The following is a 57,671-nucleotide window of genomic DNA, read 5'->3' on the forward strand; positions in this document are numbered from 1 at the left end:
CTTTTTAATACAACTCAAGGGGCTGAAGGTTTAAATACAAAAATCGTTAGCCTGTCTACTGGGTATGCTGAAGGGCAGCTTATTGAACAGCTGCCGCACCACCCACAATTTCTGACAGTTCTTGGGTAATCGCTGCTTGACGTGCTTTGTTGTAAATCAGTTTCAAGCTATCAATTAATTCACCAGCGTTGTCGGTTGCGCTTTTCATCGCAATCATCCGCGCCGCTTGTTCACTCGCCGCGTTTTCAACTACTGCTTGATAAACTTGAGATTCAATAAAGCGAACCAGCAACCCTTTCAACAGAAACTCTGCATCTGGCTCGTAGATATAATCCCAGTGATGTTTCAACTTGGTATTTTCTTCAGCAACCAGAGGTAACAACTGACGAACTTTAGGCGACTGGGTCATGGTGTTCACAAAATCGTTACTTACCAAAAACAGCTTGTCGATCTTGCCTTGTTCAAAAGCATCGAGCATTACCTTCACACTACCGATCAAATCGGAAACCGCAGGGGCTTCGCCAATGTCGCGAGAGGAAGCAACCACATTGCCACCGAAACTTCTGAAAAACTGCGCGGCTTTTGCGCCGATCAGACACAGATCTATAGCGACTTTCTGATCATTCCATACTTTCATATCGCGAATGGCTGCTTTAAACAGGTTAGTGTTTAAACCACCACAAAGACCGCGATCACTGGACACCAGAATGTAACCCACGCGTTTAACTTCGCGCTCTTTCATAAACAGGTGTTTGTATTCGGGGTTAGCGTTTGCCAAATGCCCGACTACTTCACGGATGCGACTAGCGTAAGGCTTGCCTAATTGCATACGCTCTTGTGCACGACGCATTTTACTGGCGGCGACCATTTCCATCGCGCTGGTAATTTTCTGCGTGCTTTTGACGCTCGAAATTTGCGTCCGAATTTCTTTAGTGCTTGCCATACTCTCGAACTCAGGTTAACGGCCTAAGACGCTGAGCCATAAAACCGATTGCGTCGGTTTTATGGCCACCAAATTACCAGGTGCGGCTTGCTTTCAGCTTGGTGATCAGCTCTTTGAATTTGCCTTCCAACTCGCCGTTCCAATCACCGGTGGCATCAATATGAGCCATGGTGTCAGCGTATTCAGCGTTAGCAAATGACAAGAGTGCAGCTTCAAAATCAAGCACCTTGCTTACGTCGATATCTTTCAGATGACCTTCGTTAGCGGCATAAAGTACCAACGCCATTTGGCCAACACTCATCGGCGCAAATTGCTTTTGCTTCATCAGCTCAGTTACACGTTGACCGTGTTCCAACTGTGATTTGGTCGCTTCGTCCAAATCAGAAGCAAACTGCGAGAAGGCTGCCAGTTCGCGGTATTGCGCCAATGCGGTACGAATACCACCAGAGAGCTTTTTGACCACTTTAGTTTGCGCAGCACCACCCACACGCGATACCGAAATACCGGCGTTCATTGCAGGGCGAATACCTGAGTTGAACATGGACGATTCAAGGAAGATCTGTCCATCGGTAATAGAAATCACGTTAGTTGGAACGAATGCAGACACGTCACCCGCTTGGGTTTCGATGATTGGCAGTGCGGTCAAAGAACCGGTTTTGCCTGTCACTTCACCCTTGGTAAATTTCTCAACGTAGGCTTCGCTAACACGAGAGGCGCGCTCAAGCAGACGAGAATGCAGATAGAATACGTCGCCAGGGTAGGCCTCACGACCTGGTGGACGGCGCAACAAGAGAGAAATCTGACGGTATGCCCAAGCTTGTTTGGTCAAATCGTCATAGATAATCAGTGCATCTTGGCCGCGATCACGGAAATATTCACCCATGGTACAACCGGCAAATGCTGCCAGGAATTGCATGGAAGCTGGGTCAGAAGCGGTAGCAGCGATCACAATGGTGTGATCCATTGCGCCGTTTTCTTCAAGCTTGCGCACTACGCTTGCAACGGACGAAGCTTTTTGGCCGATGGCAACGTAAATACACTTAATGCCAGAACCTTTTTGGTTGATGATGGCATCAACCGCAATAGCAGTTTTACCAATCTGACGGTCACCAATGATCAGTTCGCGTTGGCCGCGACCGATAGGCACCATAGCATCAATTGCTTTCAAACCAATTTGTACTGGCTGGTCTACTGATTTACGCCAAATTACACCAGGAGCAATTTTTTCAATTGCATCGGTCATTTTGGTGTTCAGTGGGCCTTTACCGTCGATAGGATTACCCAGTGCGTCAACCACGCGACCCAGCAATTCCGGACCAACAGGCACTTCAAGGATACGGCCAGTACACTTACATTTTTGGCCTTCGGCCACACCGCGGTAATCACCGAGAATTACTGCACCAACAGAGTCACGCTCCAGGTTCAGTGCCATCCCGTAAATGCCGCCTTCAAACTCGATCATCTCACCGTACATAACATCGGCGAGACCGTGAATGCGAATAATACCGTCAGTTACGGAAACGACAGTACCTTCGTTTTGAGCTTCTGTTGAAAACTCAAGACCAGCAATACGCTGCTTGATGATTTCACTGATTTCAGAAGGATTCAGTTGCTGCATGCTCTGTTCCTCAACCCCAAAGATTAGGATTTCATTGCTTCGGCGAGTTTAGCCAAGCGCCCACGGACCGAACCGTCTATCACCATGTCGCCGGTGTGGATAACAACACCACCCAGCAGGCTCTTATCAACCGAACCTTGAACACTGACTTTACGATCCAACTTGGCACTCAGTGCTTGAGCCAATTTATTGATCAAGTCAACCGGCAGCTCAAACGCTGCGGTCACCTCAACATCGATGGTTTTTTCTTGCTGGGCTTTCATTTTGGCAAACAGCTCTTTCACAAACGGCAAGAGTGCCAAACGTTTATTGCTCGCAAGGGTATGGATGAAATTCTGTTGATTTTCATCCAATTGATCGCCACAAACTTGTACAAAGATGGAAGCCTTTTGCGCCGCAGAAAGACCAGAAACAGCTAAGGCTTTTTTTACCTGATCCTGTTCTGCAACGGCGGCTGAAACTTCCAGAGCTTCAAACCATGACTGCAATTTGTTGGCAGCTATAGCGTATTCAAATGCTGCTTTGGCGTAAGGCCTAGCCAAGGTGGTTAGTTCAGCCATGTCTACCTCTCTTAAAGCTCTGCAGCGAGTTTATTTACCAACTCGTTGTGAGCGTTTTGATCGATAGAAGATTCAAGAATTTTTTCCGCACCTGCCAGAGCAAGAACAACTACTTTGCTGCGCAATTCTTCTTTTGCACGGGCGGTAGCTTGTTCGATTTCTGCTTGAGCAGAGGCCTTGATACGTTCAGCTTCCAAACGTGCCTTCTCTTTTGCTTCTTCAACAACTTCGATAGCACGTTTGTTAGCTTGATCGATAATAGCGGCGGCTTCTTTCTTGGCAGAAGTCAGCTGCTCAACTACTTTCTTTTTGGCCAGTTCAAGATCTTTTTCGGCTTTATCTGCTGCCTGGAGCCCATCAGCGATACGCTTGGTGCGCTCTGCCATTGCCGCAACAATGGGTGGCCACACATAGCGTTGTGTCAGGTAAATGAAAATGGCAAACGCCACTATCTGACCGATGAAAGTTGCATTAAGGTTCACAGTTGAATGCCTTTGTTAAAGGGATTTAATGTTTATTTCGCGCGGTAATTAAACAACAGCAAACAAAATATACATGCCGATACCAACACCAATCATTGGAACCGCATCCACCAGACCCATAACAACGAAGAATTGGGTACGCAACATTGGCAGCAACTCTGGTTGACGTGCAGCGCCTTCCAGGAACTTACCGCCCAAGAGTGCTACGCCGATTGCAGCGCCGATTGCGCCCAAACCAATTACCAGTGCACCTGCCAAATAAATCAAAGCTGTTGCTTCAGTCACAGTGTTTCTCCTACTTAAGTTGATAAAAATTAAAGCCAAAAACGAAATTGAAACTAATTAAAACTAGTGTTGCTCATCTGTCTGGAACGCCATACTCATATAAACAATGGTCAGAACCATAAAAATAAATGCTTGCAGGGCGATAATCAGGATGTGGAAAAGTGCCCAAATAATCTGCAATGACATACCAAACAAACCGAGAACCAAATTCACACCGATCATAATTGCGATCAAAATGAAAATAACTTCACCGGCATAGAGGTTTCCAAACAGACGCAAACCCAGAGAAATTGGCTTGGCAATCAAGTTGGACAATTCGAGTACGAGGTTTACCGGGATCAGCAACGTTTGCACAATAAAGTTACTGCTGCTGAAAGGATGAAGGGTCAGCTCCTTGGCAAAACCAAGAACGCCTTTCTCGCGAATACTAAAGAATAAAATCAGCAGGAAAACAGTCGCCGCCATACCCAAAGTAATATTAGGGTCGGTGGATGGTACAACTTTGAAAAATACTGAATGAGGATCGGCGCCCAAAAGGTGAACACCAACTAGCTCAGCAGTTTTCGGCAACAGATCAATAGCGATAAGATCCATGGCGTTCATAAAGAATACCCACACCAGAATCGTCAGAGCTAGCGGGCCAACAACAAGGCTTTTGTAGGGGAACATGCCTTTGACACTGTTTTCCACAAATTCAACAACTGCTTCGATGCCGTTTTGAAGGCCGGTAGGCACATCACTGGTAACTTTTTTAGCAACGCTGCGGAATAAAAAGAAGAACACCAAACCTAAAAAAATCGACCATCCCATAGTGTCAACATTGATAGACCAAAAGCCCATTTGTGCGGCTTCTTCACTACTGTGTGCAAAACCCCATGAACCGTCTGGCAGCTTGCCGTAGGTAAGGTTAGTAAGGTGGTGTTTAATGTACTCAGAGGACGTAATTGCTTCTGCGTGTTCGGCGGATGACATCGTTAAGTTCCAAATGACCAAAGTTGAAAGCAGGTTTTGCTGTGGCCTCTTGTTAGCGGCGCACTAGCGGATATATCCAGCTGATTGACTGGACAATCACATAAGCCATGATCATTACTGCGGCGTACTTAGCTTGTTGTAAAAATACAAACTGAGTGAAGGCAAGTAAAAACATCACAGCGGTAATAATAAATTTGCCCAAGGCGCCCAGATAAAAAGAGGCGACTATTTTCTGCGCGGATGTGCCCAAAGGCGGGCGAAACGCCATTAGCACTAGCCAGCCACTTGCTGTTGTACTAATGAACCCACCGCACAGCAATGAAATTGCAATTTGGTAATTTGCTGCAAGACCTGCAGCGCCGAGAGCCAGAGTGAGGCACAACTGCATCAACACCGATTGAAGAGCAAACTGACGCCCCTTGAGATAACGAGACACTGTAGCTCTCCATTTTTTGGCGGCAGCATTCTGTCACAAAGAGTTGCGCATTACCATTAGGCTAACCGCTTGGGCAACAGGCACCCAAACGTCGCGCATTATAGAGATTAAGCCCTCCAGCGGCAACCACTGGACTAGCATCAAATTCAAATAGTGACTAGTAAATTCGCTGTAAATTTACCTGTGCCCGACAAAACAATATGCCCTAAGCAGGGGCGGAAAATATGTTTTTCGCACTTCCCTGGATCACTTAATTACCAATGCAGGGAAGTTATTTGATATGCGCAAGAATGCCGTCGAGCTCATCGAGGGAGTTGTAACTGATCACCAACTTACCTTTGCCTTTGTTGCCGTGTTGGATTTCAACACCCGCCCCCAAGGTTTTGGAGAGTTTGTCTTGCAGGCGGCGAATGTCCGCCGACACTTGAACTTCAGGTTTTTCCTTGTCCTGATTTTTCCCCTCTTGGTGTAAACGCACCAAGGCTTCGGTTTGGCGAACAGATAATCCCTTGGCCACTATCTGGCGAGCAATGGCACGCTGCGCTTCAGGTTCTAGGGTAAGCAGGGCGCGTGCGTGCCCCATTTCCAAATCACCGTGTTCAAGCAGGGTTTTTACTTCGTCGCTCAGTGCAATCAAGCGCAGTAAATTAGTGATAGTGGTGCGCGATTTACCCACAGCTTGCGCCACTTCGGCGTGGGTCAGTTCAAATTCGTCTTGCAGGCGTTTTAAGGCAACCGCTTCTTCGATAGGGTTGAGATTTTCGCGCTGGATATTTTCGATAAGTGCCATGGCGATGGCTGCTTCATCGGGTACATCGCGAATCACGGCGGGGATTTTATCCAGACCGGCAATTTGGGTTGCGCGCCAGCGGCGCTCACCGGCGATAATTTCGTACCGTCCTTCACCAATCGAGCGCACCACAATAGGTTGCATCACACCCTGGGCTTTGATGGATTCGGCTAATTCTTCCAGCGCTTCGGTGTGCATATCGCGACGCGGCTGGTATTTTCCGCGCTGGATCAATTCCACCGGAAGATGTGCAAGTTTGCCATCGCGGTATTCGATTTTGTTATCTACGTCCGCTGGATTAAGTGGCATTTCTGGCGCCGGAGCAGTTACCCCCAAACCGGCACTCAGGAGTGCATCCAAACCTTTTCCTAATCCTTTGCGTTTCGTGGACATCTAGTTTCGCCTTATACAATTTATTAGAGAGTTTCTGCAGCAGCAGCCATTTTTTCGCTGCTTTCATTGCGGCGTAAAATTTCGCCGGCAAGCGCCAGATAAGCAATAGCGCCTTTGGATTGACGATCAAACGCCAACACCGGCATACCAAAACTGGGCGCTTCTGCCAGACGAACATTGCGCGGAATACAAGTGCGATAGAGTCGATCACCAAAATGTTGCTGCAGTTGCGCCGACACATCGTTGGTCAAGCTATTGCGCGGATCATACATAGTGCGCAGCAGACCTTCTATTTTTAAATTCGGATTCAATAATTTCTGAATTTGGTTGATTGTACCTACCAACGCCGATAGCCCCTCCAACGCATAGTACTCACATTGCATGGCGATAATGACGCCGTCACAGGCCGTAAGCGCATTCAAGGTGAGCATATTCAGGGAAGGTGGGCAGTCGATAAGTATGTAATCAAATTGATCGCGCACCTGATTCAACGCATTCTGTAACCGGCGTTCTTTATTATCGAGCGCCAGCATTTCTACCTCGGCAGCCGTCAAATCGCCATTGGCCGGTAGTACCTGATATTTGCCGCTCTCTGACAGAACTAAACAGGCGGTGATAGGTTCGCGTTCAGTGAGCACATCGTAAATGGATTTTTCTACTTCGTTTTTATTAACACCACTGCCCATGGTGGCATTGCCCTGGGGATCCAAATCCACCAATAGCACTCGCTTTTTAGTGGCAACCAGCGAAGCCGCTAAATTCACACAGGTTGTGGTTTTGCCCACTCCACCTTTTTGATTGGCAATGGCGTAGATTTTGGTCAAGTGAAAATCCTATAACCACAGTGTGGTTTAACAAGTGTTATGGTCGCGGTTGCAAAACGAGTAGATGGCGCTCGCCATCGGTTTCTGCCACCTGCAATTTTATGCTGTCGATTAATTCAATTTTATCGGCAATAGGTGCCAACTCATCCTGCGGAAATAATCCTTTCATGGCGACAAACAAACCTTGCTCCGCTAACAGATGTGCGCAGCCATCAGTCATGTCTTGCAAGCTGGCGAAAGCACGGCTAATCACCAGATCAAATTTTTGCGCCGGTTGAAACTCTTCAACCCGTCGATTCTCCACGCTCACATTGGTCAAACCCAGCAGGGTTTTTACGTGAAATAAAAAACGGGTTTTTTTGCCGTTACTGTCCAACAGAGTAAATGCTATTTCCGGAAACATAATCGCCAGAGGTATACCCGGCAAACCACCGCCAGTTCCGACATCAATAATCCGCGCAGCGGGAAATTTTTTTTCACGCCTAAACCAGGGCACGACACTTAAGCTATCCAGTAAGTGGCGCGCCACCATCTGACGTATATCGCGCACCGCAGACAGATTATAGGCCTTGTTCCATTTTTCAAATTCCTGAACATAGGCCAACAATTTTTCAATTTGATTTTCATTGAGCGCTACTGACATTTCAGTCGCGCCGCGCACTAGTTGTGCGCGTAATTCAGCGGTTAATTCTGTCACTCGTTACTCGTTTTAATCCTGGGTAGATTTCATGTTGATGAAACTCATCTCATCAATTCAACACTTCCTGTTTAATCAGGACGCCTGCTGTTCGGGTGCATCTTCCTGCAGACGTCTTAATACGCCGCGTTTTTTCAAATAAATTAATACAAGAGAAATAGCGGCCGGCGTAATGCCTGATATACGCGCGGCACGCGCCAGAGTTTGTGGTCGCGCTGCTGTCAGTTTTTGTTTAACTTCATTGGATAGGCCATCAACCACCGAATAATCAAAGTCATCGGGGATGAGCGTATTTTCATAAGCGCGTAGACGATCCACATCTTCTTGTTGACGTTCAATATAGCCGGAATACTTTGCTTCGATTTCTACTTGTTCAGCTGCCGCTACATTGGCGATAGGCTCACCTTTTAACGCCGCTATATCGGTGTAGGTTAATTCCGGGCGACGCAAAAGATCCATCAAACTGTATTCACGAGTCAGTTTGGTTTGGATTTTGGCTTCCACTTGTTGCGCTTCGGCAGAGCCGGCTTGAATCCAGGTGGAACGCAAGCGCTCTTGCTCCAGCGCAATTTGCTCGCGTTTGTCACAGAACACTTGCCACTGGGCATCGCTGATTAAACCAAACTCACGCGCCTTTTCGGTGAGACGCAAGTCGGCATTGTCTTCGCGCAACAATAAGCGATATTCCGCACGGCTGGTAAACATGCGATAGGGTTCTTTGGTGCCGAGCGTAATCAGATCATCGACGAGTACACCGATGTAAGCTTGATCGCGAGTCGGACACCAAGCGGCTTTTTCCTGCGCGCGCAGCGCCGCGTTAATTCCCGCAAGCAGCCCTTGGGCACCGGCCTCTTCATAACCGGTGGTGCCGTTGATTTGACCGGCAAAAAATAACCCGCCGATCACTTTGGTTTCCAAACTGTGCTGTAAATCTTGCGGATTGAAAAAATCGTATTCGATGGCGTAACCCGGACGCAGGATATGTGCGTTTTCAAAACCTTTCATCGAGCGCACGATTTCCAACTGCACATCAAAGGGCAAGCTGGTGGAAATCCCATTGGGATAAAGTTCGTGAGTAGTTAAACCCTCAGGCTCGATAAACACCTGATGTGAGTCTTTATCCGCAAAGCGGTGAATTTTATCTTCGATGGATGGACAGTAGCGCGGGCCAATGCCTTCAATCACGCCCGAGTACATGGGTGAGCGATCCAGGTTACGGCGGATGACATCGTGGGTTTTTTCGTTGGTATGGGTGATGTAACAGCAAATTTGGCGCGGCTGCATGGCGCGGTTACCCATCACCGACATCACCGGGCGCGGTTCGTCGCCCCACTGTTTTTCCAACAGATCAAAATTAACACTGCGCGCATCAATACGCGGCGGTGTACCGGTTTTTAGTCGATCAACCCGCAGCGGTAATTCACGCAAACGTTTTGATAACGCAATCGACGGTGGATCACCGGCGCGGCCGCCAGAATAATTTTGCAAACCTATGTGAATCAAACCACCGAGGAAAGTACCAGCGGTCAGTACCACCTGATTGGCCATGAATTTCAGCCCCATCTGCGTGACCACACCACGCACCTGATCGTTTTCTACTATCAGGTCGTCAGCAGCCTGCTGGAAGATCCACAGATTTTGCTGGTTCTCCAGGGTTTCGCGAATCGCCGCTTTATAAAGTATGCGATCTGCCTGGGCGCGAGTGGCGCGTACCGCAGGGCCCTTGCGCGCATTGAGCACACGAAACTGGATTCCCCCCTTATCGGTCGCCAGCGCCATGGCGCCACCCATGGCATCAATTTCCTTAACCAGATGGCTCTTGCCAATGCCGCCAATCGCGGGGTTACAGGACATTTGACCAAGGGTTTCAATGTTGTGAGTGAGCAGCAGGGTTTTACAGCCCATGCGCGCTGCCGCCAAACAGGCCTCAGTGCCCGCGTGACCGCCGCCAATCACAATCACATCAAAACGATCCGGGTAAATCATCACTTACTACCTTGCAGCAAGGCTGCATACCAAAAGATTAAACAGGGGAAAGACAAAGGGGCGACATTATAGGGCCAGTGAGGGTTTTGCACAAAACTTGTACAGGGATTAATCAGTCGCTTTTTTGCGCAAATTTTTTATCTCCCTCACAGGACAAACAATGACACTTATTCAAAAAATGTATTCGCGTTACTACAGAGGAAAATATTTTATGAAATGAATATATGTATTGTTATTTAGGTATTTAAAAGATGTTGTTATATATAGCGCTAATTAAATTTGTGGATAACTCTATAAAATTTATATTTTTCAATATCTTATATTAATAATAAGAGGTTGGAAAAACACCCTAAAAGCTGCTTTTAAACTGCTTGGAAGCTGGTAGCAAAAAGTCGGGTTATACAGAAAACAGGGAATTTACGATTTATCCCCAAAAACCTACCCAGCTTTTGTCGAGGAGACACACAGACTTGTACACACAGAATTGGTTTTAACAGTTAAACAGTATTAAAAACAATCAGTTAGACAATAAAACTCGACTCAACTGTGGATAACCTGTGTAACTGTGTGGAAAAACATGGAGATAACCCTGAATAAAGGTTTCTTTTACTGTAAGGTTTGCTGAATTTATTTGATAAATCTGGATGATCTCGATCTGGCGATTTGCGGTAAAACTCACAGGCTCAACAGTCATGGAGACTACCAATGTTTAGTTTTTTAAGACCAAATCCACTCAAGAGTTACCGCAAGCAGTATGGCGAATTACTGGAAGCGGCTATGCAGGCGCAGCGCAGGGGAGATATCAGAGGCTATTCCAGCTTGACTGAACAAGCAGAGGAAGTTGCAGCCAAGATTGAAGCATTGGAAAAGCAGGCAGCCGAATCAGGTACCTGATCAAAAAGTTTGGCTTGATTGCGTGGTATTAGGGTGGGTGTTTGAAGCCTGGCTTATTTACCGATACAGAAACTGCTGAAAATGCGGCCCAGTAAATCATCAGGTGTAAATTCGCCGGTTATTTCACCCAAGGCGTTCTGCGCTTGGCGCAAGTCTTCGGCAAGCAGTTCACCTGCGGCGTAACCCTGCAGTTGCGCCTTGCCTGAGGCGAGAAAAACCTGTGCCCGTTCCAAGGCATCCAAATGGCGACGACGGGCGGTGAAGCCACTTTCACCGCTCTCACTGAAACCCATGATGGTTTTTAGATGCTGTTTTAAATCCTCGATGCCGGCACCGGTCGCAGCACTGATACCTATGTAGGTATCACCAGCGCTGGAGGTAAACAGCCCCTGAGCTTCGCCATTTAAATCAATTTTGTTGCGAACCAGCGTAATTTTGCGTGGATCTTGCAGTTTTTCTGTGAATTCTGGCCAGATCTGCTGTGGGGCGGTAAGCGGGCTTTGACGCGCATCAATCAGCAGTAATACCTGGTCGGCCTGTTGAATTTCCTGCCAGGCGCGTTGTATACCAATCTGTTCCACTTCATCGGGGCTGTCGCGCAAACCGGCGGTATCAATAATGTGCAGGGGCATGCCATCAATGTGGATATGTTCGCGCAAAACATCGCGGGTAGTGCCTTCAATACTGGTGACAATGGCAGATTCACGCCCACTCAATGCATTTAGCAGGCTGGATTTACCGGCATTGGGGCGACCGGCAATCACTACGCGCATACCATCGCGTACCAGTGCTCCCTGACGCGCTTCTTTAAAGACTTGCTCCAGTCGCTGGATGATGCCCTCCAGATCCCGCGCTACCTTTCCGTCACTTAAAAAGTCGATTTCCTCTTCGGGAAAGTCGATAGAGGCTTCGACATAAATGCGCAGGTGAATCAGCGCTTCAACCAATTCATGGATGCGTTTGGAGAAGGCGCCCTGCAGTGAGTGCAGCGCATTGCGGGCCGCTTGTTCGGTGGTGGCATCAATTAAATCGGCAATGGCTTCGGCTTGCGCCAAATCCAGCTTGTCATTGAGAAACGCGCGCTCGGAGAATTCCCCCGGGCGGGCGAGGCGTATACCCAGCTGGGTAATTTCGCGCAGGAGTAAATCCAAAATAACCGGGCCGCCATGACCTTGTAGTTCCAGTACATCTTCACCGGTGAAGGAATTCGGGCCGGGAAAATATAGCGCTATGCCTTGATCCAATACCTCACCGCTGCGACTTTTAAAATCACAAAAATGTGCATGGCGTGGTTGTAAAGGAATAGTGAGGAGTTGTTCAGCAACCAGTTTGGCTTTGGGGCCGGAGATGCGAACTATGCCGACACCACCACGGCCAGTGGCGGTGGCTATGGCAGCGATGGTGTCGGTAGCGATCATAGAACTAACTTATTTTGCAGAGGGTTCGGCGTCGATTTGTTTGGTAATGATGTACTGCTGGGCAATCGACAAAGTATTGTTGGTAACCCAGTAAAGCACCAGTCCAGCCGGGAACCAGAGGAACATAAAGGTAAACAGGAACGGCAGCATTTGCATGATGCGCGCCTGCATAGGGTCGGTCGGCTGGGGGTTGAGCTTTTGCATAAAATACATGGTGATACCGTAGATAATCGGCAACACAAAGTAGGGGTCTTTTACGGAGAGATCCATGATCCAGCCGAAGAAAGGTGAATGGCGCAGCTCAACCGATTCCATCAAAACATAATAAAGTGCAAGGAACACTGGCATCTGAATCAATAAAGGTAAACAACCACCAAAAGGGTTTACCTTTTCGGTTTTGTACATCTTCATCATTTCTTGCGAGAACTTCTGGCGGTCATCCCCATAGCGCTCTTTCATCTCCGCCATTTTCGGAGCCAGCTTGCGCATTTTTGCCATAGATTTATAGCTGGTTGCAGAAAGCTTAAAGAACAATAATTTTACGCAGAGCGTCAGACCAATAATGGCCAGACCCCAGTTGCCTACCAGATTGTGGATAAACTTCAGCACCCAGAATAAGGGTTTAGCTACCCACCACAGCCAGCCGTAATCAACGGTCAGATCGAGATAGGGAGAAATCTCCTCCAGGCGTTCAGTGTCTTTGGGCCCAGCGTAGAAGCTGGCACTGATCACACCCTGTGTTCCCGGTGCAACTTCATTGACCTTGCCGGTAAAGCCCATGAGGTACATGTCGTTATTACCCAGTTTGCGCAGGTGGTAGTTATTGCTGCTGCCTGCATCGGGAATCCAGGCGCTGACAAAATAGTGCTGCACCATCGCAATCCAGCCACCTTGCACACTGGTCTTTATTTCATTTTCAGCCATATCGGCAAAAGTAATCTTTTTGTATTTCTCATCAGGTGTAGTGATGGCAGCACCTAAATAAGGGTTCATTTCCAAGGCACTGACTTTTACAAAGTTTTGGCTATCGCGTTTGATTTGGCCGTAGAGCTGGGCTGACCAATTATTGGCGCTTTGGTTATCGATCAGGTAGTCGACTTTTATCAGGTAGTCGCCGCGCGTAAAGGTAAAGCGTTTGGTGATTTTTACCTCGCCTTGCTGTAAATGCAGATCGACAACCAATTCATTTTGACCTTCAGTCAATTCATATTGTTGTTGCTCGCTGCGAAACAGTGGGCGACCGGCAGCGGTATCGGTGCCATTTGCACCAATCAGACCGCTTTGTGCGAGGTAGGTGTGGTTGTTGCGATTATCCAAAAGCACAAACGGTTGGTCGGGAGTGTCCAGCTTCAGGAAGTGACGAGGTAGAGCGAGCTGCACTATATCGCCACCCAGAGGATTAATGGTCAGTTCGAAGCTGTCGGTTTTTACGGTGATTAATTGTGTAGCGGCTAGATCTGCTTTGGCCGTTTCGGTGGATTCATTGGCAGCTACCGGAATTTCACTGCTGGAGACAGGCACAGAGCCTGTTGCGGCGCTAGAAGAGGTTTGTGATGCAACAGCGGCCGGTGCCGGTAGCTGTTCCTGGAATTCGTGCCAGCGAATAACCAACATCAATAAAGTCGCGAGTATTGCCGCTATTAACAGGTTTTTTTGCCAATCCATCTTAATGACTGCCATCAGTAGTGTGTGAATGAGAAGAAGTGCAACAGGTTTTACCCAGTTGGGGGACTGGATCCAGGCCACCTTGGTGCCAAGGGTGGCATTTTAGTAGGCGACGCAGGGTTAGATAAGTCCCAATAAAGAATCCATGTTTGACGAATGCCTCTTCTGAATAATGAGAGCAACTGGGGTAAAACCGGCATTGGTTGCCAATCCAGGGGCTAAGCAAGTAACGATAGGCATGCAGTAGTTTCACTGCCACCCATACCAGCGTTTGATTTAGCCTAGAGATCAGCGGTTTTAACATTTGCGTTTACCTCTTTAGCCTTGGTGTTATTGGCCGGTGAAGTTTGCGCCTGCGATGTTAACCGATGATGGCGCATTTTTTTGAAAATTCGCTGCCACTGCTGGTTAAGTTGTTGGGTAAAGTCGCTATTGGATAGCTGTTCCAGACCGTTGCGCGATAAAAACACCATATCTACGCCGCTAAAAGCTTGTTGCTGTAAACGAAAGTTTTCGCGTACAAGGCGTTTAAAGCGATTGCGCTCTACTGCGTGTTTTAGATGTTTTTTGGCCATCACCAATCCCAGGCGAGCATGAGATAGCTGATTGAAGCGGGCGAGAATTAAAAAGTTCTGGTGAGAAGCACGCAGGGGAGCGTTATCAAAAACTGGTTTGAAATCGGCAGCGCAGAGTAAACGGAGGGATTTACCAAAACAAAACTTGTTTTGGCGGTGATTCAAACTAGCAGGCTGTTGAAATTCTATTTCGGCTGGCATAGGTGCGCTAAAAATAGTCTAGGAATGACCGTTATCGACTACTTCTATCTCACATCTGCCAATAACGAATTTCAACAAACTGCTAGTGAACCATGAAGCAATGCAATTATACGCGGGTCAGCTCTGCACGGCCTTTGGCACGACGGCGAGCTAATACCTGACGACCACCTTTGGTAGCCATACGAGCACGGAAACCGTGGTTGCGAACACGCTTCAGATTGCTGGGTTGGAAAGTTCTTTTCATGATAAACCTGTTAAAAATCCTGAGTTAATTCACACGGTGTGCGAAAAGAGGCGGGATTCTAAAGAATGCCTTTTACTAAAGCAAATAAATTTGTGCAAATAATCAACAAAATAGGCGAATTCTTTTTTTCTACTGTTTTTACCTGTTTGTGCGCAAGTTTCTCAGTGGTTGTTAACAGGTTTATCCACAGGTTGATTGCTGTTGGGGTGGTTTCTGTAACCTTAACTACTGTGTTGCTAGTTTCGTAAATGGTTGAATTTAAAAAGCTATGCCTAATCTTAATGAATTTATTTTACCATTCGTTGTGGATAACTTTTTAGGGCAAGAGTAGACTTGTTTCCCCTTGGATAAATTGCGTTTTTTGGCGTCTGTTATCACTTGGTATCATTCAGTTTTTTGGTCACAGTGTTTTGGCTGTACGTTTTTATAATTAGTGCCTTCTTTGTTTACCTCTTTTAAATAATTAACTAGCGCGCCTGCGTTATCGGGAGTTTTTGTTTTGTTGCAGTCAGTTTGGAAATTATGTGCCGCCAGTTTGCAGGATGAATTGCCTTCGCAGCAGTTCAATACCTGGATTCGGCCTTTACAAATTGATGAATCAGCGGCTCCCTCTGAATTGCGCTTGTTAGCGCCCAATCGTTTTATTTGCGATTGGGTAACGGATAAGTTTCTTAATCGTATTCGTGAGTTGGCGAGTCACTATCATCAGGGTAATAGTCTTCAGGTGGCTGTTGGTGTGGCACCTCGGCCAGCAACAGGTTTTCAGATTGCACCGTCGGTTCCTGCTCCCTATCAGGAGAGGGGCGATACCGGCGCAGCTATGCATACTGCAGCCCAGAATTCACCAGAGACAGCTAAGCTCGGTTTTGGCGCAACCCCTATTATCCAGGCGCCAAGCGCTGTTGGTGTGTCTAAAAACTTCGCTAATTTATCGGCTAAAATCAGTGAAAATGCTGGTATAAGTTTAGAAAGTGATAGTACTGCTGAGATATTAAATCGCGAACCACTCAATAGAACTGCTACAGAGATTGAAGTAGAAGGCGGTCTAAAACACAGTAACTATTTAAATAGTGGGTCTACATTTGCCACCTTTGTTGAGGGCAAATCCAACCAATTGGGTTTAGCCGCAGCGCGTCAAGTCGCAGAAAACCCCGGGGGTGCTTATAACCCGCTGTTTATCTATGGTGGTGTAGGTTTAGGGAAAACGCACCTTATGCAGGCCGTTGGCAATGCGATGGTTGCCAAGAACCCAAATGCCAAGGTGGTATACCTGCATTCTGAACGCTTTGTAGCGGATATGGTGAAGGCATTGCAATTAAATGCAATTAACGACTTCAAGCGTTACTATCGTTCCATGGATGCATTGTTGATTGATGACATCCAGTTTTTTGCCGGTAAGGAGCGCTCCCAGGAAGAGTTTTTTCACACCTTTAATTCATTGCTCGAAGGTGGGCGGCAGATTATTCTCACTTGCGATCGTTTTCCTAAGGAAATCAATGGTCTTGAAGAGCGATTAAAATCCCGTTTTGGCTGGGGTTTGACGGTGGCAGTAGAGCCGCCGGAATTGGAAACCCGAGTGGCAATATTGATGAAAAAGGCAGAACAGGTGAACATCGACCTGCCCCATGATGCTGCCTTTTTTATTGCCCAGCGTATCCGTGCCAATGTGCGAGACTTGGAAGGGGCACTTAAGCGGGTTATTGCGAGTGCGAATTTTACCGGTCGCGCTATTGATGTGGAGCTGGTGCGCGAAGCCCTAAAAGATCTATTAGCGCTACAGGACAAACAAGTTGGTATTGATAATATCCAGCGGGTTGTCTGTGAGTATTACAAAATCAAGATGAACGACATGATCTCCAAGCGCCGCAGTCGTTCAGTAGCTCGCCCAAGGCAAGTCGCCATGGCTCTTGCAAAGGAATTAACCAACCACAGTTTGCCTGAGATTGGTGAAGCTTTTGGGGGGCGCGACCATACCACTGTGCTGCATGCTTGTCGCAAAATAAAAGAATTGCAGGAAGAAACAGCGGATATCCGCGAGGATATGAAAAACCTACTTCGGTCACTAACTACCTGATTTACTTATTTTTTTGCTGTGTTGTACCTGAGGTGAACCTCAGCTTGAGATAAAACCAGTCCCGGATGATTACTTAAGAGACCATCACATGAAATTTGCCGTATCTCGCGAAGCCTTGCTTAAACCCTTACAACTGGTCGCTGGTGTGGTGGAGCGTCGTCAAACGCTACCGGTGTTATCCAATGTATTGATTCAGTTAAATGGTGACCAGTTATCCCTAACCGGTACAGACCTCGAGGTAGAAATAGTCGGGCGTATTACCCTGGAACAGCCGGGCCAATCCGGCGATATTACTGTTCCCGCACGTAAGCTGGTTGATATATGCCGCTCACTACCTGACGCTAGTAATATCGAATTCACTCTCGATGAAAACCGCATTCTGGTTAAATCCGGCCGCAGTCGTTTTACGCTTTCCACTTTACCGGCCGCTGATTTTCCAAACGTAGAAGATTCCCCAGGCAACTTGCGTTTTAGTTGTGCGCAACATGAAGTGAAACGTTTGATTGAGCGGACAGCTTTTGCTATGGCTCAGCAGGACGTTCGCTACTATTTGAATGGTATGTTGTGGGAGGTACGTCAGGATCAATTGCGCGTAGTTGCTACCGATGGTCACCGTATGGCGATGTGCACTCGTGCCGTTGCTGTAAATACTAATGACGTTGTGCAGGCAATTTTGCCACGTAAAGGTGTGTTGGAATTATCCCGTTTGCTGGATGATTCAACTGCGCAAGTGGAAATAGTGCTGAGTTCAAATCATATTCGCGTTACCTCTATGGATTACACTTTCACGTCCAAACTGGTAGATGGCAAATTTCCTGAGTATGAGCGTGTTCTACCACGTGGTGGTAATAAAGTGGTAATTGGCTCCCGGCTTGAGCTGAAACAGGCGTTTGCGCGCACAGCAATTCTTTCTAATGAAAAGTACCGTGGTGTTCGTCTTCTGTTATCAGATGGCAGCCTGACCATAGTGGCCAATAACCCTGAGCAAGAAGAAGCTGAAGAGCAAGTCACTGTGGACTACAGTGGTGATTCGCTGGAAGTTGGTTTTAATGTTAGTTATCTGCAAGATGTTACCAACGTAATCAGCAATGAAAATATAAAGATTACCCTTTCAGATGCGAACTCCAGTGCTTTGCTAGAAGAGCCTGAAAACAGCGATTCCCTCTATGTTGTTATGCCAATGCGCCTCTAGTTGGAGAGACGTATTTCAATAGCGCTCCGCTGGTCTTATGACCCTTAAACGTCTCTTCATTCAAAACCTGCGTAATCTGGAAGGGGTGGATATCCACCCCTCGTCCAGAGTAAACCTGATTTTTGGCGAAAACGGTTCCGGGAAAACCAGTGTGCTAGAGGCAATTAACTTGCTAGCACTGGGTCGTTCTTTTCGCAGTCACAAACATAAGCCATTAATTCGTCATCAACAAACTGCATTTACTGTATTTGGTCGCGTTCATACTGATGACGAGTCTGAAGTTCCTATAGGTATCAACCGCTCTCTTGATGGTGAAGCGCAGTTTAAAGCCAATGGTGTGATGGTTGCTTCTGCTGCAGATTTAGCCAGCCATTTACCAGTACAAGTTATAAATTCAGACACCTTTTCGCTGCTTGAAGGTAGCCCCAAAGTAAGACGTCAGTTTATAGATTGGCTAGTGTTCCACGTGGAACCTCAGTTCTTCCCAACATGGAAGGCCATCCAACGTTGCCTTAAACACCGCAATAGCCTGTTGCGGCGTGATAGAATAGACCGCTTTGAATTAGCCAGTTGGGATCAGGAATTAGCGGCCCTTACAGAAAAAATTCATGAGTTTCGTTCTGCCTGTATGCTCCAGTTCTCTGAAAGTTTTTCACAGCTTTTGGGTGAGTTCCTAACCTTGGATGGAATCAGGCTTAGCTATTACCGTGGTTGGGATAAAGAGCGAAATTATTCCGAGGTACTAACGGAAGGATTAGAACGGGATCAGCGCTTGGGTTATACCCACTTGGGTAGTCACAGAGCAGATTTAAAAATAACAGTTAACGGTCAAGATGCTGCAGAACTACTTTCTCGTGGCCAACAAAAATTACTGGTATGTGCGCTAAAAATCGCCCAGGGATACGTGTTTAATCAAATAACCGGTCGAAAGTCTATCTATTTAGTAGATGACCTTCCCGCGGAGTTAGATGATAAACATCGCCAGTTGTTGGTGCATTGGCTTGATACTATGCAGACCCAAGTCTTTATTACTGGAGTTGAGCAAGAGACACTTCTTTCCAGTTGGCGCGATAAAACAGATGTTGTCCCTAAAATGTTTCACGTGGAACAGGGTAGGGTAAGGGAAGTAAGTGAAATACTAACTTCCGGATTGAATGAATAGGTATCAGCTTCTCGCTGATCGCTACTGAATAAAAAGCGGAGAAATGCTATGTCAGAAGAGAATGTTTACGACTCGTCCAGTATTAAAGTCCTTAAGGGGCTGGATGCGGTGCGTAAGCGCCCAGGGATGTATATTGGCGACACAGATGATGGCTCTGGTCTGCATCATATGGTGTTTGAAGTTGTAGATAACTCTATCGACGAAGCATTGGCTGGCCACTGTGATGAAGTGCGCGTGACTATCCACCCGGATGAAACTGTATCTGTTTCAGATAATGGACGCGGTATTCCTACTGAAATGCACGAAGAGGGTGTTTCAGCCGCTGAAGTGATTATGACTGTGCTCCACGCCGGCGGTAAGTTTGACGACAATACCTATAAGGTATCGGGTGGTTTGCACGGCGTAGGTGTGTCGGTAGTTAACGCTTTGTCTGAGTGGCTAAAACTGACAATCCGCCGCGGTGGTAAGATTCACGAGCAGATCTATCGCCACGGTGTACCCGATGCGCCCCTGGCAGTAGTAGGTGATTCAAGCACTACCGGCACTGAAATTCATTTTAAGCCCTCAGCAGAAACCTTCACTAACATCGAATTTCACTTCGAGTTGCTGGCAAAACGTTTGCGTGAGCTTTCTTTCCTGAATTCAGGTGTACGTATCGTATTAAAGGATGAGCGCACCGCTAAAGAAGAAGTCTATGAATATGAAGGTGGTTTACGTGCCTTTGTAGATCATTTAAATAAAAATAAAACCACCATAAACAAGATGGTGCATTTTGTTTCCCTTAAACGCGATGATGGTATAGGCGTTGAAGTAGCGCTGCAGTGGAATGACTCCTTTCAGGAAAACCTGTTCTGCTATACCAACAATATTCCGCAGCGCGATGGTGGCACTCATTTGGCCGGCTTCCGTGCGGCTTTAACCCGTGGCCTGAATACCTATATAGAGAAAGAAGGTATCGCCAAGAACGCCAAAGTCGCCACTACCGGTGATGATGCGCGTGAAGGGCTAACGGCGATTATCTCGGTAAAGGTGCCTGATCCTAAATTCTCTAGCCAAACCAAAGACAAACTTGTCTCCTCTGAAGTGAAAGCGGCAGTAGAGCAGGAGATGAACGAGCATTTTGGCGCCTATCTGCTGGAAAACCCACAAGAAGCGAAAGCCATTGTTGGCAAGATGATCGACGCTGCACGTGCGCGTGAAGCGGCGCGTAAAGCGCGTGAGATGACTCGCCGCAAAGGCGCTTTGGATATCGCAGGCCTGCCCGGTAAGTTGGCAGACTGTCAGGAAAAAGATCCGGCACTGTCTGAACTCTACCTGGTAGAGGGTGACTCAGCGGGTGGTTCAGCCAAACAGGGTCGCGCACGTAAAACCCAGGCGATTCTGCCGCTCAAGGGTAAGATCCTGAACGTGGAAAAAGCCCGTTTTGACAAAATGTTATCCTCTGCTGAAGTCGGCACCCTGATTACTGCACTCGGCTGCGGTATAGGTAAAGAGGATTACAATCCGGAAAAACTGCGCTATCACAGCATTATTATCATGACCGACGCCGACGTTGACGGTTCGCACATCCGCACACTGTTGCTGACTTTCTTCTTCCGTCAAATGCGCGAGTTGATCGAACGCGGCCATGTATACATTGCCCAACCACCGCTGTACAAAATCGCCAAGGGTAAACAAGAGCAATACCTGAAAGATGAATCGGCGATGACCGAGTTCCTGACACAAGCCGCTTTGGAAGATGCCAGCCTTTACGTCAACCCCAGTGCCCCACCTGTTGCCGGTGAAGCCTTGGAAAAGCTGGTTTACGAATACCGCAAGGTGATGGCAACCATCGAGCGTTTGTCGCGTCTTTACCCGGCAGATGTACTGGAAAAAATGATCTATTTGCCAGCTATTCGCCCAGAGCATTTGGCGGATCAAGGCCATATGCAGCAATGGTGCGATCAAATGGCGGCGCATTTCAGTATGGATGCCCGTGCCGGTAGCCAGCGCTATAAGATCACTGTGCGTGAAGACAGCGAACGTCACCTGTTTATGCCGCAAGTGGAAATCACCGCCCATGGCATTGCGACTCCTTACCCTTTCAACCATGACTTCTTTGCTTCAGGCGAATACGCCTCAATAATTGCGCTGGGTGAAAAGCTCGAAAACCTGATTGAAGAAGGTGCCTATATTCAGCGCGGTGAGCGCAAACAGCCAGTAACCAAGTTTGCAGAAGGTTTGGAATGGTTGATGAAGGAATCGCGCAAGGGCTACAACATCCAGCGCTACAAAGGTTTGGGTGAGATGAACCCCGAGCAATTATGGGAAACCACTATGAATCCGGAAACGCGCCGTATGCTGCGTGTGACCATCCAGGATGCTATAGCGGCTGACCAGATCTTCACTTGCTTGATGGGTGATAACGTGGAACCACGCCGTGATTTTATCGAAACCAATGCATTGGCTGTAGCTAACCTGGATATTTAATTTATATTATAATATTATTTTTTATGTAAATAAGAAAAGCCGAATTCCGTTGAATCCGGCTTTTCTTATTTGAAAATGAAATAAAAATGACTTCATAATCCCGAATAGGCATTTCCGGCTGGTCTACACTTATAACGAAGTGCTAATAAAAATTAACCTTTGTATTAAACGCTGAGTAAGACGGATGTAATGATGAGCGAAGTAAAAACCCCGAAAGTACTGTTAACGCAAATAGAAGATGCCCTGGAAGAGCGTCAGAATAATGATCGACGCCAACAACACAAAGGTGTCCCCCATAATGTGACTGAAGATCGCCGTCAGGGTGATCGGCGGACACAGCCGGCTAAAAGCTAGCTAGATTTTCCAAGGGGCGTTAAGCCCCTTAATTTTGTCCCCTCCCAGTTAACACTATCCCACTCGCACCACTATTTTTTATTGCCGCAATTTCTTTTGAGTTTGCATTTTTTGTGCGATGTAATTTGCATCACTTGCAAAAATCATCGAGCATAGGCTCGGCTATGGTGCCTTAAGCTAATCAACCAAGGGAGTCAAAGTGCAAATATCAGGACAAGATCAATACGATTGTATTGGTTTTCACAACCAGCTGCCCAAAGGTAAAGCCTCGGGCATTATGACAATTCACTCAGGTCACATTGAATTCTGTATTGCAGAACAGCGTATTAACTTGCCGCTTCAGGGGTTGAAGGTCAGTTTGGGTGGTGCCAGTAATCGCCTTGTATATTTTGAAAATCCCAATCTTCCTGGCTGGAATTTTTATACCAGCGATCGCCGCGTTTTAAAAAATCCACAGCTACATCGACTGCCCAGCGTTTCCAAATTGCTCAGGGGTGCGCGCAATAAACATTGGTTTGGTTGGGGGTTAATTACGGCGGTAATTACACTGATTGTTGCTGTGCCTTTATTAATTGTGTTGCGCATGGATTTTTTTACCGGTGTTATCGCCAAAAAAATCCCGCTGGAATGGGAACAAAAAATTGGTGAATCGGCTATCGCCCAATATCAATTTGGAAAACAATTTTTAGATCAACAAGAATCCGAACGTTTACTTAAACCTTTGGTAGATCCGCTAATCAACGCGCTGAAAAATAGCCGCTACCAATACCGTTTTCAAATTGTAAAAGAGGGCAGCCTCAACGCTTTTGCCCTGCCTGGTGGTCAGGTAGTAATTCATTCTGAATTGATTTTGCGCGCCGATTCTGCCGAAGAATTACTGGGTGTACTTGCCCATGAAATCCAACATGTTGAACAGCAACATGGCTTGCGCAATGTAATAGGAACAAGCGGTATTTATATGATTGCCAGTGCGGTTTTTGGTGATACTTCCGGTTTATTGGCGCTGGTTAGTGGTGCTGCTCCCTTATTAATTAACCAAAGTTATTCACGCGGTTTTGAAACCCAAGCAGACCTTGAAGGTTTTGCGCTCTTGCAAAAAGCCAATATTAATCCGATTGGTCTGGCCAGATTTTTTGAAAAAATGATCGATGAAGAAAAAAAGCAAATGGATAAGCTAATGGATCAAGACAATCAGGAGCTTGCCAAACAAGCATTAAAATTTTTATCCACCCATCCGGCCAGTGAAGATCGTATAAAACGTTTGCAATTACTGGCAGAAAAAAATGCACCCAAACACAAGTATCAAAATTTACAACCGGCATTTGCAGAATTAAAAACTGCAGTTGCCAGTTTCGTTGCTAATGATCAGGGAGACACTCCGAATGAAAACTGAAATAAAAGGCTCACAGGCCTTTTCTTATATTGAGGTAGAGCTGCAACCGGGCGAAACCATTATCAGCGAGTCCAATGCTATGTCCAGTATGGATGCGGCGCTGGATTTAAAAGCGAAATTAAACGGTGGTTTCTTTAAAGGGTTGATGCGTAAATACCTGGGTGGAGAATCCCTGTTTATTAATCACTTTACCAATAATACCCAGCAACCAAGACGCATGACCTTGGTACAGGGAACCCCTGGCGAAATTTGCCAGCGGCACATGGACAATGATGAAATTTATCTACAACCCAGTGCTTTTGTTGCCTGCACCGAAGGGGTAAAGCTGCAACTGGTCTGGGCGGGTTTTGTTTCTTTAATTGCGCGCGAAGGTTTATTTCGCTTAAAAATTTCTGGCAGTGGCGATGTATTTTATGGCGCTTACGGCGCTTTATTGGAGCGCGAAATTGATGGCGAATATATTGTGGATACCAGTCATTTGGTTGCCTATGAGCCGGGAATAAAACTTAAATTGCAATTGGCCGGCGGGATTTTCTCCAGTTTTTTTGGTGGTGAGGGTTTGGTTACACGGGTGGAAGGTAAGGGAAAAATTATTATCCAATCGCGCAGCATTACTGGCCTGTCAGGCTGGTTGAACCCCAAGTTCTGGTAAGGAGCACAGCATGAAAGTCGAGTTTGTAAATCAACCGGGCAATACCGCGGCTAAAATCACTTTAGCGGCAGGCGAAACCTGCACTGCAGAAGCGGGCGCTATGATCGCGATGAGCGGTCATATGAATATCACTACCAGTACCCACAAAAAAAATTCTGGCGGAATCTTAAAAGCGGCTAAACGTATGCTGTCTGGCGAGTCATTTTTCCTCAACCATTTTGATGCCCAGGGCAAGCCGGGTGAAGTGTGGTTGGGCAGTGATTTGGCTGGTGATATGTTGTGTGTGGATTTGGACAACGAAAATTTAATTGTGCAAAGCGGCTCCTTCCTCGCCTGTGAAGAGGCAATTGAAATGGATATGGGTTGGCAGGGTTTTAAATCGCTATTGTCAGGCGAAAGTGTTTTTTGGTTAAACCTGAAAGGGCGTGGCAAAGTAGTCCTGTCCAGTTTTGGCGCCATCTATCCAATTGAAGTGGATGGTGAATATATTGTGGATTCCGGCCACATAGTGGCATTTAGCGAAACGCTGGATTTTTCCATCACCAAAGCGGGCAAAAGTTGGTTGCAATCTTTTTTAGGTGGAGAAGGTTTAGTGTGTAAATTCAAAGGCAAGGGCACACTCTGGTGTCAATCGCATAATCCCAAAAGTTTTGGAATTTCGCTTACGCCTAACCTGCGCACACGCAAAGCCTAAGGAGTTAACAGATGGAAAACCTCTTTAAAGTACAACTAAATGGTGAATTGGTTGCAGGGGCGGATTTGGCAACTGCCACAGAAAATTTTGCGCAGCTGTTTAAAATCACGCCGGAAAAAGCCACACAAATGCTTAGCCGTTTGCCGGTCACTGTTAAAAATAATGTGGATGAAGCTACCGCGCAAAAATTTAAAACAGCGATTGAAAAAGCGGGTTTTGTCTGTGAAATAAAACCGCTAGCAGAAACCAAGGTTTCTCCTTTAGCACCAGTTCCAGCACAAGCCGCACCAGTTAATCCAGCGGCTGTTGTAGCACCGGAAAGTTTTAAAGGTTTTCAATATAAAATTGAGGGCCGTCCAGACTATGCTTTCCTCACCGTGCAAATTCCTGCCAATGAAACGCTGAAAGTAGAAGCCTCTGCCATGGCAACTATGGACACTCATCTGGAAATGAAAACCAAATTAAAAGGTGGTTTTGGGCGTTTCCTCACTGGCGAAAGTTTATTTCTCAACGAATTTAAAGCAACAAAAGGTGCGGGTGAAATTGGTATTGCACCAGGTACGCCCGGCGATATGGTTCATCAATATCTGGAAGGCCAAACTTTGTTTATTCAAAACTCGGCGTTTGTGGCAGCGACTATGGGTGTGAATTTAGAAACTAAATGGCAGGGTATGCTCAAAGGTTTTTTCTCGGGCGAAAGTTTCTTTTTAATTCGCGCCAGTGGCCAAGGTGATTTGTGGTTTAACTCTTACGGCGCGATTATTGAAATCGACGTTGAGGATGACTATGTGGTGGACACCGGCAATATAGTCGCCTTTACCGATGGTATGCAGTACGAGATCACCAAAGTGGGTGGCTATAAATCACTATTCTTTTCCGGTGAAGGTTTTGTGTGCCGGTTCCGCGGCCAAGGCAAGGTGTGGATTCAAACCCGCAACGCACAGGCATTTGTTTCCTGGGCGCATTATTTCCGTCCGGCGGGTGGTGCCTAATCACTCGGCTAGCGCTTGGTTTTTATACCAGGTGCTAGCTAACCGGCAGCGCGGTTTTATCCACGGGCGATTTCAAAACAAATGACGAATGCACACCACTCACGCCTTCAATGCGGGTTAGTTTTTGCAATAAAAATTGTTGATAGGCGTCCATATCTTTCACGATAACTTTCAACAAATAATCTGCCGATTGCCCAGTGATTAAATGGCACTCCAACACCTCGGGGTAGGCTTCCACCGTTTTTTCAAAGGCATCAAAGCGATCCGGGGTGTGTTTATCCATACTGATCTGAATAAACGACACCAGCGTCAGTCCCAACTTGCGCGCATTGAGCAGCGCGACATAACCATCAATCAAGCCCGCTTCCTCCAGCGCACGCACCCGGCGCAAGCAAGGAGAAGGAGAAAGGCTGATACTGTCCGCCAGTTCCTGATTGGAGATGCGCCCGTTGCGCTGCAGGGCTTCCAAAATTAAACGGTCGTATTTATCCAGTTCCATAGTTACTCCTATAACCCCCTCCCAACCTCCCCCTTGGCAAGGGGGAGGGGTTAGTGCCCTCCCATTATTAAGGGGAGGGCTAGGGTTGGGTTATTCTTTCTTGTCAGTTAAAAAGGCATTAAATTCTAAAAAAATGTATTTTAAAACAATAATATTGCTCTTATTTCGAAATTAACACAACCTTCGCAATCATCTGCCAAACTCATCGTCCTATACTGGGTACAGGTTGAAAAAGCCGCGCGTTACCCGCGTCGGAAGGGGGTTAGCCGGGTGTGATCGCACCACTGCTAATCCGGTCTTGTCACCCACAAAGGCTGTTACCCAACCGGGCTGCATCAACCCTGATTTTTTGCGATTTACCTTTTAGCTTAGCGACACAACGGAGTCCGTCATGCTTGCCAATCCATCTACCAAATACCAGCGTTTTGTCGGCGTTTCTTTGCCCGACCGTCAATGGCCGAACAACCACATTGAAAAACCGCCCATTTGGATGAGCACTGACCTGCGTGATGGTAACCAAGCGCTGATCGACCCTATGTCCGTTGCGACCAAATTGCGCATGTTCAAAGAACTGGTGGCGATTGGTTTTAAGGAAATTGAAATTGGTTTCCCCTCCGCGAGTGAAATTGATTACAACTTTACTCGCCAGTTGATCGAGGAAAATTTAATTCCCGATGACGTCACTATTGAAGTGTTGGTGCAAGCGCGCTACGACTTGATTGAAAAAACTGTGCAGAGTTTGCGCGGTGCCAAGCGCGCGATTTTGCATATGTACAACCCGCTTGCACCCGCGTTCCGCAAAATTGTGTACAACACTGACGAAGCCGGTGTAAAAGCTATTGCGATTCAAGGCACCAAGTGGTGTAAAGAATTAACCGCGCAGGCACCGGAAGTGGATTGGACTTTCCAATACTCACCGGAAGTTTTTTCCTCCACCGAAATCGAATTGGTGAAAGACGTGTGCGATGCAGTGGTGGAAATTTGGAATCCATCGCCACAGAAAAAATTGATTTTGAATTTGCCCGCAACGGTGGAAATGAATACCCCCAATACCTATGCGGATCAAATCGAGTGGATTCATCGCAACATTAATCGCCGCGATTCCATCATTATCAGCGTGCACCCGCACAATGACCGTGGCACTGCAGTAGCCGCTGCTGAATTAGCAGTCATGGCTGGTGCAGATCGCGTGGAAGGTTGTTTGTTTGGCAATGGCGAGCGCACCGGTAATGTGTGTTTGGTGACTTTGGCGATGAATTTGTACTCGCAAGGTGTAAGCCCCGGTTTGGATTTTTCCGACATCGACCGCGTGCGCAAATTGCATGAAGAGTGCACGCAATTGCCGGTACATCCACGTCACCCTTATGCGGGCGAATTGGTATTTACCGCGTTTTCCGGTTCACATCAGGATGCAATCAAAAAAGGTTTTGCAGTGCAGAAAAAAGATGCGCTGTGGGAAGTGCCTTATTTGCCTATCGACCCGGCCGATTTAAATCGCAGTTACGATGCGGTCGTGCGGGTAAACGCGCAGTCCGGTAAAGGCGGTGTGAGTTTCCTGTTGCAACAAGAAGCCGGTTTGCAATTGCCGCGTCGTTTGCAAATTGAATTCAGCGGTGTGGTGCAAAAAGTCAGTGACAGCACCGGCAAAGAAGTGAAGGCCAGTGAAATCGCCAAAATATTTAATGACGAATATTTTGCAGTGACTACGCCGATTACTTATCAATCGAGCAAGTTTACTGAGCAGGATGATACCCATCAGGTGGATATCACTATTCACGCGCAACATCAGGATAAAACCGTACAAATCAGTGGCAGTGGCAATGGCCCGATTGATGCCGCCGCCCACGCTATCAGCCAGTTTATCGACGGTGAAGTGAGCGTGATTGATTACCACGAACATTCCGTTGGCGAAGGTTCCGATGTCGCCGCCGTGACCTACGTGGAAATCAAAGTGAAAAACGGCAAACCGGTTTATGGGGTAGGGCAAGACCGCAACATTATTACCTCGGCCGTTAAAGCGCTGATTAACGGTGTAAACCGCAGCGGTGTGGTGAATTAATAAACTGTTCGAGTGATTTACCAAGTTGTTGTTCAGATAAAAAGCGCAGCCAGTGAAAATTGGCTGCGCTTTTTTATTGCTGTTGCGTGAATCTATGCCGGAAAAAATCGCATCTCAATTAATGAGACATCCAGATTCTTCCCCCCAACTTGAAGCTGGTTTTCTCTCCGCACTTGATAGCCATGCGCGTGCAGCACCCCGGGGCGTGCTGGCTATTGGGTTCCCGGCAGGTGCTGCTGGCGGGAACATTTTTATCGATATATAGGCATATTTTTATAGATGAAAGCGCCAAGCATTTTTATTGAACAAATATCCAAGCATCACCGTCTGTGTTAGTTTGAGCGCCTTATTAATAATAAATATTAGGAACTGAATCCAAAAAGGAGATGGGTGTGTCCAAGCACTTATCCGCTAATGGCTAGTACACGATTAGGAAATCGCCATGGACAGCTTGCAAGAAATTCTGTTTAGCCTGCGTCAAAACAAACTGCGCACTGGTCTCACGGCCTTTGGGGTGTTTTGGGGCATTTTGATGTTGATCCTGTTACTCGGTGCCGGGCGCGGTATGCAAAATGCCTTTGCCGATGGCTGGAGCAACGATGTTGCCGATTCTATCTGGATCTTCCCCAGCAGCACTTCAGTGCCCTATCAGGGGCTGCCCACTGGCCGACAAATTGCGTTGACCGAGTCTGACTTGGCCGCTATTCGCCAACAAATTCCGGGTGTGGGTTATCTCTCCAGCGAGAATCCACTCGGCTCCTTTATCAATTCCGATATCTCCGTCATGTATGGCAATAAATCCGGCAGCTTTGGTGTGCTGGGTGTTGCGGATCAATATTTCAATATTAAAGAAAAAGTACGTTTTGATGATGGCCGCCGCTTGAATCGCCTGGATCAGGATGACAATCGCAAAGTCGTGGTGATAGGCACGCGTGTGAGTGAACGATTATTTACCACCCACGCGGAAGCCATGGGCAAGGATATTTTAATCAACGGCATTTCGTTCAAAGTGATTGGCTTGTTTTATGACAAGGGCAACCAGGGGCGTATGTCCGAGCGTTTGTATATGCCGGTATCGGCTTTTAAAAAATCTTTTGGTGGCGGACAAGAAGTTGCATTGATTACCGCGCGCCCTAAACCCGGTGTCGATGGCATCAAGCTGGAAGAGGACATTCTGGCGCTATTAAAACAGCGCCACAAAATTGCGCCGGAAGATGTGCGCGCAATTGAAGTGAGTAACAAAGCGCGCGAAGCAGAAGACATTAATGCCATGTTTACCGGTTTGAATATGTTTATCTGGTTGGTGGGCATAGGCACTTTGCTCGCGGGAATTGTCGGTGTGAGCAATATCATGATTATCACCGTGAAAGAGCGCACCCGTGAAATTGGTATACGCAAAGCACTGGGAGCCAACCCCGGTTCTATTGTTGGCAGTTTGTTATTTGAATCGGTGTTGGTGACCAGTGTTGCCGGTTATACCGGTTTGGTTTTGGGCGTGGCGATTTTGGAAGCGGTAGCCGCTTTATTAACGGCGCTCAAGATTGAACTGCCATTTTTTCAGCAGCCGGAAATTGATTTGGGCATTGCAGTGAGTGCACTCATGTTGCTGATTGCCGCCGGTGTCATTGCCGGTTTAATGCCCGCGTTACGTGCGGCGCGCATCATGCCCATTGAAGCCATGAAAGCAGAATAACAAGGAGCCGATAATGTTTGATTGGGATAAGTGGCAGGAAATTATCAGCAGCCTCAAAAAACAAAAATTGCGCACCGGCCTGACTGCCTTTGGGGTTTTTTGGGGCATTTTTATGCTGGTGATTTTGCTCGGGTTTGGCACCGGTTTTGGCAGCAAAATTGAAGGCATTTTTGGCGATGCAAAAAACGTAGTGATTTTTTGGCCATCCAATACTACCCAAATGGCCTTTGAAGGTTTGGGCAAAGGTCGCAGCGTAAAATTTACCGAGGCCGATGTAGAAGCTATTCGCCAAAAAATTTCCAGTGTGGATATGGTGGATGGAAAAAATAACCTGGGGAGTTGGGGCGCTGCCCAGTATGTGGTTTATGGCAAAGAGAGCGGCTCATTTTCTGTGAATGGCAGCCACCCCGGCTGGGAACCGTTTGAATTTGTGAAGGTAATTGAAGGGCGTTACGTTAATCCGCTGGATGAAAAAGAAAAACGCAAAGTGGCGGTGATTGGTACACGCGTAAAAGAAGTGTTATTTAAAGATGGCACTCACCCTATAGGTGAATCGATAAAAATAAACGGTGTGCAATTTGTCGTGGTGGGCATTTATAAATCCACCGAACCGGGCGATGGTGCGCAGCAAGCGAACAGCAAAATTATCCTGCCCAATCAAACCCTGCGTTATGCGTTTAATCAATTAGATGCATTTCAAATGTTGTTTTTTACACCGGCTGCGGGCTACAGCGCTTTTGATGCGGAGCGCGAGGTTAAACAACTGCTCTATCAACGCAATCGCATTCACCCGGATGATTCCGGTGTGATTGGCGGTTTTAACATGGAACAGGTGTATCAACAAAATCGCGGTTTGGTGACAGGCATTATTGGTTTTAGCTGGATGGTTGCGATTGGCACCATCATCGCGGGTGTTATTGGCGTGGGCAATATTATGTTGGTGGTGGTGAAAGAGCGCACGCGCGAAATTGGCCTGCGCAAAGCCATGGGCGCAACGCCGTTAAATATCAGTTTAATGATTGTGCATGAATCTTTAGTGATTACCCTGATTGCCGGTTACGCCGGTTTGGTCGCGGGGGTATTGCTACTGGAAGCAATCCGCGCGCTACTGGTCAGCCTGGGGCAGGGCGATGGTATTTTTGCTTCGCCATTTATCGATATCCAAATTGCACTTATGGCGCTGGGCGTATTGGTCGTCACCGGCATAGTTGCAGCACTCTTACCTGCGCGTAATGCAGCGAGTGTGAATCCTATTATTGCTTTGCAAGATGAATAATTTTTTGTTAGTGAATCCAAAATCCCACTTGGAACATCCAAGTTAATAACCAGTCACCAATAGTGACACCTGAGCAGACTGTGCTGCTGACACTTGTCATAACAAGTGTTAAGCGCAGTTAAAAACGCCGGCTGTGCCTTGAAAACTGAATAAGCTAGCTGCGTTCTTCACGCGCAGATCGCCAAGGAATTTACCATGATCAAACTTCATAACATCCATAAGTATTACCACTCCGGTGAGCAGCCGCTGCATGTATTAAAAGGCATTGATTTGCATATCCGCGAGGGTGAGTTGGTATCCATTATGGGTTCATCCGGCTCGGGCAAATCTACCTTGTTGAATATTTTGGGTATTTTGGATACCCATGATCAGGGCGATTATTTTCTTGCCGGTCGCGAGATTAAAAACCTCAAGGAAAAAACCGCAGCAAAATTGCGCAATGAATTATTGGGCTTTGTCTTTCAATCCTTCAATTTGTTGCCGTTTAAAAATGCTACTGAAAATGTGGCCCTGCCGCTTTATTACCAGGGTGTGAGCCGCAAGGAGCGCAATTATCGTGCGGCGCAATATTTGGAAATGGTGGGCTTGAGCAACCGCGCTGCCCATATGCCAAATGAATTATCCGGCGGACAAAAACAGCGTGTTGCTATTGCGCGCGCGCTGGTGACCAAACCCAAAGTGATTCTTGCTGATGAACCCACAGGTGCATTGGATAGCCAAACCACACAAGAAGTGATGGGACTCATGAAAGAAGTTCATGCCCTGGGCAATACCATTGTGATAGTCACCCACGAGCAGGATATTGCCGACCAAACCCAGCGTCAGATTATTTTGAAAGACGGTTTGATTGTTTCCGGTAAACATCACCATGCGCCGATCATCACAGCCGATGATCAGGACGAAGAAGAAATTCTGGGGTAATACCAATGTTTGATGGTTTACAGGAAATCCTCTACACCCTGCGCCAAAACAAATTGCGCACGGCACTCACCGCCTTTGGTGTGTTTTGGGGAATTTTTATGTTGATGCTGTTACTGGGTGCCGGGCGCGGTATGCAAAACGGTGTCTATGAAGATTTTGGTTCCGATGTGTTGGATTTTATTGTGGCCTATACCGGCACTACCTCTGTCGCCTACAAAGGTATGGGCCTTGGGCGACAAATCCAACTCACGCTGGATGATGTGGCGGCGTTAAAACAGCAGGTGCCCGGCATACGTTTTATCGCCGCTGAAAACCAGCGCAATGGTATTGCCATTTATTACGAGCAAAAAAATGCAAACTTTGCGGTGCTGGGTGTGCCCGAAGAATATTTCGCCGTGAAAGAGGGAATCCCGTTTAATGTTGGGCGCAAGATGAATCGTCTTGACCAGCAAGAGCTGCGCAAAGTCGCGGTGATTGGCACTGTAGTCGCCGAACGTCTATTTGGAAAAGAGGTAGATCCAATCAATAAAGACATTCGTGTTAACGGCGTGATGATGAAAGTAGTTGGTGTTTTTTACGACAAAAGTAATCGCGGCCGCGATTCAGAGCGCGTTTACATACCCCAGCCAACATTTCAAAAAATGTTTGGCGAAAGCAATCGTATCGGCGCTATTTGGTTGCGCCCTGAATTGGGCGTAGATGGTTTTGAGCTGGAGAAAAAAGTCATCGAAGTATTGCAGCGCCGCCATTCAGTATCACCGGAAGATCGCCGGGCCATTCGCTCATTTAATATGGCTGAGCCGGCAAAAATGGTGAAAGGTTTATTTATTGGCATTAATTCATTTATTTGGTTTGTCGGCCTGGGCACCCTAATGGCCGGCATTGTGGGTGTGAGTAATATCATGATTATTACGGTAAAAGAGCGCACCCGCGAAATTGGAATTCGCAAAGCGATTGGCGCCAGCCCCTTCAGTATTGTGAGCACTTTATTGTTGGAATCCATTTTGGTGACCAGTATCGCCGGTTATGCCGGTTTGGTTTTGGGTGTTGGTTTGATTGAATTGATTTCCTTTGGTTTGAATTCAGTAGGCGCGCAAATGCCCTATTTTAAAAATCCGGAGATCAATTTTCAGGTGGCAATTACCGCGATTGTATTGCTGGTAGTGGTGGGTGCACTCGCTGGTTTAATGCCAGCACTGCGCGCAGCGAAAATTATGCCCATTGAAGCCATGCGTGCAGATTAAGGAGGCCACACCATGATTGATACTGAAAAGTGGCAAGAAATTTTTAAAACCTTTGGCCAACATAAATTGCGCACAGCGCTGACAGCCTTTGGTGTTTTCTGGGGCATTTTTATGCTCACGGTATTGCTCGGCGCTGGCAAAGGTTTGGAAAACGGTGTTAATAAAGGTTTTCCCCGTGTGCCCAATATTGTGTGGATCTGGGTTCAGGGCAGCACCCAATTGCCCTATCAAGGTATGCCCATAGGCCGGCAAATCCAGTTTAAACCTGAAGATGTTGCAGCGATTGAAAAAAATGTGGAGTCAGTGGGTTTTATTCGCGGACAAAACTCCGTGGGTATTTGGAGCGGCTCGCCACCTTACACAGTACACAAAGATAAAAACGGGACTTTTTTTGTGGAAGGCATACATGCGGGCATGACCAATATTAATTCGCTGCGCATTATTCAAGGCAGGGAAATTAATGAGTTTGATGATCGCGAAAAACGCAAAACGGTCATTATAGGAACACGCGTTCGCACTCAATTATTTGGTGAAAATGAAGATCCCATCGGCGCAGACATCACCATCAATGGCATCAGTTTTAAAGTGGTCGGTGTGTTTGAATCCCTGGCGAGTGGCAACCAGCAGCAGGAAGAGGAAAAGATTTATATCCCCAACGACACCCTGCGCTATGCCTTTAACCAAGTGGGTTGGATTGGCAGTTTTGTGGTGCAGCCCAAACCGGGTTTACATGCGCGTGTGGTCGAAGAAGACGTTAAAAAATATTTGGCCGAGTTGAAAAAAGTAAACCCGCAAGATGTTGGTGTGTTTGGCAGTTTTAACTTGCAAAACGAGTTCGACAAAATTGAAGGTTTATTTACCGGCATCAAAGTATTCAGTTGGATAGTTGCCATAGGCACCATCATGGCCGGTGCTATTGGGGTAGGCAATATTATGCTGATCGTGGTGAAAGAGCGCACCCGTGAAATTGGTTTACGCAAAGCGCTGGGTGCTACCCCTAATTCGATTATTGGCATGATTGTTCAGGAATCCATTTTTATTACCGCGGTGGCAGGTTATAGCGGTTTGGTAATTGGTGTGTTGTTGTTGGAAGGCATAGCCACCCTGTTGGATGCCGCCGGTGGCCAAGCGGGATTTTTTGGCAAACCCGAAGTGGATTTTGCCACGGCTATTAGCGCTTTGGTGGTGTTGGTGATTTCCGGTTTGTTGGCGTCACTCATGCCAGCGGCTAAAGCCGCCGGGGTAAACCCGATTATTGCCTTGCAAGATGAGTAATTGTTACTAACTGTTTTTGCCCGATTTTTACGTTCATTTTTTTAGGTTATTACAAGAAGGATGTCATGAAAAAATTTATCTGGTTTGCCGTATTAGGCTTGATCGCAGTAGTGTTTATTGGCACCGCTGTATTCCTCTACAACAAGTCACAGGAAAAACCTGTGGTCTATCAATCGGACGAAGTATTCACTACCAACATAGTGAAAAAGACGGTGGCGGTGGGCAAGGTAATACCGCGCCGTGAGGTAGAAATTAAATCCCAGGTTTCCGGTGTGGTTGAACAGCTTTATGTGACCGCTGGCCAGACGGTAAAAAAGGGCGACATCATTGCCAAAATTACCCTGGCGCCGAGCATGGTGATGTTGAACCAGGCGGAATCGCAATTGGAAACGGCCAAGTTAAATTTCCAAAACGCAACCGTCGAGTTTGAGCGGCAGAAAAAACTTTTTGCAGAGAAATTAATTTCTGCCTCTGAGTACAACAAATTTTTATTAAATTACGATTTGCAGCGCGAGGCAGTTACCGCTGCCGAAAATAATTTGCTGCTGATGAAATCCGGTGCGACTAAAAAGTCGGACAAGGTTTCCAACATGATTCCCGCCACAGTTACCGGTATGGTGTTGGATCTGCCTTTTAAAGAAGGTGCTTTTATTGTAGAGACCAGCTCTTTCGGTGCCGGTACTACCATTGCTACCCTCGCCGATATGAACGATATGATTTTTGAAGGTATGGTGGATGAATCCGAAGTGGGAAAAATCCGCGAGGGTATGGAATTAGTGCTGGACGTAGGCGCTTTGGAAGGTGAACCCTTTACTGCAGTGCTGGAATATATTTCCCCTAAAGGTATTACTGATCAGGGCACTATTAAATTCCAGATCCGCGCTGCGGTAAAACTCAGCGAAAAATTATTCCTTCGCTCCAACTACAGCGCGAATGCCGACATAGTGCTGGAAAAACGCGAAAACGTAGTCGCCATTAATGAAGGCAACCTGATAGTGGAAGAAAAAGCTAACTTTGTGGAAATCGAAACCGGCCCACAAAAATTTGAAAAGCGCGAAGTGAAAACCGGCATTTCTGATGGCATTAATATCGAAATACTGGAAGGCCTGAAAGTTGGCGATAAAATTAAACATCGCTAACATTTAACTTGCCAAATCAACAAGGGCGAAACTGGTTTCGCCCTTGTGCCGTTTGATAATTGCTGTTCTTGTTCCTTACCTTGGCCCAGTTAAAAAGCGCATCAGGAAGGAGTTACTTTATGCAACTAAATATCATCAAAGCCGTTTTAACCTTGAGCTTGATAGCTTTTATGCCTGTGGGGTTTGCGCAAACTGAATTAAAAGGTAGCCCGGAGGATTTGCGTCAATTTTTACACCCTCAAGCTCAACTAGTGACTTTGGTAGATAGAGCAGAAAAGAAAGCTTATTCGGATAAGGCGATTATTCATTTAGTGATAACAACAGAGGGAAAAACCTTATCGGAAAGTTTGACGCAAAATAATACTCTGCGTGAAAAGGTAAAAGCAGATTTAATTGCCAAGGGAATAAGCGAAAAAGACATCAAAAATGCGAAATTCACATCCACACCGGAATATGGTCTGTTTAGTAAAAAGCCTTCCACTTACAAGGTTATTAACCGTATCAGCGTAAGTATTTTTGCTGAAGCAGATTTGCGCAATGTTGCACTGGTAGCTGACTCTTATGCAGAGGTTGAGTTAGCAAAAACAGAATTTGAGCACACTGAAAAAGAGTTGTTTGAGCAGCAAATAAAGGAAGAGGTACTTAAAAAGATTAACAAACAAAAAGAGTTTTACGAGAAATCCTTAAATGTAAAGCTCATTCCGGTTACCTTTCGCGACGCACGTGTCCAGCGCCAGCCTAGTTCCGGTGCAAGAGCAGTATCTGAAGTTGAGGAAGTTATTGTTACCGGAATACGCGCCTCGGTAAGTGATAAGTACGCACCTGAAATACCGAGCGAACCGTCTTTTGATGAAGTGGTATACACCGCTGAGTTAGTGGTGGATTATAAAGTTATAAACCCATCAGCAAATTAACAAAGATAAACAGGGTGGTTGGCTCCAGCTTACCACCCTATATCAAGTCAAACCCTGCGCATATTTTTAAACATGCTCAACTCCCAGGGCCGAATGGCCAGCAATAAACCGGCGTGCTGGCGCTGATCCAGTGGTAATTTGGCATCCTGTTGATTAAGCAAACCGGCCTCTTGGGTGAGCTGGTTTAGTTTATTTTTTAGCAGTGCAATAGAGGCGGCGGAGTAGCTGCCGCGCAAATAAAAACGAAAGGCTTGCTCCTGATTAAAATCACCCTCCATAAATTCCACAATCACATCCCTATTCATAAAACGCTCCAGTGGGCCGCCTGGAATCCAGCGGAAATTCTGCGCGATCAATAATTTAAATTTATTGCCGGGTAACAGCTGCAACATTTTTAATTTATCCAAACGTGCCAGTAAACGAATGCACTCATGCTCGCTAATTTGATATTGGCTGATTATGTCCTCAAAACTCCAACCATCGCGCGCACATACCGCAACCAACAGTAGTTTTTTGTTGGCAATTAACTCTTCTTCCTGCTCCTGACTTAACTGGGAAAGTCGTTGTTCCTGATTACTGGTTAATAAAAATAAATCTGAAAGGTTTAACTCCATGAGGCTGCAGATTTGTTCCAGTCGTTCAAGGGTAAAACTTTGACTGGAAAAAATACGTTTGATATTGGCCTCGCTTAAATCCAGTGCCTGCGCCAGATCCTTATAAGTGATGTTGCGGGCTTTAAGCAGACGCTTGAGTGTTTCGCACAGGCTGGCGATCTGACTCATAGTATTAAATTCCTATACCTTGGGTTTTGCGTCAGTCTACTTCATCCACAAAAATTTACACCCCGCCACCGCATCTCCATAGTGCCTCCATCGCGGCTGACACAGCACTAAAGCTGGTAGCTAAGGCGATATTACTCAACGTGAACTACTGACTAGGAAAGGATCTTGTTATGAAAAAAGTAACTCAATTTGCACTGGTAACAATCGCATTGATGACTAGCCAGAGCTTGCTCGCTGCCGACAGCCTGGGTAACGCGGCTGCTTCGGCAAACCATTCAGGTAAAGCGATAAAACATGCGGCTATCGCCTCAGGTCAAGTTGTCAGTGGAGCCGTTGCTGTGCCCCTGATAGCTGCCGGTGAATTGGGCAAGGCTTCAGTTAAAGCAGGTGAAGCCTTGATGAATGTCGCTACCGACAATCAGCCGTTAGAAGTAACAGACATTACCTTGACCGCTGAACCTGCTCCCGCTGTGGTAATGACAAAGGAATTGCAACAGCGCTAAGGACAACTGCGTAACCTGAAGGGATAGTTACAACTGTTTTGCTGGCAGGGATGCCGCAGAAAACCCAACGAATAAATATGGCGTGCACAAAGGATAAATCCATGAAACCCTTGAACAGATTAAAAGCGATATTGTTGATAGGCCTGAGCCTGGCGAGCGGTGCCTTGTGGGCGGGTAGCAACGCAGCGGGTGAGGCTCAGTTTTCACCCGACGAAATTAGCCGCTTTGCCAAACAAGTAGAAAAATATGCAGCGGCACAGGGAGCTCGCGCATTTATTATTGGCCGGGTAGGGCGGCCGCCAGAGCAATTGCCCAACGGCGTAGAATTTACCCATACTGCGGTAGCGATCTATTCAACAATAACCTTGCCTGATGGCAGCCTCGCCAAGGGTTATGCCATTCACAATCTTTATCAAACGGCACAGAAAAAAGATGTCAGTGAATTGGTGACTGATTACCCGGTTGATTTTTTTTGGAGCGCACACCAAATGCGCGCCGGCATTATTATCCCCAGTGCGGATTTACAGCAGCGTTTAGTTGCAGCCTATGCTGAGGGTGTGCAATACCAGGTACATGTACCGCGTTACTCAGTATTGGCCAATCCATTTAATGGCGATTACCAAAACTGCACTGAACATACTTTGGATGTGATTAATGCAGCTATTTATCAAACCACTAACTACGAACAACTCAAAGCAAATACCAAGGCGCATTTTTCGGCGCAGCACATGGAAATAAACGGCGTGAAGTTATTGTTGGGCACTATGGTTATGGAGGATGTAAAAACTGCAGACCACCCCGCCGGAATTGAAACCGCTACCATGGGCAGTATTGGGAATTATCTGGCAGCCAATAATTTGTTGGATCACGCGGTAATACTGGAACAGGATGGTCAGCTAAGTTCCATGCGTTACAACAATAAAGAGTTGCTCGCTAAAAATTAATAAAACACGGCGGCATAACATAAAGCCCACACCTATAGCGAGTAATAACGGTGTGGGCTTTTTGTGTAATCAGAGTTTGGTTGCAATCACATCCAGCGTCATAAAATAAATAGTGGTGGTGGATTCAAAACCCGAGTCAGTGCCCAGCAACAGCCAGATGCTGCCATCAGCAGCAGTGACGCTGGTTAGCCCGCTTGTTTCGCTGCGCAGGGTTTTACTCATGTAGCTGGTATTGCTGTCGCCACATTCGCGACTATTGGCAAAATCGCCGAGGATAATCGCATCACTGCCACCAACGGCTTGATTGCCCTTGTCGATATTCATCAACAAATCCCCAGCGCCATTATTTACCGCAGCGGGTTCGATTTTACTGGCACCGGCTTTAATCCACACACTCTCGCCCGGTGCGCCGCCCACACCCATACAATTTTTTTGGGCGTTAGTGCCAAAGCGCACTTTGAATTGAAAGTTGTAGCGAGTGTTGGGTTCCAAGCCTTCAAATTTTTTCGTGATAAACATAAACAAGTCATCACTGTGATTATTGCCCGTTAACCGGTAACCCTTGCGATTTGTTCCCAGACTTGTCGGTAGGTTGGTGACACCCGCATCCAGTTCATAAAAGGCTTCTTCGCCCGCAGGATAATCGGCAAAACCGGATTTCCAACCGCTATTGGTATCGTTAAAGTCGATGACTAATGCTTTTGAATTGGGGTCAACAGGCGGAAGTTTGATATCGCTGCCACAGGCACTGATAAAACTGCTGCCGATTAATAGCAGACCAAGCGGGATGAGATGGGTGAATCGCATGATGACGGCTCCTTTTATGGGTTGTATTCCCTATTTTGTGCAGCACTCCCCAAGGCGTCTGTGGTGGATATGTAGTGGCTGGTAAAAAAATGTAACTGTTCCGGGGTTTGCCAGCGTCAGGGAATTGCGAGCGGGCCCACTACAATTCATTACAACACTAGGCACTCGCGCCGTTTATAAATAAGCTATCCCAGTCTTTCCTGCATAACCCCGGCTATGAACCTGATTCCCCGTTTACCACTGCGTTTTTTATTTTTGCCCCTGGCCTTATTGCTAACGGCAACCGCTCTGGCCTGTGAGCAAGGGCAGGGCGATTGTGTGGAAGTGGGCAAGTGGGATATCAGTGTTGGAGTGGGGGCGGGGGTGCGCACCAATCCGCTCGATGATGGCGATGATATTCCGCTGGTGATACTGCCGCAGGTTAACTATAACGGTGAGCGGTTTTTTATCCAGAATCTGGATTTTGGGGCGATCCTTTGGCAAAGCGAAAGCCAACAGCTCAACCTGTTGGCAACACCCAGTTACGATCAGGTTTTTTTCCATCGCTGGAGCCCCAGTAATTTTTTTATCGATGGCAGTACGCTAGCAACTGCGGGCAAAGAAAGCGGCGGTAAAAATCCGGTGGTGACTGACGATGAGGTGCATGATCGCGAATTGCTCACGCCGGAATTTATGCCCTTGCAGGGGCGCAAGCTGCGCGACCGGAAAATGGCGGGCTTGGCCGGTATTGAATACAGCTGGTCAACAGCGCTGGTGGATTTGCAAATCCAATACCTGACTGACTTTACCCAAATCCACTCAGGCGAAGAAGCGCGTGTTGCCATCGCCAAACACTGGCAAGCCGGTAAGCATCAATGGTCGGCGTCACTGGGCGCAAATTGGCAGAGCCGCGAGGTGGTGAATTATTACTACGGTGTTACCCTTGCCGAAGCGGATGCGCGCGGCAGTTACCAAACGGGTTCAGCCATAACACCGCTGTTGCGCCTGGATTGGAACTACGAATTGACCGAGCGCTGGGATTTGCGCCTGCTCGCCAGCTATCGTGAATTACCCGATGAGATTTCCGCCAGCCCGTTAATTAACGATAATAAAGTCATCACGGTTTTTGTTGGAGGGGTCTACCATTTTTGATGGTGGGGTACTGAAACGCGTTAGGGCAACACAGCCTACTCCCGGACGATTCCTTACCGCCCTGCTTTTTACCGCAGGGTTGCCGGGAAGCCCCCTGCTCGCCAGTGATTTACACTCCGCCGAATCCTCTGCCAGTGCCTCCAGCTTGCCGCTGATCCAATTTTCCATCAAGCCGCGTTTGTGTGTGTTAAATGCCGGTGAAGAAGTCTGTCGCGATGAACTGGAAGTGCGCTGGCAGGCGGCGCAAAAACGCTCCCTGTGTTTATACCAACAAGACAAAACCCAACCGCTACGCTGCTGGCAGAACGCCACCCGGGGTGAATACCAATTTGAATTAACCGCGAGTGCAAGCACCGATTTTGAATTGCGTGAAACAGAAACCGGAACAGCCCTGAGCGATCAGCGTTTCCAGGTTGTCTACAATGACAAAAAATACCGCCGCGCGCGGCGCAATCCCTGGAGTTTTTTCTAGCATGTTACAAAACAATTTAATTTTATTGGTTGAGGACGACCGCCGGCTGGCGCAGTTGGTAAAAGATTTTTTGGAGGCCAACGATTTTCAAGTTGCATTGGAGGAAAATGGCAACCGGGTAATCCGTCAGGCACAGAATTTAAATCCGGCTTTGATCGTGTTGGATTTGATGTTGCCGGGCAAAGACGGTTTAACGCTGTGTAAAGAATTGCGCCCCCATTTTAAAGGGCCGATTTTAATGCTCACCGCGCGCGATTCAGATGTAGACCAAGTCTTGGGGTTGGAATACGGCGCCGATGACTATGTGATTAAACCCGCTGAACCACGTGTATTATTGGCGCGCATTCGTGCGCTGCTGCGCCGCTATTATCAAAACGATCCGCGCGAGCAGGAAGCGCTGAATTTTGGTGAACTCTGCATTCAGCCCAGTGCGCGTAAAGTGTTGCTCGCCGGGCAGGAAATTATTTTATCCAGCCACGAATATGATTTGCTTTTGGCACTTGCGGCACAAGCCGGGCAAATTCTCAGCCGCGAATTTTTGTTCAACCATATCTACAATCGCGAATACGATGGTTTGGATCGCACCATCGATGTGCGCATTTCCCAGCTGCGCAAAAAACTCAACGACAATCCTGAAAACCCCACGCGAATTAAAACAATTTGGGGCAAGGGCTATTTGTTTATTGCCGATGCCTGGTAATTCCCACTCATGAACCGCGCGTTTATTTCGCTGTATTTTTTTATTGTTACCTCGGTGGTGTTAATTGGCTGGGGGCTTAATCAATTTTGGGAAAATCTTGCACCCGAGCAGCAACCCAGCGCCGAAGTGATTGCGCTGCTGCAATTGCTGGAAGAGGATTTACTGGATCAGACACAACCGCAGCCGCCAGTGGATTATCGCGCCGATGCGCAGCGTATTTCGCAGCGTTTAAATGTAGCGTTGGAAATTTTACCCCTGGACGATATGGCCCAATCCTCTGCGCTGCAGGAATTACATGCCGGTGAGTTGTTGGCCAGCCGCAGCCGCGAGCAAATAATTTGGTATAAACGCCTGGCGCAAACCGATCAGGTGATGATGCTCAGCCTGCCGCTTGATGATGTGCAGGAATCCCCTTGGTACAACTTGTTATTGATTGGTTTTTATCTGGCGATTGCGCTGGTGATTTATATTTGGGTGTGGCCGCTATCGCGCGACAGTAAAAAATTGGAAGTGCAAACCCGCGCGCTCGGTAAAGATGGCGTACCGGAAACCTTAAACATTTCTCCTGCTTCAACACTCTACCCACTGGCACAAGCGTTCAACCAAATGGCGCAGCGGCTGCGCGAATTAATTGCTTCGCACCGCGAAATGACCAACGCGGTATCCCACGAATTGCGCACGCCGCTGGCGCGCATGAAATTTGCGCTAGCGCTGATCGATGAACAGCAATTGGATGAAAAAAATCGTCGCCAGTTGCGCAGTGTGGAGCAGGATGTCGCCGAGATGGAGGCATTAATCAGCGCACTGCTGATGTACGCCGGCTTTGAACAAAAAACCCAAACCCTGCAGCAAACACCGGGGCATATGCTGGATTTATTGCACGCAATTCGCAGCCGCTTTTATCGCCACAACGAACGCAATCTGCAGCTGGAAATTGTTGATTTAACAGAGGCTAACCCAGAGCGGATGAGCGAGGCAGACAGTGCGGTATTTAGCTGTGAGTGGAAACTCATGGAAACTGTGCTGCAAAATTTAATCAACAACGCCGCCGGTTATGCACGCACACAAATCCGCGTGGAGTTGAGCCAAAGCCCAACGCATTTTTATATCGCGGTGGAGGACGACGGCCCCGGCATCGCCCGCGAACAGCGCGAAAAAGTATTTGAATCCTTTGTGCGGCTTTATGGCGAGAGCAACAGCAATACCGCCACCGGCGGTTTTGGTTTGGGCCTCGCCATAGTCAAACGCATCATGCAGTGGCACCGCGGCTACGCGCGCTTTATCGAACCCCAAGTCCTGGGTGGTGCAAGGGCTGAGGTATGTTGGCCGAAACACTCGCAATCCTGATCATTTTTTAGCTTGCCATTCAACTTGCACTCCATTAATGTTTATACGTTGCTACATTATTGGAGGCGACTATGACAACGACCATTCTCTCCAGCCGTGAATTCAATCAGGATACAGGCAAGGCTAAAAAGGCTGCGCTGCAAGGCCCGGTATTTATTACCGACCGCGGCAAGCCCTCCTATGTGCTCCTTACTGTGGAGGAATATCGAAAGATCAGTGGTACCCAATCCAATATCGCCGACTTACTCGCGATGCCGGAAACCGATGAAATTGAATTCCAGCCGCCCAAGTTGAATCTCACCACGACGGTGCCGGATTTATCATGATGTATTTGTTGGATACCAATGTTATCTCCGAGTTGAGAAAACAAGGCTCAGGGAAGGCGGATAAAAACGTAGTTGCTTGGGCTAAGTCAGTTTCTGCAGATAGCCTGTATTTGTCAGTTATCACCATTATGGAACTTGAGCTGGGTGTGCTTTCTATCCAGCGAAAAGATTCACATCAGGGTAATTTATTGCGTCTCTGGTTGGACTCTCAGGTAATCCCCGCGTTCAGCAACCGAACTCTTGCCATCGATGTCCCGATTGCCCAATGTTGCGCCAGCTTACATATTCCTGATCCACGCTCCGAGCGCGATGCGCTAATTGCTGCTACTGCCATAGTGAATGGTATGACGGTGGTAACACGCAACCTTGCCGATTTTGAACCTACCGGTGTAAAAATAATAAATCCGTGGTTTTAAGAAATGGTAAAACAATTGAATGCGTTAAATCCCCTAACGCTTGAGTAGTTAGCGCTCATCCAACTGCTGAATCTGCCCAATAATCTCCACTAATTTTTTTCCTTTCTCCGTCAACGAATACTCGGTGCGCGGTGGTAATTCGTTGAAGGTTTTTTTATCGAGCAAACCGTACTCGACCAATTTGCGGAAACGTTCGCTTAATACTTTGGTGGAGATGCCTTCAATGGCGCGCTCCAATTCGCCGGGGCGGTTGATGCCTTTGCCGACGTTGGTTAATACCGATACCGACCATTTGCAGCCGATCACGTCTTCCAATTTTTGATAGCTGGAGCGCGATTTTAATGAAATTTTTTTTGCCTGTTGCATCAACAATTTACCCCGAAAAGTTACCCGGGCACCAAAAAGTGCCCGCTATTTTTGTGCGGCTGGCGCGCTTAGAGTGAACCCATCGTTGCGCAGCGATCTTCTTTTCACATCACTATTTTAGAGAGGATTTATTATGAAAAGCCAAGCCGTTTTTTACCATGCGGGTTGCCCGGTGTGTGTAGCCGCTGAACACCAACTATTGGATTTAATCGACACCGACAAAGTTAATCTGGAGGTGGTGCATTTGGGCGAGAGCAAAAATCGCCTGGCGGCTGCCAAAACACAGGGGGTGAAATCTGTGCCGGCGTTGGTGGTGGATGGACAGGTGCTGCACATTAATTTTGGCGCTGCGATTGAGGCGCTGGAATAAATCCAGGGCGGGCAAACCGGGGTTTGTCCGCCGCTGCTTGGTGCTGCAATTTGTCTAGTATTTAATCAGCCCCAAGGCTAGCCTTTAGTGAAAAATTGGGGTTAGAATGCGTCAACCTTCACAGAAAGGTAATTAGAGGCGCCAATTAACCTCTTCCGTCCTGCACTAATAAGATTAATTTGCAGGTTGTTATTCCGGCGCACTCCACTAAAAAGAGGCACAGCCTCGTTTTCTCCGGCAATTGGTTCCTTCCGTCAAACCCGGCAGTGGCAGGTTTAAACACCCGTTGCGCCTTGGGTTATTTCCCTTATTGGTTTTAAAACAGCCTTGCGCTGTGGCTGGTGCTGCTTTGGCGGCCAGACCTATATAAAGATGATTGTTCAGGCAGTGTTATTTCATCGCGGTTGATACCAGAGGCTCTCGCCAGCGCTCTGGCGTTGGTATTGGGCGGCGTTTTCGTCGCTGTGACCACAATAACAACAACTGTGAGAAGATCATGAAAATCCATTTGCTATCCGCTGTATTGCTCAGTGCACTGCTTGCTGCCTGTGGTGGCGATAACAAAAACGGCAGTTCGCCTGCCAGCTCCAGCCCCAGTGGCAATCAACCTTCCAGTGCAGCGGCGCAGACCAGCAGTCAGGCGCCGGCCAGTTCAGCGCAGGCTACCAGCAGCATCGCCAGCCCGGTGGTGGGTGTCTTGGTGGATGCCTTTGTCGCCGGTATTGGCTATCGCACCCAAACCCAAAGCGGCGTGACCAATGAACGCGGCGAGTTCAATTATTTGCCCGGCGAGACAGTGACCTTTTTTATCGGCGCGCTGGAGTTCCCACCGGTGCCGGCCAAACAAATCGTGACGCCGCTGGATATGGGCCAGACCACCAATCTGGAAGTGGCGATGGTGGTTAATATCGCCCGCCTGCTGCAGTCTTTGGATAGCGACAGCGATCCCACCAATGGCATCAGTATTGATGCAGCGGCAGCCCAAGCGGCGACCGCCGTGGATTTCAACCTGAGCATTGAAGCATTTGCCGCATCCACGGCGGTGGTTAACCTGGTGGCCAACAGTGGCTCCAATACCAAGGCATTGGTGGCGATAGAGGATGCCATCACCCACCTGCGCGAAACCCTGACTAACGTCGGGGTGCCGGTGGATGGCAGCTCCAGTTCGGCCAGTTCAGTGGTTGTAATACCCACCAGTTCCGCGCCTGCTTCAAGTGCGCCGGCCAGTTCAGTGCCCGCCTCAAGTGTGCCGGCGTCCAGCTCGGCGGCGAGTTCAGTGGTTGTTGTACCGGCCAGCTCCGCGCCTGCTTCAAGTGCGCCGGCCAGTTCGGTGCCCGCCTCAAGTGTGCCGGCGTCCAGCTCGGCGGCGAGTTCAGTGGTTGTTGTACCGGTCAGTTCCGCGCCCGCTTCAAGTGCGCCGGCCAGCTCCGTACCCGCTTCCAGTGTGGCCAGCTCCCCGGAGCCAAGTTCTGCTGCCAGTTCTTCCAGTGTGATTGCCGCACCCTCGGCGTTTGATTCCGCCGATGGCTGGGCCTCGGTGGGTGTTAACAATCTGGGCTATCCCGGCACCAATGGCGGTGTGACAGCGGATCAGGCGCACACCTACACAGTGACCAATCGCAACGAACTCTTGGCCGCGCTCTACACCAATCTCACCATCAACGACGACGGTAGTTTTAGCGGCACGGTTGATACCACACCCAAAATTATTTATGTGGATGGCACCATCAACATGAATATGAACAAGGCCCTGGTGGAGAATACCGAGGCGGATTATGTCTGCCCGATTGATGGCAACAGCATCAAGGTTGCCTATGACTTCAACGATTATGTGGCCTTCTATGACCCCAACGGCGCCTGGGGCACAGCGCCGGTCAGCGGCGATTTGGAAGCGGCGCGCGCCTGTGCAGCCAACAAACAAAAAGCGGTTATCCAGATCAAAGTGGGTTCCAACACCACCATTATCGGGCTGGGCGATAACGCCAAAATTGTGCGCGGCCATATTCGCCTCAGCTCGCCCTACGACAACATCATCATCCGCAATGTGCACTTTGAAGACGCCTTCGATATGTTCCCGCAGTGGGACCCCACCGACAGCGGCGGGCGCTGGAACTCGGCTTACGACAACATCAGCATCGACGGTGCCACCCATGTGTGGATAGACCACTGTACCTTTAACGATGGCACCAACCTGGACAAGTTGCACCCGCCGGTATTTGCCGCGCCCTACAACCTGCCGGAGATGAAAGTCCAGCATCACGATGGCGCGATTGATATCACCAAAAACGCCAACTACGTGACCCTGTCGCACAACTATGTACACGACCACGACAAAACCCACTTGGTGGGCAGTTCGGACTCGATTGCGGTGGATAACGGCCCGCAGTTCCTCAAACTCACCATGCATCACAACCTGTTCAAGGATGTGACCCAGCGCCTGCCGCGTGTGCGTATGGGCATGGTGCATGTGTACAACAACGTTTACGACGGCCAGCTCAAACCCATCGATAGCGACCGCAACTACGCCTTCTCGGTCGGTTTGGCCACCGGTCAATTCGGCAAGATCTACGCCGAAAACAACGTGTTTAATATCGAAGCGTCTACCGATCAGGTAGAGGCAACGGTACACAACCTCTACAGCGTCAGTTTCAAGCAGGATTCAGGCACCATCGCCGCCTGTACCAATGCCGGTTATAGCGCCGCGGATTGTTCCACCCTGTTTTACGCCAGCGGAACCCTGCTCAATGGCCAGCCGGTGGATGTGATGACCGCGGCGGTGAACTACGCGGCCGGGCTGGCAACGCCCTTGACGCTCAATTCGGCCGCGAGCTACTGGACGCCCGAGAGCTACTACAGCTACACCCTGGAAAACGCCGATGGTCTGGCCAATACCATCATTGCCGCCGCCGGTGCAGGCAAGTGCAGCGATTGCCTGAATACCGACAAGCCAGTGCAAATCCCGGCCTCCAGCAGCGCCGCTTCCAGCAGTTCAGCGCCCGCCAGTGCCAGCAGCTCTTCAGCGGCCTCCTCCGAGGCACCTATCGCCATGAACTGTGGTGCCGATGTGTATTTCTGCGATGACTTCTCCGCCGAAACCGCCGCCTACTGGAACCTGCTGCCGGTCGCCGGCCCGGTGGGTAGCTTCGATTTGTTCACCCAAAACAGCAACCAGATGCTGCGCTACACCGCCGGCAGCGCCGGTGGGGTATTGGCGCTGGTCAAACCCGCTGCCTTTACCGGCGTCACCAGCGGCGATTATTACGTGGAGGCGCGCATTCGCCCGCGCAACAACAGCACCACCGGCAACAAGCAGTTGTATGTGATCGCGCGTGCGCAGGATGCCAACAACTGGTACGGCGCCGGCTTTAACGTACAGGCCACCAGCACCAGCACCCGTGTCGCCATAGGCAAAATGGTGGGCGGGGTCTTTACCGACAACATTTTTACCCGCTACAACACTCCGATTGAACAGGGCACCGCCGGTGGCAGCGATGGCACCTGGTATACCCTGCGCATTGAATTCAAAGGCAGTGCGATTGTGGTCTACCTCAACGGTGCGCCGGTGATTAGCGGCACCGATACCAGCTTCAGCGCGGCCGGTTTGATTGGCCTTTACACCACCAACAAGTCGTTTGAAATCGACGACATCAAAGTGGGCAATGCCGATGTCAAACCGGTGCAGTTCACGGTAGCGCCCAGCACTACCACCTACGTGGCTGAAGCAGGCGATCTGCCTACGGCGCTGACTGTCACGGCCAAAAACAGTGCCGGAGAAACGGATACCTTCACCGCCGAGTCGAGTGATACCGGGGTAGTGCAGGTGAGTATTGCGGGCAATCAGGTGAGCCTTACCCCGGTGGGCGGCGGCAGTGCCAGTATCACCCTGACCAGCGGCTCCGATCCGAGCAAAACCCATGTGATCAATGCCACCATTGCGCCGGAGTTTGTACAGCCCAGCCAGACCTACGACCTGAGTGGCCGTGTCGATCCGGCGGTGAATGAGGCCAGCGCCCATGTGGATACCCGCCTGTCGATCACCTTTGATGCGCCGCCCACCCTGGGTAGCAGCGGGCGGATTCGCATTTACAAAACCAGCGACGACTCGGTGGTGGACACCATCACCCTGAGCGATAACACCGACACCCTGGGCTTTAGCGGGCAGGGCAGCTACCGCATAGTCAAAACCAGCCCACTCAGTATTAGCGGCAATACCCTGACCATCGCCCCGGACAACAGCAAGCTGGCCTACAACACCAGCTATTACGTGGCGATTGCCGAAGGAGTGGTGACTGGTGCAACCCTTAATGGCAGCGAGTTTGTCGGTTTGGGCAAAGCGGCCGGTTGGAGTTTCACTACCAAAACTGCCGCGCCGGCGACCGGTGATGTCACGGTGGACGACAACGGCCCGGCGGATTTCCGCACAGTGCAGGGCGCTATTAACCACGTAGTGCAGACAGTCGCCAGAGATACCCCCGCGACCATCAGCATCAAGAATGGCGACTATCGCGAGCTGCTGTTCCTGCGCGGCAAAAACAATCTGACCCTGCAGGGCGAAAGCCGCGCAGGGGTAGTGATTCACTACACCAATAACGAGGGCATCAACTCCGGCACCGGCGCCAGCCAAGCGGCGGGCAGCCCGGCGGGTGGGCGCAGTGTATTCCTGGTGGAGACATCAGACCTGCTCAAGCTGGATCAACTGACCTTGAAAAATGACACCCTGATTGGCTCCGGTGGTCAGGCCGAGGTGATCTACTTCAACAACGACAGTGGCCGTTTGCTAGCGACTAACGCCAACTTTATCTCCGAACAGGACACCATTCAGGTCAAGGGTTATAGCTGGTTCTACCGCAGCCTGATCGCCGGCAACGTGGATTTCATCTGGGGCAACAACCGCGTAGCGCTGTTTGAAGAGAGTGAGATCCGCTCGTTGGGTGATTCGCGCGGCAATGGCAGCGGCGGTTATATCCTGCAGGCGCGCACGGTAACCGCGGCGGACAAGGGCTTTGTGTTCCTCAACTCCAGCCTCACCCGCGGCCCCGGCCCGCTCAACCATGAAATTGCCGACAACCAAACCTGGCTGGCGCGCTCCGGCGGCAGTGTGAGTTACTTCGACAACATAGTCTTTATCAACACCAAAATGGATGCCCATATCCGCACCGCCGGCTGGAACACCAGCCCGCTGCCCAACCCGGTAATCGCCACTGCCACCAGCGGCTGGCGCGAGTTTGCCAGCATGAACCTGGCGGGCGATACACTCGATGTCAGCGGTCGGGTCGCCGATAGCAGCTACCAGTTATCTCTGGGTGAAGTGGCCAGCAGCTACTGCAATCGCGCGCAGATTTTTGCCGCCTACAACAACGGCGCCGGTTGGAACCCACTGCCGGGCGATACCACCGACTGTGTGAATTTTGGCACTGCCTCCAGTGCTGCCAGTTCATCCAGCAGCGAGCCCTCCAGCTCGGCGGCAAGCGACAGCTCAAGCAGTGAAGCATCCAGCAGCGCAGAAAGCGCCAGCAGTGAGGCATCCACTAGTGCAGAAAGCAGCAGTGAAGCCAGTGCTTCCAGCAGCTCGGCCCATGTGCCCACAACTACCACTTGGACTCCGACTCTGGCGGAATTCAGCGGCATGCTGGGCACCCTTGCCAGCGGCAACTATCCGTTTAATGCCAACCCGGCGCCTTTTACCGTGAGTGGTTTGAATTTCTACTCACCCACTTCAGGCTCGCTGCGTTTGCACGAAGCCAGCGGCCCGGTGTATGCCATCAACTATAACGGCACCTCGTTCAAGAGCGATGTGGTCATGGTGGAGGGCACCAGCGGCCAGGTGGATCCTAAAATCCTCAACGGCACCGGCGGTGTAACCCGCTATGTCTCAATTCCGGTTGCGCCCAGCGCCTTGCCCATCACAGTGAAAATCACCTACTCCAACGCCTCGGGTAGTTGTGTGAACGGCCAGATTGCGTTGGTAGACCAAAATACCAAGGCCTGGAAAGTGGCATCGGCCTGCGGCACTAGCAATTCCGTTATGGAAGTGACGCTGAGCGATGAGACAGTGACCGAGTTGTTTATTCTGATGAACCGCAATGGCGACGCCGGCGGTGGCATTCGTATTTGGCAGCTGGAGGTGACTCGATAAACACTAGTGCAGCAACGACCGGTAAATGCCGGTCGTTGTTTTTAATCTTGTGCACCGCGCAAGTGATCCAGCCAGAAGGACATTCAAAAAATAATTTCAATCGGACAATGTTATTCAATCAATACCCCACGATGTTCATCATTTTAATAACAGGGGTAACACATGAAACAGCCATTTTTTAACATCATAGGTTTGGCGTTTAGCCTATTGTTTTGTATCGCAAGTCCAGCCAAGGCTGGCTTGATCACCACCGAATTTTCCGAAGTGGTAAATAACCAAGGCACAGTTGATATTTATTTTTCACGCGACAGTGGTGAAACCATCCAAGGTTTTTCACTGTATTTTTCTGAAACAGTGTTTGCCGATCTGAATATTATTTCCAGCCCATTAGATTGGGACAGAATTGTGCTGCAACCGGATGCACTACTCGGCGCCGGTTTGTTCGATAGTTTTAATCCGAATGGATTAAGTTCCGGTGTTGCGCGCATTGCTTTTACCTATCTCTCCCAATTGCCATTGCCGGCATTAAATTATGATTTTTATGATGCCGACTTTGCGGTAATTGAATCGGGCACAGCGACTAATGTGATTCGCTCTGTACCTGAATCCGCCAGTTTGATGTTGTTATTTATGGGCTTAATTGCCTTGGGCCTGCGCGCTCGCCAGCAGCAGGAGGCAGTATGAAACAGTTAATTAACAACGGCGTATTAAAAACACTTTCCGCACTGTGCATGCTGGCATGTGCAGGCAACAGCCTGGCGCTGGATTTAAATGTGGTAGCGTTAAATAAATTAAGTGAAACCCGCATCGACCGCACCACTTACGATTACGTGTTTTCCGTCACCGTTAAAAATGGCGAGCAGGCAATTACTAACGCCGCGCAAACCTTAACCGCGAGCGGTGCTGGCACCACGATTCTGGATGGCAATGTTGTTATTGGCGATCTTGCCAGCGGTGAACAAATCACGCCGACGGATACCATTAAAATTCGCCACAATCGCGCTACTGCATTTAATCCCTCGGCATTGGTGTGGTCGGCGAGTGGCACAGCAGTTGTTCCGGTAAATCGCGTGCTGTTTAACGAAACTTTTGATGTCGATAAAGTTACTTTATTCAGTGCAGCCTATAAATCCATTTCAACGGATGCCTCGGCACCCTTATTTTTTGTCACCGGTGGCAACAGCGGAATTACCGTCGCCAATAATCAATTAACCCTGGCAGCGGCGCGTTTTACCATTGGCCATAAACCACCGCGCGCAAACACCACATCGGGCGATACCAGTGCTAATGGCGATTTTGATTTAAGTAAACCCTATCGTATTTCATTTCGTGTGGTTGCTGCTTCCGGCTCCGGCGCAGTGCAAGTGATGGTGGATAACAACACCACCAGCGCAGGCAATTCATTGCACGGTAGCGCCTCGCGCATTTTTAATGTGAGTGCAAATAGTTTGGTGGCGGGGCAAGTTATTGAATTGCAGCCAACAATCGGCACGGCCAATTCTTTTATTTCACTGCGCACCGAAAGTTCTGCGTCAGTCACTATCGATGATTTGGTCATTGAATATCTGGATGATGTTGTAGCTGGTTCGTCTTCATCAGTTGCATCGTCAGTCGTACCATCTTCTGTCGCTGCATCATCAATTGCGCCTTCATCTGTAGCGCCGTCTTCTGTTGCACCTTCATCGATACCAGCATCAAGTAGTTCATCCAGTGCAATCAGTTCTTCGGCGGCGAATCAAACTTCCAGCAGTCTTGCCTCTTATAACGGCGCATTGCGCCCGGCAAAAATGGAAGGCTTTGCGGCGCACGCCGGTGTGACCGGTGGCGCAGGTGGTGCACTAGTCACAGTGACAACTGGCACTGAATTAAATGCCGCACTTTGCAGCCGCGCGACCATGAGTACACCGATTACCATTTTGGTAAACGGTACTATCAGCCACGCCAATACCACGGCGCAGGGTTGTAACACCCAGGCCGATGTCATCGAAATAAAACAGATGAGCAATGTGTCGATTATTGGTGTGGGCACCAACGCGCTGTTTGAAGAAATCGGCATTCATGTACGCGATGCTTCCAATATCATTTTGCAAAACTTGCATATCCGCAATGTGAAAAAAAGTGGTTCACCGGTTTCTAACGGCGGTGATGCGATTGGTATGGAAACCAATGTGAACCGTGTGTGGATCGACCACAATTGGCTGGAAGCTTCCGGCGGTGAAAAAGACGGTTATGATTCGCTGCTGGATATGAAAGCCGGTGTCACCAACGTGACGGTTTCCTACAATTTATTTAACGATTCCAGCCGCGCCGGTTTGATCGGTTCCAGCGACAGCGACAATAAAAATACCAACATCACTTTTCATCACAATTGGTATAAAAATATTGAACAGCGCACGCCGCTGATTCGCCATGCACTGGTGCATATGTATAACAACTACTGGTCCAATGACCGTATGGATTATATGTTCCATGCAATTAACTCGCGCATGAACGCCCAGGCATTGGTGGAGAGCAATTATTTTTACAACGTGAATAATCCGCTGATTGCGTCGGACGATTCCTCGGTGCCCGGTTGCTGGCAAACCAATAATGACAACACAGTGCTGCCGGAAATTTATTACAGCCGCACCGTGGGTAACGGTGCATTGGTGATTCCGCAAGTGGTGGATGGCCAGTTGCAATCCACCTGCGCCGTCACTGTGCCTTACGTTGTAGAAATGGATGCAGCGAACCATGTCCCTGCGATTGTGATGGCGAACGTAGGCGTAGGTAAAATTTCTGGCGGCGGTGTTGTAGTGACCAGTTCAGCGGCCAGTTCCAGTGTTGCATCTTCCGCAGCGCTCTCAAGTACGGGGCTCTCAAGTACGGCACCATCAAGTACAGCACCATCTAGTGTGGCTGCATCAAGCATTGCACCATCCAGTGTTGCAGCAAGTAGTGAAGCCGCGAGTTCAGAAGCAAGCAGCACATCAATAAGCAGTGAAGCAAGTTCATCGGTTGCACCGGTTGTGAGTGCATTGATTAACGAAGGTTTTGCGGTCGATAAAAACACGCTGTTTAGTGCGGCCTATCAATCCATTTCTATCGATGCTTCCGCGCCGCTGTATTTTATTACTGGTGGCGGCAGTGCAATTACCATCGCTAATAATCAACTCACCCTCGCGGGTGCGCGTTTTACTATCGGCAACCGTCCACCGCGTGCATCCACTACGGCGAGTGATACTAATGCCAATGGCGATTTTGATTTAACGCGCCCTTATCGCATTAGCTTCACGGTGATTGCTGCGTCTGGCTCCGGAAAAATGCAGGTGTATGTGGATAACAACACCACCAGCCAAGGCAATTCCATTCACGGTGCGAATTCAAAAGTGTATGAAGTGGTGGCGAATAGTTTGACTGCAGGCCAGCAAGTCACCATCACTCCGGCCGTGGGTACGGGCAATTCATTTATTGCGCTGCGCACCGAAAGTTCAGCAAGTGTGACGATTGATAATTTAGTGCTGGAATATACCGATGGTGCAGGTGTTTCTTCTTCTGTCGCTTCATCTGTATCTTCAGCTATTCCTTCATCAAGTGCGGCGAGTGTAGTTGCAAGTGCGTCAAGCCTTGCAGTTTCTTCAACACCATCAAGTGCAATTGCATCGAGCATCAGCAGCGCATCGTCCAGTGCGCCTTATATTCCTGACAATATAAACCTGAGTGCAGATTGTATTAGCATCGCCACTAACCCCAACGTAAATTGGCGCGATACTTCCTTGCAAACCGATCAGGAAATTGTGGAGTGTTTGTCGCAGTCGCTCGGTAAAGCGGTGGGTTACGGTGAAAATGCCAAAGGCGGTTTTGATCCCAACGGCAACAGCAAACTCACCATCATCACCAAAAATTCGAGCGTGACGGTTGAGCAGCAATTAATAAATGCACTGACAGACAACGCGCACAACTGGATTGTGTTCGATAAAGTGGAATTTGCGCAGCCCAGTGAAATTGGAATGTACCGCCAGTATTGCAGCAACGCCACGGTGCAATCCCTGTTGGATGCGAGCGAAGTAGAATGTATTGATTACCATGCATGGTGTGCACGCAAGGGTTTCAATGATTTGGCAAGCTGCCGCACCGAATTTTTCAACAAGGCGATGAACAAAAGCAGTATTCCAATCCGCATTCCGGCGATTGGTTCTAACAAAACCCTCGATGGTCGCGGCACTGAAGCCTATTTTATTTTCAGCGGTTTTGCGATTGGAAAAGATGCCGATGGTGTGCCCACACAAACATCGCAAAATGTGATTCTCACCCATTTGAAATTCCAGGGCGCAGGCCACACGGAAGATCATTACGTTGATCCGGATATGATTCGCTCCACCGGCGCATCGCAGGATATTTGGATTCACAAAAATACCTTTGATACCACCGGCGATTCAGCATTCGATGTCAAAATCGGTGCAAATCACATCACCATGTCGTTCAACCGTTTAGTGAATGTGAAGCGCGCGGTACTGCATGGCTCCAGCGACAGCCGCACCATCAACGCCAACATCACCACCACTATGCACCACAACGCCTTTGTGACAACTGACGATAGCTACATGCTGCTCGGCAATACCCTGCGCCGCGTGCCGTTACTGCGCCGCGGTAAAACGCACATGTTCAATAATGTCTTTGTGAATTATCGCAAAGAGATTTTGAGTTTGCGCGTGGGTGCCAGCGCCTTCCTGGAAGACAACGCTTTTGTGGTGAATTCCAGCTTGCAAGAAAAGAGTTCGGTGGAGGCATCGCTGAGTGAAATTGCCAACAACTATTTCAAAGACATCAGCGGCGGTTTCTTCCGCAACGACCGCAACTTCCTCTGGTTTGGCAGCGGCAGTTGTGTGGTGAATGAAGCCACCAAAACCCCACTCACCGCCAGCAACGGCACAGTGGCGGATTTGTCGCAAAACTATAACGCGGCTTCACTCAATGCCATCAATGGCTGGCGCTTTGCCGCCGGTCAGGACTTGGTGGACTACGTGACCCTCACCGCCGGTAAACACGGCGATGCCCCGTTTAACTCGCCGTTGTCGCCAGACAGAACTTACATGGAGGCGCTAATACCCGTCGCTTGCCAGTAATTCCAGCGGCTATAAAAACCCCTGGCCATTGTGATGGCTATGGCCGGGGGTTTGGGTGCTTATGACAAATGGCGCATAAATTGGCCTTTTTCTATCGTTGATATAGTAATTCAGTATTTGTCTGTAAATATTTGTATGATATAAATCGAGTTGTCTATAGGGATTTTGTGGTTTGTCGATGCGTTTGGCCAAAACCATCCGCTGCAAATCAGTTGAATAAGTGAATAAGAAACAATCATAGACAGGGCCCAGGCCCATTTTTAAGCAGGTGAAGTATGTCCACACTCAGCATCCGGCAGCAGCTTATGCTCTGTGCTGTGTTAATTGCCGCACACGCAGTGATGTTTGTTTTAGCTCCCGCCTAGTTTTCGTTTTATCGCAAATTTTTACCACAAAGCCACAGCCAATCGGCTGTGGCTTTTGTGTTTTCAGGCTGGCCATAGCGCCTCTATCAAGCCGTGTCAGCAAGTGTGAAAAAACGCTTAGTGTCTGGTATCTGCTCTGCAAAATGGGTATAAGGTGCTTATGTGCCTGTCATTTTTTTCACAAGCTCACCCCCTTACCCTCACACCCGGACTATTGGTGTTGGGCCTCTACCACTCTTGGTTGCGCCGCTGGAGTTTGTTGCGTCGCCGCCATCCGTTTTTCACCGACCCGCCTGGCCTTCATATCCTTGAGTAATTTGTACGTATAGTCAGTTAACGGCTGGCTGTTGTTGTGCATGTTTCCACCTCTTTCGGGGATCTGAAATGGAATTGTTACTGATTATCCTGCTGCCACTGCTGGGTGCCTGCCTGCCGCCTGTGGCTGAACGTTTTGGGCGCAATGTCTGTGCGCTTGCCGCTGCGTTTGGGCCGCTGCTCGCGCTGGCGTTGCTGCTGTCTTACCTGCCGGCGCTGTTTGAGCAACAGGTGTTTTTCTTCCATCAACCCTGGCTGCCACAGTTGGGTCTGGATTTAAGCCTGCGGCTGGATGGCCTGGGCATGATGTTTGCGCTGCTGATCCTGGGCATTGGCCTGCTGGTGATTATCTACGCGCGCTATTACCTCTCTAACCAGGATTCCCTCGGTCGCCTCTACGCACTGCTGCAGCTATTTATGATGGCGATGCTGGGCATAGTGCTGTCCGACAACATCCTGTTATTGATTGTGTTTTGGGAGCTGACCAGCCTCAGTTCGTTTTTGCTGATTGGCTACTGGTCGCACAAAAGCGAGGCGCGTAAAGGGGCGCGTATGGCGCTGGCGATTACCGGGGCAGGGGGGCTGACCCTGCTTGCGGGTG

At 48.6% G+C, this 57,671-nt stretch carries 54 protein-coding genes (1 of these 54 only partly in view); 32 read left to right on the forward strand and 22 right to left on the reverse strand.

Annotation, left to right across the window (positions count from 1 at the left end; all coding sequences use genetic code 11):
* Positions 1-79: 79 nt before the first annotated feature.
* The 11 genes from atpG to mnmG all read right to left on the reverse strand — a co-directional run bounded on the left by atpG (position 80) and on the right by mnmG (position 9,986).
* A complete protein-coding gene (gene atpG, locus ACFODX_RS04315) occupies positions 80-943 on the reverse strand; it encodes a F0F1 ATP synthase subunit gamma (protein WP_378116417.1) in 864 nt (287 codons plus the stop codon).
* Positions 944-1,016: 73 nt separating this feature from the next.
* Complete coding sequence (gene atpA / locus ACFODX_RS04320; protein ID WP_324257280.1) at positions 1,017-2,561, reverse strand: F0F1 ATP synthase subunit alpha; 1,545 nt, start codon at positions 2,559-2,561, stop codon at positions 1,017-1,019.
* A gap of 23 nt (positions 2,562-2,584) precedes the next feature.
* Positions 2,585-3,121 (reverse strand): F0F1 ATP synthase subunit delta, encoded by a 537-nt coding sequence (locus ACFODX_RS04325; protein ID WP_378116420.1) that lies wholly within the window; start codon positions 3,119-3,121, stop codon positions 2,585-2,587.
* A gap of 11 nt (positions 3,122-3,132) precedes the next feature.
* Positions 3,133-3,603, reverse strand: a complete 471-nt coding sequence (locus tag ACFODX_RS04330; protein WP_378116422.1) for a F0F1 ATP synthase subunit B — start codon at positions 3,601-3,603, stop codon at positions 3,133-3,135.
* 48 nt (positions 3,604-3,651) lie between these two features.
* Complete coding sequence (gene atpE, locus ACFODX_RS04335) at positions 3,652-3,888, reverse strand: F0F1 ATP synthase subunit C (protein ID WP_007639073.1); 237 nt, start codon at positions 3,886-3,888, stop codon at positions 3,652-3,654.
* A 63-nt stretch (positions 3,889-3,951) separates the two neighbouring features.
* Complete coding sequence (atpB, locus tag ACFODX_RS04340) at positions 3,952-4,860, reverse strand: F0F1 ATP synthase subunit A (protein WP_378116960.1); 909 nt, start codon at positions 4,858-4,860, stop codon at positions 3,952-3,954.
* A 52-nt stretch (positions 4,861-4,912) separates the two neighbouring features.
* Positions 4,913-5,296: an ATP synthase subunit I gene (locus tag ACFODX_RS04345; protein WP_378116425.1), complete on the reverse strand. Its 384-nt coding sequence runs from the start codon at positions 5,294-5,296 to the stop codon at positions 4,913-4,915.
* Between the two features lie 271 nt (positions 5,297-5,567).
* Positions 5,568-6,479: a ParB/RepB/Spo0J family partition protein gene (locus tag ACFODX_RS04350; RefSeq protein WP_378116427.1), complete on the reverse strand. Its 912-nt coding sequence runs from the start codon at positions 6,477-6,479 to the stop codon at positions 5,568-5,570.
* A gap of 23 nt (positions 6,480-6,502) precedes the next feature.
* Positions 6,503-7,303 carry a ParA family protein gene (locus tag ACFODX_RS04355; protein ID WP_378116429.1) on the reverse strand — a complete coding sequence of 267 codons (801 nt, stop codon included), beginning with the start codon at positions 7,301-7,303 and terminating at the stop codon, positions 6,503-6,505.
* Positions 7,304-7,340: 37 nt separating this feature from the next.
* Positions 7,341-7,946, reverse strand: coding sequence for a 16S rRNA (guanine(527)-N(7))-methyltransferase RsmG (rsmG, locus tag ACFODX_RS04360; RefSeq protein ID WP_378116962.1), 606 nt, complete (start codon positions 7,944-7,946; stop codon positions 7,341-7,343).
* 129 nt (positions 7,947-8,075) lie between these two features.
* A complete protein-coding gene (mnmG, locus tag ACFODX_RS04365) occupies positions 8,076-9,986 on the reverse strand; it encodes a tRNA uridine-5-carboxymethylaminomethyl(34) synthesis enzyme MnmG (protein ID WP_378116431.1) in 1,911 nt (636 codons plus the stop codon).
* 705 nt (positions 9,987-10,691) lie between these two features.
* Between mnmG and ACFODX_RS04370 the strand changes: the two genes are divergently transcribed.
* Entirely contained in the window at positions 10,692-10,880 is a 189-nt protein-coding gene (locus ACFODX_RS04370; RefSeq protein ID WP_378116433.1) for a DUF6435 family protein, read from the forward strand.
* A 53-nt stretch (positions 10,881-10,933) separates the two neighbouring features.
* Here ACFODX_RS04370 and mnmE read toward each other — a convergent pair whose 3' ends face one another.
* The 5 genes from mnmE to rpmH all read right to left on the reverse strand — a co-directional run bounded on the left by mnmE (position 10,934) and on the right by rpmH (position 14,983).
* Positions 10,934-12,298: a tRNA uridine-5-carboxymethylaminomethyl(34) synthesis GTPase MnmE gene (mnmE, locus tag ACFODX_RS04375; protein ID WP_378116435.1), complete on the reverse strand. Its 1,365-nt coding sequence runs from the start codon at positions 12,296-12,298 to the stop codon at positions 10,934-10,936.
* Between the two features lie 9 nt (positions 12,299-12,307).
* Positions 12,308-13,963, reverse strand: a complete 1,656-nt coding sequence (gene yidC / locus ACFODX_RS04380; RefSeq protein ID WP_378116437.1) for a membrane protein insertase YidC — start codon at positions 13,961-13,963, stop codon at positions 12,308-12,310.
* Between the two features lies 1 nt (position 13,964).
* On the reverse strand, positions 13,965-14,267 hold the full coding sequence (yidD, locus tag ACFODX_RS04385; RefSeq protein ID WP_378116439.1) for a membrane protein insertion efficiency factor YidD: 303 nt from the start codon (positions 14,265-14,267) through the stop codon (positions 13,965-13,967).
* A complete protein-coding gene (rnpA, locus tag ACFODX_RS04390; RefSeq protein WP_378116441.1) occupies positions 14,245-14,739 on the reverse strand; it encodes a ribonuclease P protein component in 495 nt (164 codons plus the stop codon). Before rnpA ends, yidD begins: the two co-directional genes overlap by 23 nt.
* Before the next feature lie 106 nt (positions 14,740-14,845).
* Complete coding sequence (gene rpmH, locus ACFODX_RS04395) at positions 14,846-14,983, reverse strand: 50S ribosomal protein L34 (protein WP_324257293.1); 138 nt, start codon at positions 14,981-14,983, stop codon at positions 14,846-14,848.
* A 499-nt stretch (positions 14,984-15,482) separates the two neighbouring features.
* Between rpmH and dnaA the strand changes: the two genes are divergently transcribed.
* From dnaA to ACFODX_RS04440, 9 genes are all read left to right on the forward strand, one after another.
* On the forward strand, positions 15,483-17,057 hold the full coding sequence (gene dnaA / locus ACFODX_RS04400) for a chromosomal replication initiator protein DnaA (protein WP_378116444.1): 1,575 nt from the start codon (positions 15,483-15,485) through the stop codon (positions 17,055-17,057).
* Positions 17,058-17,145: 88 nt separating this feature from the next.
* Positions 17,146-18,249: a DNA polymerase III subunit beta gene (gene dnaN / locus ACFODX_RS04405; protein WP_378116446.1), complete on the forward strand. Its 1,104-nt coding sequence runs from the start codon at positions 17,146-17,148 to the stop codon at positions 18,247-18,249.
* Positions 18,250-18,286: 37 nt separating this feature from the next.
* A complete protein-coding gene (recF, locus tag ACFODX_RS04410; protein ID WP_378116448.1) occupies positions 18,287-19,411 on the forward strand; it encodes a DNA replication/repair protein RecF in 1,125 nt (374 codons plus the stop codon).
* A gap of 48 nt (positions 19,412-19,459) precedes the next feature.
* Complete coding sequence (gyrB, locus tag ACFODX_RS04415; RefSeq protein ID WP_378116450.1) at positions 19,460-21,880, forward strand: DNA topoisomerase (ATP-hydrolyzing) subunit B; 2,421 nt, start codon at positions 19,460-19,462, stop codon at positions 21,878-21,880.
* 192 nt (positions 21,881-22,072) lie between these two features.
* Positions 22,073-22,234 (forward strand): hypothetical protein, encoded by a 162-nt coding sequence (locus tag ACFODX_RS04420; protein ID WP_378116452.1) that lies wholly within the window; start codon positions 22,073-22,075, stop codon positions 22,232-22,234.
* A gap of 199 nt (positions 22,235-22,433) precedes the next feature.
* Positions 22,434-23,627: a M48 family metallopeptidase gene (locus tag ACFODX_RS04425; protein WP_378116454.1), complete on the forward strand. Its 1,194-nt coding sequence runs from the start codon at positions 22,434-22,436 to the stop codon at positions 23,625-23,627.
* Positions 23,617-24,279, forward strand: a complete 663-nt coding sequence (locus ACFODX_RS04430; protein ID WP_378116456.1) for a TIGR00266 family protein — start codon at positions 23,617-23,619, stop codon at positions 24,277-24,279. The genes ACFODX_RS04425 and ACFODX_RS04430 overlap by 11 nt, the downstream gene beginning before the upstream one ends.
* A 10-nt stretch (positions 24,280-24,289) precedes the next feature.
* The gene (locus tag ACFODX_RS04435) at positions 24,290-24,973 is read left to right on the forward strand and encodes a TIGR00266 family protein (protein WP_378116458.1); all 684 of its coding nucleotides are present in this window, start codon (positions 24,290-24,292) and stop codon (positions 24,971-24,973) included.
* An 11-nt stretch (positions 24,974-24,984) separates the two neighbouring features.
* Positions 24,985-25,965, forward strand: a complete 981-nt coding sequence (locus tag ACFODX_RS04440) for a TIGR00266 family protein (protein WP_378116460.1) — start codon at positions 24,985-24,987, stop codon at positions 25,963-25,965.
* Positions 25,966-25,999: 34 nt separating this feature from the next.
* Here the strand turns inward: ACFODX_RS04440 and ACFODX_RS04445 are convergent, their stop codons facing one another.
* The gene (locus ACFODX_RS04445; RefSeq protein ID WP_378116462.1) at positions 26,000-26,464 is read right to left on the reverse strand and encodes an Lrp/AsnC family transcriptional regulator; all 465 of its coding nucleotides are present in this window, start codon (positions 26,462-26,464) and stop codon (positions 26,000-26,002) included.
* 391 nt (positions 26,465-26,855) lie between these two features.
* Here ACFODX_RS04445 and leuA point away from each other — a divergent pair, with 391 nt between their 5' ends.
* The 9 genes from leuA to ACFODX_RS04490 all read left to right on the forward strand — a co-directional run bounded on the left by leuA (position 26,856) and on the right by ACFODX_RS04490 (position 36,985).
* Complete coding sequence (leuA, locus tag ACFODX_RS04450; protein ID WP_378116464.1) at positions 26,856-28,523, forward strand: 2-isopropylmalate synthase; 1,668 nt, start codon at positions 26,856-26,858, stop codon at positions 28,521-28,523.
* Between the two features lie 52 nt (positions 28,524-28,575).
* A complete protein-coding gene (locus ACFODX_RS04455; RefSeq protein ID WP_378116466.1) occupies positions 28,576-28,788 on the forward strand; it encodes a hypothetical protein in 213 nt (70 codons plus the stop codon).
* A gap of 177 nt (positions 28,789-28,965) precedes the next feature.
* Positions 28,966-30,216 (forward strand): ABC transporter permease, encoded by a 1,251-nt coding sequence (locus ACFODX_RS04460; RefSeq protein WP_378116468.1) that lies wholly within the window; start codon positions 28,966-28,968, stop codon positions 30,214-30,216.
* A 13-nt stretch (positions 30,217-30,229) separates the two neighbouring features.
* Positions 30,230-31,492: an ABC transporter permease gene (locus ACFODX_RS04465; protein ID WP_378116470.1), complete on the forward strand. Its 1,263-nt coding sequence runs from the start codon at positions 30,230-30,232 to the stop codon at positions 31,490-31,492.
* Between the two features lie 195 nt (positions 31,493-31,687).
* Positions 31,688-32,413, forward strand: coding sequence for an ABC transporter ATP-binding protein (locus tag ACFODX_RS04470; protein ID WP_378116472.1), 726 nt, complete (start codon positions 31,688-31,690; stop codon positions 32,411-32,413).
* A 5-nt stretch (positions 32,414-32,418) separates the two neighbouring features.
* Complete coding sequence (locus tag ACFODX_RS04475) at positions 32,419-33,657, forward strand: ABC transporter permease (protein ID WP_378116474.1); 1,239 nt, start codon at positions 32,419-32,421, stop codon at positions 33,655-33,657.
* A 12-nt stretch (positions 33,658-33,669) separates the two neighbouring features.
* Positions 33,670-34,932, forward strand: a complete 1,263-nt coding sequence (locus ACFODX_RS04480) for an ABC transporter permease (protein ID WP_378116476.1) — start codon at positions 33,670-33,672, stop codon at positions 34,930-34,932.
* 65 nt (positions 34,933-34,997) lie between these two features.
* Complete coding sequence (locus ACFODX_RS04485) at positions 34,998-36,071, forward strand: efflux RND transporter periplasmic adaptor subunit (RefSeq protein ID WP_378116478.1); 1,074 nt, start codon at positions 34,998-35,000, stop codon at positions 36,069-36,071.
* A 119-nt stretch (positions 36,072-36,190) separates the two neighbouring features.
* Positions 36,191-36,985, forward strand: coding sequence for an SIMPL domain-containing protein (locus ACFODX_RS04490; RefSeq protein ID WP_378116480.1), 795 nt, complete (start codon positions 36,191-36,193; stop codon positions 36,983-36,985).
* Positions 36,986-37,032: 47 nt separating this feature from the next.
* Here the strand turns inward: ACFODX_RS04490 and ACFODX_RS04495 are convergent, their stop codons facing one another.
* Positions 37,033-37,767, reverse strand: coding sequence for a helix-turn-helix domain-containing protein (locus ACFODX_RS04495; protein WP_378116482.1), 735 nt, complete (start codon positions 37,765-37,767; stop codon positions 37,033-37,035).
* 170 nt (positions 37,768-37,937) lie between these two features.
* On the opposite strand from ACFODX_RS04495, the gene ACFODX_RS04500 reads away from it, so the two are divergent.
* Both ACFODX_RS04500 and ACFODX_RS04505 read left to right on the forward strand, forming a co-directional pair.
* Complete coding sequence (locus tag ACFODX_RS04500; RefSeq protein ID WP_378116484.1) at positions 37,938-38,270, forward strand: hypothetical protein; 333 nt, start codon at positions 37,938-37,940, stop codon at positions 38,268-38,270.
* A gap of 101 nt (positions 38,271-38,371) precedes the next feature.
* Positions 38,372-39,214, forward strand: coding sequence for a DUF2145 domain-containing protein (locus ACFODX_RS04505; protein ID WP_378116486.1), 843 nt, complete (start codon positions 38,372-38,374; stop codon positions 39,212-39,214).
* A 69-nt stretch (positions 39,215-39,283) separates the two neighbouring features.
* Here ACFODX_RS04505 and ACFODX_RS04510 read toward each other — a convergent pair whose 3' ends face one another.
* The gene (locus tag ACFODX_RS04510; RefSeq protein WP_378116487.1) at positions 39,284-40,021 is read right to left on the reverse strand and encodes a hypothetical protein; all 738 of its coding nucleotides are present in this window, start codon (positions 40,019-40,021) and stop codon (positions 39,284-39,286) included.
* 216 nt (positions 40,022-40,237) lie between these two features.
* On the opposite strand from ACFODX_RS04510, the gene ACFODX_RS04515 reads away from it, so the two are divergent.
* The 6 genes from ACFODX_RS04515 to ACFODX_RS04540 all read left to right on the forward strand — a co-directional run bounded on the left by ACFODX_RS04515 (position 40,238) and on the right by ACFODX_RS04540 (position 44,413).
* A complete protein-coding gene (locus tag ACFODX_RS04515) occupies positions 40,238-41,152 on the forward strand; it encodes a MipA/OmpV family protein (RefSeq protein WP_378116489.1) in 915 nt (304 codons plus the stop codon).
* Between the two features lie 79 nt (positions 41,153-41,231).
* On the forward strand, positions 41,232-41,624 hold the full coding sequence (locus tag ACFODX_RS04520; RefSeq protein WP_378116491.1) for a DUF3019 domain-containing protein: 393 nt from the start codon (positions 41,232-41,234) through the stop codon (positions 41,622-41,624).
* Between the two features lies 1 nt (position 41,625).
* A complete protein-coding gene (locus ACFODX_RS04525; RefSeq protein WP_378116493.1) occupies positions 41,626-42,324 on the forward strand; it encodes a winged helix-turn-helix domain-containing protein in 699 nt (232 codons plus the stop codon).
* Between the two features lie 9 nt (positions 42,325-42,333).
* Positions 42,334-43,671, forward strand: coding sequence for an ATP-binding protein (locus ACFODX_RS04530; protein WP_378116495.1), 1,338 nt, complete (start codon positions 42,334-42,336; stop codon positions 43,669-43,671).
* A 71-nt stretch (positions 43,672-43,742) separates the two neighbouring features.
* Complete coding sequence (locus ACFODX_RS04535) at positions 43,743-43,997, forward strand: type II toxin-antitoxin system Phd/YefM family antitoxin (RefSeq protein ID WP_378116497.1); 255 nt, start codon at positions 43,743-43,745, stop codon at positions 43,995-43,997.
* Entirely contained in the window at positions 43,994-44,413 is a 420-nt protein-coding gene (locus tag ACFODX_RS04540) for a type II toxin-antitoxin system VapC family toxin (protein WP_378116499.1), read from the forward strand. Before ACFODX_RS04535 ends, ACFODX_RS04540 begins: the two co-directional genes overlap by 4 nt.
* Before the next feature lie 48 nt (positions 44,414-44,461).
* Here ACFODX_RS04540 and ACFODX_RS04545 read toward each other — a convergent pair whose 3' ends face one another.
* Positions 44,462-44,779, reverse strand: a complete 318-nt coding sequence (locus tag ACFODX_RS04545) for a winged helix-turn-helix transcriptional regulator (RefSeq protein WP_378116501.1) — start codon at positions 44,777-44,779, stop codon at positions 44,462-44,464.
* A 133-nt stretch (positions 44,780-44,912) separates the two neighbouring features.
* Here ACFODX_RS04545 and ACFODX_RS04550 point away from each other — a divergent pair, with 133 nt between their 5' ends.
* Positions 44,913-45,149: a thioredoxin family protein gene (locus tag ACFODX_RS04550; RefSeq protein ID WP_378116502.1), complete on the forward strand. Its 237-nt coding sequence runs from the start codon at positions 44,913-44,915 to the stop codon at positions 45,147-45,149.
* 316 nt (positions 45,150-45,465) lie between these two features.
* Here ACFODX_RS04550 and ACFODX_RS04555 read toward each other — a convergent pair whose 3' ends face one another.
* The gene (locus ACFODX_RS04555) at positions 45,466-45,657 is read right to left on the reverse strand and encodes a hypothetical protein (protein ID WP_378116504.1); all 192 of its coding nucleotides are present in this window, start codon (positions 45,655-45,657) and stop codon (positions 45,466-45,468) included.
* On the opposite strand from ACFODX_RS04555, the gene ACFODX_RS04560 reads away from it, so the two are divergent.
* From ACFODX_RS04560 to ACFODX_RS04570, 3 genes are all read left to right on the forward strand, one after another.
* Positions 45,646-51,285, forward strand: a complete 5,640-nt coding sequence (locus tag ACFODX_RS04560; protein WP_378116506.1) for a pectinesterase family protein — start codon at positions 45,646-45,648, stop codon at positions 51,283-51,285. The two genes, ACFODX_RS04555 and ACFODX_RS04560, sit on opposite strands and share 12 nt — an antisense overlap.
* Before the next feature lie 162 nt (positions 51,286-51,447).
* Positions 51,448-51,969, forward strand: a complete 522-nt coding sequence (locus tag ACFODX_RS04565; protein WP_378116508.1) for a PEP-CTERM sorting domain-containing protein — start codon at positions 51,448-51,450, stop codon at positions 51,967-51,969.
* The gene (locus ACFODX_RS04570; protein ID WP_378116510.1) at positions 51,966-56,390 is read left to right on the forward strand and encodes a pectate lyase family protein; all 4,425 of its coding nucleotides are present in this window, start codon (positions 51,966-51,968) and stop codon (positions 56,388-56,390) included. The genes ACFODX_RS04565 and ACFODX_RS04570 overlap by 4 nt, the downstream gene beginning before the upstream one ends.
* 576 nt (positions 56,391-56,966) lie before the next feature.
* On the opposite strand, the gene ACFODX_RS04575 is transcribed toward ACFODX_RS04570, so the two are convergent.
* Positions 56,967-57,113, reverse strand: coding sequence for a hypothetical protein (locus ACFODX_RS04575; protein ID WP_378116512.1), 147 nt, complete (start codon positions 57,111-57,113; stop codon positions 56,967-56,969).
* Between the two features lie 26 nt (positions 57,114-57,139).
* On the opposite strand from ACFODX_RS04575, the gene ACFODX_RS04580 reads away from it, so the two are divergent.
* Positions 57,140-57,671: the 5' end (the start) of a monovalent cation/H+ antiporter subunit A gene (locus ACFODX_RS04580; RefSeq protein WP_378116515.1), read on the forward strand. The gene runs 2,273 nt beyond the window's last position; the window shows 532 of its 2,805 coding nt (coding positions 1-532); the start codon lies at positions 57,140-57,142; its stop codon lies off the right edge, out of view.

The organism is Cellvibrio fontiphilus, from assembly GCF_042646205.1.
GTDB lineage: Bacteria > Pseudomonadota > Gammaproteobacteria > Pseudomonadales > Cellvibrionaceae > Cellvibrio > Cellvibrio fontiphilus_A.

Excerpts from the sequence above, each read along its gene's own strand:
- ACFODX_RS04465 (WP_378116470.1), top strand. The coding sequence starts at position 30,230 with ATGTTTGATTGGGATAAGTGGCAGGAAATTATCAGCAGCCTCAAAAAA.
- ACFODX_RS04540 (WP_378116499.1), top strand. The coding sequence starts at position 43,994 with ATGATGTATTTGTTGGATACCAATGTTATCTCCGAGTTGAGAAAACAA.
- ACFODX_RS04545 (WP_378116501.1), bottom strand. The coding sequence starts at position 44,779 with ATGCAACAGGCAAAAAAAATTTCATTAAAATCGCGCTCCAGCTATCAA.
- leuA (WP_378116464.1), top strand. The coding sequence starts at position 26,856 with ATGCTTGCCAATCCATCTACCAAATACCAGCGTTTTGTCGGCGTTTCT.
- mnmE (WP_378116435.1), bottom strand. The coding sequence starts at position 12,298 with ATGATCGCTACCGACACCATCGCTGCCATAGCCACCGCCACTGGCCGT.
- atpA (WP_324257280.1), bottom strand. The coding sequence starts at position 2,561 with ATGCAGCAACTGAATCCTTCTGAAATCAGTGAAATCATCAAGCAGCGT.
- ACFODX_RS04560 (WP_378116506.1), top strand. The coding sequence starts at position 45,646 with ATGAAAATCCATTTGCTATCCGCTGTATTGCTCAGTGCACTGCTTGCT.
- atpG (WP_378116417.1), bottom strand. The coding sequence starts at position 943 with ATGGCAAGCACTAAAGAAATTCGGACGCAAATTTCGAGCGTCAAAAGC.
- ACFODX_RS04555 (WP_378116504.1), bottom strand. The coding sequence starts at position 45,657 with ATGGATTTTCATGATCTTCTCACAGTTGTTGTTATTGTGGTCACAGCG.
- ACFODX_RS04350 (WP_378116427.1), bottom strand. The coding sequence starts at position 6,479 with ATGTCCACGAAACGCAAAGGATTAGGAAAAGGTTTGGATGCACTCCTG.
- rpmH (WP_324257293.1), bottom strand. The coding sequence starts at position 14,983 with ATGAAAAGAACTTTCCAACCCAGCAATCTGAAGCGTGTTCGCAACCAC.
- ACFODX_RS04490 (WP_378116480.1), top strand. The coding sequence starts at position 36,191 with ATGCAACTAAATATCATCAAAGCCGTTTTAACCTTGAGCTTGATAGCT.
- ACFODX_RS04505 (WP_378116486.1), top strand. The coding sequence starts at position 38,372 with ATGAAACCCTTGAACAGATTAAAAGCGATATTGTTGATAGGCCTGAGC.
- rsmG (WP_378116962.1), bottom strand. The coding sequence starts at position 7,946 with ATGTCAGTAGCGCTCAATGAAAATCAAATTGAAAAATTGTTGGCCTAT.
- ACFODX_RS04440 (WP_378116460.1), top strand. The coding sequence starts at position 24,985 with ATGGAAAACCTCTTTAAAGTACAACTAAATGGTGAATTGGTTGCAGGG.
- ACFODX_RS04510 (WP_378116487.1), bottom strand. The coding sequence starts at position 40,021 with ATGCGATTCACCCATCTCATCCCGCTTGGTCTGCTATTAATCGGCAGC.
- gyrB (WP_378116450.1), top strand. The coding sequence starts at position 19,460 with ATGTCAGAAGAGAATGTTTACGACTCGTCCAGTATTAAAGTCCTTAAG.
- ACFODX_RS04500 (WP_378116484.1), top strand. The coding sequence starts at position 37,938 with ATGAAAAAAGTAACTCAATTTGCACTGGTAACAATCGCATTGATGACT.
- ACFODX_RS04480 (WP_378116476.1), top strand. The coding sequence starts at position 33,670 with ATGATTGATACTGAAAAGTGGCAAGAAATTTTTAAAACCTTTGGCCAA.
- atpB (WP_378116960.1), bottom strand. The coding sequence starts at position 4,860 with ATGTCATCCGCCGAACACGCAGAAGCAATTACGTCCTCTGAGTACATT.
- ACFODX_RS04570 (WP_378116510.1), top strand. The coding sequence starts at position 51,966 with ATGAAACAGTTAATTAACAACGGCGTATTAAAAACACTTTCCGCACTG.
- ACFODX_RS04445 (WP_378116462.1), bottom strand. The coding sequence starts at position 26,464 with ATGGAACTGGATAAATACGACCGTTTAATTTTGGAAGCCCTGCAGCGC.
- mnmG (WP_378116431.1), bottom strand. The coding sequence starts at position 9,986 with ATGATTTACCCGGATCGTTTTGATGTGATTGTGATTGGCGGCGGTCAC.
- yidC (WP_378116437.1), bottom strand. The coding sequence starts at position 13,963 with ATGGATTGGCAAAAAAACCTGTTAATAGCGGCAATACTCGCGACTTTA.
- ACFODX_RS04460 (WP_378116468.1), top strand. The coding sequence starts at position 28,966 with ATGGACAGCTTGCAAGAAATTCTGTTTAGCCTGCGTCAAAACAAACTG.
- ACFODX_RS04325 (WP_378116420.1), bottom strand. The coding sequence starts at position 3,121 with ATGGCTGAACTAACCACCTTGGCTAGGCCTTACGCCAAAGCAGCATTT.
- ACFODX_RS04475 (WP_378116474.1), top strand. The coding sequence starts at position 32,419 with ATGTTTGATGGTTTACAGGAAATCCTCTACACCCTGCGCCAAAACAAA.
- ACFODX_RS04470 (WP_378116472.1), top strand. The coding sequence starts at position 31,688 with ATGATCAAACTTCATAACATCCATAAGTATTACCACTCCGGTGAGCAG.
- yidD (WP_378116439.1), bottom strand. The coding sequence starts at position 14,267 with ATGTTAAAACCGCTGATCTCTAGGCTAAATCAAACGCTGGTATGGGTG.
- ACFODX_RS04515 (WP_378116489.1), top strand. The coding sequence starts at position 40,238 with ATGAACCTGATTCCCCGTTTACCACTGCGTTTTTTATTTTTGCCCCTG.
- recF (WP_378116448.1), top strand. The coding sequence starts at position 18,287 with ATGACCCTTAAACGTCTCTTCATTCAAAACCTGCGTAATCTGGAAGGG.
- ACFODX_RS04420 (WP_378116452.1), top strand. The coding sequence starts at position 22,073 with ATGAGCGAAGTAAAAACCCCGAAAGTACTGTTAACGCAAATAGAAGAT.
- ACFODX_RS04530 (WP_378116495.1), top strand. The coding sequence starts at position 42,334 with ATGAACCGCGCGTTTATTTCGCTGTATTTTTTTATTGTTACCTCGGTG.
- ACFODX_RS04550 (WP_378116502.1), top strand. The coding sequence starts at position 44,913 with ATGAAAAGCCAAGCCGTTTTTTACCATGCGGGTTGCCCGGTGTGTGTA.
- ACFODX_RS04575 (WP_378116512.1), bottom strand. The coding sequence starts at position 57,113 with ATGCACAACAACAGCCAGCCGTTAACTGACTATACGTACAAATTACTC.
- ACFODX_RS04435 (WP_378116458.1), top strand. The coding sequence starts at position 24,290 with ATGAAAGTCGAGTTTGTAAATCAACCGGGCAATACCGCGGCTAAAATC.
- ACFODX_RS04430 (WP_378116456.1), top strand. The coding sequence starts at position 23,617 with ATGAAAACTGAAATAAAAGGCTCACAGGCCTTTTCTTATATTGAGGTA.
- dnaN (WP_378116446.1), top strand. The coding sequence starts at position 17,146 with ATGAAATTTGCCGTATCTCGCGAAGCCTTGCTTAAACCCTTACAACTG.
- ACFODX_RS04565 (WP_378116508.1), top strand. The coding sequence starts at position 51,448 with ATGAAACAGCCATTTTTTAACATCATAGGTTTGGCGTTTAGCCTATTG.
- ACFODX_RS04485 (WP_378116478.1), top strand. The coding sequence starts at position 34,998 with ATGAAAAAATTTATCTGGTTTGCCGTATTAGGCTTGATCGCAGTAGTG.
- ACFODX_RS04525 (WP_378116493.1), top strand. The coding sequence starts at position 41,626 with ATGTTACAAAACAATTTAATTTTATTGGTTGAGGACGACCGCCGGCTG.
- ACFODX_RS04370 (WP_378116433.1), top strand. The coding sequence starts at position 10,692 with ATGTTTAGTTTTTTAAGACCAAATCCACTCAAGAGTTACCGCAAGCAG.
- rnpA (WP_378116441.1), bottom strand. The coding sequence starts at position 14,739 with ATGCCAGCCGAAATAGAATTTCAACAGCCTGCTAGTTTGAATCACCGC.
- ACFODX_RS04495 (WP_378116482.1), bottom strand. The coding sequence starts at position 37,767 with ATGAGTCAGATCGCCAGCCTGTGCGAAACACTCAAGCGTCTGCTTAAA.
- ACFODX_RS04535 (WP_378116497.1), top strand. The coding sequence starts at position 43,743 with ATGACAACGACCATTCTCTCCAGCCGTGAATTCAATCAGGATACAGGC.